This window comes from Paenibacillus sp. Y280, from assembly GCF_056786335.1.
Genome location: NZ_JBXCIW010000003.1, coordinates 230686 through 288356, shown reverse-complemented (window position 1 = coordinate 288356; position 57671 = coordinate 230686). Strand labels below are relative to the sequence as shown.

At 45.3% G+C, this 57671-nt stretch carries 60 protein-coding genes and 1 riboswitch (2 of these 61 only partly in view); of the genes, 18 read left to right on the top strand and 42 right to left on the bottom strand.

What is annotated here, in order from left to right:
- The 4 genes from AC1TPC_RS05910 to AC1TPC_RS05895 form a co-directional block, all read right to left on the bottom strand.
- Positions 1-78: the 5' end (the start) of a hypothetical protein gene (locus AC1TPC_RS05910; RefSeq protein ID WP_482065918.1), read on the bottom strand. The gene continues 255 nt to the left of window position 1, outside the view; only the first 78 of its 333 coding nucleotides appear in the window; it begins with the start codon at positions 76-78; its stop codon lies beyond the left edge, outside the window.
- Entirely contained in the window at positions 47-712 is a 666-nt protein-coding gene (locus AC1TPC_RS05905; protein WP_482065917.1) for a GerAB/ArcD/ProY family transporter, read from the bottom strand. Before AC1TPC_RS05905 ends, AC1TPC_RS05910 begins: the two co-directional genes overlap by 32 nt.
- Before the next feature lie 114 nt (positions 713-826).
- On the bottom strand, positions 827-1498 hold the full coding sequence (gene rpiA / locus AC1TPC_RS05900; RefSeq protein ID WP_482065916.1) for a ribose-5-phosphate isomerase RpiA: 672 nt from the start codon (positions 1496-1498) through the stop codon (positions 827-829).
- A 24-nt stretch (positions 1499-1522) separates the two neighbouring features.
- Positions 1523-1969 (bottom strand): GNAT family N-acetyltransferase, encoded by a 447-nt coding sequence (locus AC1TPC_RS05895; RefSeq protein ID WP_482065990.1) that lies wholly within the window; start codon positions 1967-1969, stop codon positions 1523-1525.
- Positions 1970-2220: 251 nt separating this feature from the next.
- Here AC1TPC_RS05895 and AC1TPC_RS05890 point away from each other — a divergent pair, with 251 nt between their 5' ends.
- Complete coding sequence (locus tag AC1TPC_RS05890) at positions 2221-2511, top strand: hypothetical protein (protein ID WP_482065915.1); 291 nt, start codon at positions 2221-2223, stop codon at positions 2509-2511.
- Positions 2512-2588: 77 nt separating this feature from the next.
- Here the strand turns inward: AC1TPC_RS05890 and AC1TPC_RS05885 are convergent, their stop codons facing one another.
- From AC1TPC_RS05885 to AC1TPC_RS05860, 6 genes are all read right to left on the bottom strand, one after another.
- On the bottom strand, positions 2589-4226 hold the full coding sequence (locus AC1TPC_RS05885) for a GGDEF domain-containing response regulator (RefSeq protein WP_482065914.1): 1638 nt from the start codon (positions 4224-4226) through the stop codon (positions 2589-2591).
- A complete protein-coding gene (locus tag AC1TPC_RS05880) occupies positions 4207-7086 on the bottom strand; it encodes an ATP-binding protein (RefSeq protein WP_482065913.1) in 2880 nt (959 codons plus the stop codon). The genes AC1TPC_RS05885 and AC1TPC_RS05880 overlap by 20 nt, the downstream gene beginning before the upstream one ends.
- Complete coding sequence (locus AC1TPC_RS05875) at positions 7079-7444, bottom strand: response regulator transcription factor (RefSeq protein ID WP_482065912.1); 366 nt, start codon at positions 7442-7444, stop codon at positions 7079-7081. Before AC1TPC_RS05875 ends, AC1TPC_RS05880 begins: the two co-directional genes overlap by 8 nt.
- A gap of 196 nt (positions 7445-7640) precedes the next feature.
- Positions 7641-7907, bottom strand: coding sequence for a CD3324 family protein (locus tag AC1TPC_RS05870; protein WP_482065911.1), 267 nt, complete (start codon positions 7905-7907; stop codon positions 7641-7643).
- Positions 7908-8357: 450 nt separating this feature from the next.
- Positions 8358-9137 (bottom strand): Cof-type HAD-IIB family hydrolase, encoded by a 780-nt coding sequence (locus AC1TPC_RS05865; RefSeq protein WP_482065910.1) that lies wholly within the window; start codon positions 9135-9137, stop codon positions 8358-8360.
- A gap of 64 nt (positions 9138-9201) precedes the next feature.
- The gene (locus AC1TPC_RS05860; protein WP_482065909.1) at positions 9202-9942 is read right to left on the bottom strand and encodes an RNA polymerase sigma factor; all 741 of its coding nucleotides are present in this window, start codon (positions 9940-9942) and stop codon (positions 9202-9204) included.
- Positions 9943-10132: 190 nt separating this feature from the next.
- Between AC1TPC_RS05860 and clpP the strand changes: the two genes are divergently transcribed.
- Positions 10133-10717: an ATP-dependent Clp endopeptidase proteolytic subunit ClpP gene (gene clpP / locus AC1TPC_RS05855; RefSeq protein WP_482065989.1), complete on the top strand. Its 585-nt coding sequence runs from the start codon at positions 10133-10135 to the stop codon at positions 10715-10717.
- Here clpP and AC1TPC_RS05850 read toward each other — a convergent pair.
- Together AC1TPC_RS05850 and AC1TPC_RS05845 are read right to left on the bottom strand one after the other, a co-directional pair.
- Positions 10704-11606: an NAD(P)/FAD-dependent oxidoreductase gene (locus AC1TPC_RS05850; protein ID WP_482065908.1), complete on the bottom strand. Its 903-nt coding sequence runs from the start codon at positions 11604-11606 to the stop codon at positions 10704-10706. The genes clpP and AC1TPC_RS05850 overlap by 14 nt on opposite strands.
- Before the next feature lie 148 nt (positions 11607-11754).
- Entirely contained in the window at positions 11755-12693 is a 939-nt protein-coding gene (locus AC1TPC_RS05845) for an EamA family transporter (RefSeq protein ID WP_482065907.1), read from the bottom strand.
- Between the two features lie 81 nt (positions 12694-12774).
- Positions 12775-12885: riboswitch (purine riboswitch) on the bottom strand.
- A 178-nt stretch (positions 12886-13063) separates the two neighbouring features.
- On the opposite strand from AC1TPC_RS05845, the gene AC1TPC_RS05840 reads away from it, so the two are divergent.
- Positions 13064-15115: a molybdopterin-containing oxidoreductase family protein gene (locus AC1TPC_RS05840; protein WP_482065906.1), complete on the top strand. Its 2052-nt coding sequence runs from the start codon at positions 13064-13066 to the stop codon at positions 15113-15115.
- Between the two features lie 70 nt (positions 15116-15185).
- Here AC1TPC_RS05840 and AC1TPC_RS05835 read toward each other — a convergent pair whose 3' ends face one another.
- The 3 genes from AC1TPC_RS05835 to aroC all read right to left on the bottom strand — a co-directional run bounded on the left by AC1TPC_RS05835 (position 15186) and on the right by aroC (position 18060).
- On the bottom strand, positions 15186-15791 hold the full coding sequence (locus tag AC1TPC_RS05835; protein WP_482065905.1) for an NAD(P)-dependent oxidoreductase: 606 nt from the start codon (positions 15789-15791) through the stop codon (positions 15186-15188).
- 134 nt (positions 15792-15925) lie between these two features.
- Positions 15926-16894, bottom strand: a complete 969-nt coding sequence (locus AC1TPC_RS05830) for a 2-hydroxyacid dehydrogenase (RefSeq protein WP_482065904.1) — start codon at positions 16892-16894, stop codon at positions 15926-15928.
- A 110-nt stretch (positions 16895-17004) separates the two neighbouring features.
- Positions 17005-18060, bottom strand: a complete 1056-nt coding sequence (aroC, locus tag AC1TPC_RS05825; RefSeq protein WP_482065903.1) for a chorismate synthase — start codon at positions 18058-18060, stop codon at positions 17005-17007.
- 116 nt (positions 18061-18176) lie between these two features.
- Here aroC and AC1TPC_RS05820 point away from each other — a divergent pair, with 116 nt between their 5' ends.
- Positions 18177-19055: a LysR family transcriptional regulator gene (locus AC1TPC_RS05820; protein WP_482065902.1), complete on the top strand. Its 879-nt coding sequence runs from the start codon at positions 18177-18179 to the stop codon at positions 19053-19055.
- Here the strand turns inward: AC1TPC_RS05820 and AC1TPC_RS05815 are convergent, their stop codons facing one another.
- Entirely contained in the window at positions 19056-19517 is a 462-nt protein-coding gene (locus AC1TPC_RS05815) for a hypothetical protein (RefSeq protein WP_482065901.1), read from the bottom strand.
- 168 nt (positions 19518-19685) lie between these two features.
- Here AC1TPC_RS05815 and trhO point away from each other — a divergent pair, with 168 nt between their 5' ends.
- Complete coding sequence (gene trhO / locus AC1TPC_RS05810) at positions 19686-20582, top strand: oxygen-dependent tRNA uridine(34) hydroxylase TrhO (RefSeq protein WP_482065900.1); 897 nt, start codon at positions 19686-19688, stop codon at positions 20580-20582.
- Between the two features lie 145 nt (positions 20583-20727).
- Positions 20728-20874, top strand: a complete 147-nt coding sequence (locus AC1TPC_RS05805; RefSeq protein WP_482065899.1) for a hypothetical protein — start codon at positions 20728-20730, stop codon at positions 20872-20874.
- An 83-nt stretch (positions 20875-20957) separates the two neighbouring features.
- Here the strand turns inward: AC1TPC_RS05805 and AC1TPC_RS05800 are convergent, their stop codons facing one another.
- The 4 genes from AC1TPC_RS05800 to AC1TPC_RS05785 all read right to left on the bottom strand — a co-directional run bounded on the left by AC1TPC_RS05800 (position 20958) and on the right by AC1TPC_RS05785 (position 24401).
- Positions 20958-21485, bottom strand: a complete 528-nt coding sequence (locus tag AC1TPC_RS05800) for a hypothetical protein (protein WP_482065898.1) — start codon at positions 21483-21485, stop codon at positions 20958-20960.
- A gap of 77 nt (positions 21486-21562) precedes the next feature.
- Positions 21563-22672, bottom strand: coding sequence for an SH3 domain-containing protein (locus tag AC1TPC_RS05795; RefSeq protein ID WP_482065897.1), 1110 nt, complete (start codon positions 22670-22672; stop codon positions 21563-21565).
- Between the two features lie 345 nt (positions 22673-23017).
- The gene (locus AC1TPC_RS05790; protein WP_482065896.1) at positions 23018-23542 is read right to left on the bottom strand and encodes a hypothetical protein; all 525 of its coding nucleotides are present in this window, start codon (positions 23540-23542) and stop codon (positions 23018-23020) included.
- A gap of 25 nt (positions 23543-23567) precedes the next feature.
- Positions 23568-24401, bottom strand: a complete 834-nt coding sequence (locus tag AC1TPC_RS05785) for a VanW family protein (protein ID WP_482065895.1) — start codon at positions 24399-24401, stop codon at positions 23568-23570.
- Between the two features lie 222 nt (positions 24402-24623).
- On the opposite strand from AC1TPC_RS05785, the gene AC1TPC_RS05780 reads away from it, so the two are divergent.
- The 3 genes from AC1TPC_RS05780 to AC1TPC_RS05770 are packed head-to-tail and all read left to right on the top strand — an operon-like array spanning position 24624 to position 27643.
- Positions 24624-25397, top strand: coding sequence for an SDR family NAD(P)-dependent oxidoreductase (locus AC1TPC_RS05780; protein WP_482065894.1), 774 nt, complete (start codon positions 24624-24626; stop codon positions 25395-25397).
- Positions 25398-25418: 21 nt separating this feature from the next.
- On the top strand, positions 25419-26204 hold the full coding sequence (locus AC1TPC_RS05775; RefSeq protein ID WP_482065893.1) for an SDR family NAD(P)-dependent oxidoreductase: 786 nt from the start codon (positions 25419-25421) through the stop codon (positions 26202-26204).
- 50 nt (positions 26205-26254) lie between these two features.
- Positions 26255-27643, top strand: coding sequence for a mandelate racemase/muconate lactonizing enzyme family protein (locus tag AC1TPC_RS05770; protein WP_482065892.1), 1389 nt, complete (start codon positions 26255-26257; stop codon positions 27641-27643).
- Between the two features lie 159 nt (positions 27644-27802).
- On the opposite strand, the gene AC1TPC_RS05765 is transcribed toward AC1TPC_RS05770, so the two are convergent.
- The 4 genes from AC1TPC_RS05765 to AC1TPC_RS05750 are packed head-to-tail and all read right to left on the bottom strand — an operon-like array spanning position 27803 to position 32013.
- On the bottom strand, positions 27803-28801 hold the full coding sequence (locus tag AC1TPC_RS05765; protein ID WP_482065891.1) for a mannonate dehydratase: 999 nt from the start codon (positions 28799-28801) through the stop codon (positions 27803-27805).
- A gap of 30 nt (positions 28802-28831) precedes the next feature.
- Positions 28832-30184 carry an ABC transporter substrate-binding protein gene (locus tag AC1TPC_RS05760; protein ID WP_482065890.1) on the bottom strand — a complete coding sequence of 451 codons (1353 nt, stop codon included), beginning with the start codon at positions 30182-30184 and terminating at the stop codon, positions 28832-28834.
- Positions 30185-30223: 39 nt separating this feature from the next.
- On the bottom strand, positions 30224-31054 hold the full coding sequence (locus AC1TPC_RS05755; protein WP_482065889.1) for a carbohydrate ABC transporter permease: 831 nt from the start codon (positions 31052-31054) through the stop codon (positions 30224-30226).
- Positions 31051-32013, bottom strand: a complete 963-nt coding sequence (locus AC1TPC_RS05750; RefSeq protein ID WP_482065888.1) for a carbohydrate ABC transporter permease — start codon at positions 32011-32013, stop codon at positions 31051-31053. Before AC1TPC_RS05750 ends, AC1TPC_RS05755 begins: the two co-directional genes overlap by 4 nt.
- A 229-nt stretch (positions 32014-32242) precedes the next feature.
- On the opposite strand from AC1TPC_RS05750, the gene AC1TPC_RS05745 reads away from it, so the two are divergent.
- A complete protein-coding gene (locus AC1TPC_RS05745; protein WP_482065887.1) occupies positions 32243-33148 on the top strand; it encodes an RraA family protein in 906 nt (301 codons plus the stop codon).
- Between the two features lie 59 nt (positions 33149-33207).
- Here the strand turns inward: AC1TPC_RS05745 and AC1TPC_RS05740 are convergent, their stop codons facing one another.
- Entirely contained in the window at positions 33208-34377 is a 1170-nt protein-coding gene (locus AC1TPC_RS05740; RefSeq protein ID WP_482065886.1) for a helix-turn-helix domain-containing protein, read from the bottom strand.
- Between the two features lie 45 nt (positions 34378-34422).
- Positions 34423-35070 (bottom strand): GntR family transcriptional regulator, encoded by a 648-nt coding sequence (locus AC1TPC_RS05735; protein ID WP_482065885.1) that lies wholly within the window; start codon positions 35068-35070, stop codon positions 34423-34425.
- Between the two features lie 772 nt (positions 35071-35842).
- On the opposite strand from AC1TPC_RS05735, the gene AC1TPC_RS05730 reads away from it, so the two are divergent.
- Positions 35843-37033: an ROK family protein gene (locus AC1TPC_RS05730; RefSeq protein WP_482065884.1), complete on the top strand. Its 1191-nt coding sequence runs from the start codon at positions 35843-35845 to the stop codon at positions 37031-37033.
- Positions 37034-37133: 100 nt separating this feature from the next.
- On the opposite strand, the gene AC1TPC_RS05725 is transcribed toward AC1TPC_RS05730, so the two are convergent.
- The 5 genes from AC1TPC_RS05725 to AC1TPC_RS05705 all read right to left on the bottom strand — a co-directional run bounded on the left by AC1TPC_RS05725 (position 37134) and on the right by AC1TPC_RS05705 (position 40183).
- The gene (locus AC1TPC_RS05725; RefSeq protein WP_482065988.1) at positions 37134-38243 is read right to left on the bottom strand and encodes a DUF4179 domain-containing protein; all 1110 of its coding nucleotides are present in this window, start codon (positions 38241-38243) and stop codon (positions 37134-37136) included.
- Positions 38243-38806 (bottom strand): sigma-70 family RNA polymerase sigma factor, encoded by a 564-nt coding sequence (locus AC1TPC_RS05720; RefSeq protein WP_482065883.1) that lies wholly within the window; start codon positions 38804-38806, stop codon positions 38243-38245. The genes AC1TPC_RS05725 and AC1TPC_RS05720 overlap by 1 nt, the downstream gene beginning before the upstream one ends.
- Positions 38807-39011: 205 nt before the next feature.
- Positions 39012-39290 (bottom strand): HAD-IA family hydrolase, encoded by a 279-nt coding sequence (locus AC1TPC_RS05715; protein WP_482065987.1) that lies wholly within the window; start codon positions 39288-39290, stop codon positions 39012-39014.
- Between the two features lie 78 nt (positions 39291-39368).
- Entirely contained in the window at positions 39369-39572 is a 204-nt protein-coding gene (locus tag AC1TPC_RS05710) for a transposase (RefSeq protein ID WP_482065882.1), read from the bottom strand.
- On the bottom strand, positions 39569-40183 hold the full coding sequence (locus tag AC1TPC_RS05705) for a DUF4372 domain-containing protein (protein ID WP_482065881.1): 615 nt from the start codon (positions 40181-40183) through the stop codon (positions 39569-39571). Before AC1TPC_RS05705 ends, AC1TPC_RS05710 begins: the two co-directional genes overlap by 4 nt.
- A gap of 253 nt (positions 40184-40436) precedes the next feature.
- Here AC1TPC_RS05705 and AC1TPC_RS05700 point away from each other — a divergent pair, with 253 nt between their 5' ends.
- The gene (locus AC1TPC_RS05700; protein WP_482065880.1) at positions 40437-40622 is read left to right on the top strand and encodes a hypothetical protein; all 186 of its coding nucleotides are present in this window, start codon (positions 40437-40439) and stop codon (positions 40620-40622) included.
- Positions 40623-41020: 398 nt separating this feature from the next.
- On the opposite strand, the gene AC1TPC_RS05695 is transcribed toward AC1TPC_RS05700, so the two are convergent.
- The 6 genes from AC1TPC_RS05695 to AC1TPC_RS05670 form a co-directional block, all read right to left on the bottom strand.
- The gene (locus AC1TPC_RS05695; protein ID WP_482065879.1) at positions 41021-41584 is read right to left on the bottom strand and encodes a PhzF family phenazine biosynthesis isomerase; all 564 of its coding nucleotides are present in this window, start codon (positions 41582-41584) and stop codon (positions 41021-41023) included.
- Between the two features lie 358 nt (positions 41585-41942).
- On the bottom strand, positions 41943-42995 hold the full coding sequence (locus tag AC1TPC_RS05690) for an acyltransferase family protein (RefSeq protein ID WP_482065878.1): 1053 nt from the start codon (positions 42993-42995) through the stop codon (positions 41943-41945).
- Positions 42988-43830 (bottom strand): D-alanyl-D-alanine carboxypeptidase family protein, encoded by an 843-nt coding sequence (locus AC1TPC_RS05685; protein WP_482065877.1) that lies wholly within the window; start codon positions 43828-43830, stop codon positions 42988-42990. The genes AC1TPC_RS05690 and AC1TPC_RS05685 overlap by 8 nt, the downstream gene beginning before the upstream one ends.
- A complete protein-coding gene (gene alr, locus AC1TPC_RS05680) occupies positions 43782-44954 on the bottom strand; it encodes an alanine racemase (protein WP_482065876.1) in 1173 nt (390 codons plus the stop codon). Before alr ends, AC1TPC_RS05685 begins: the two co-directional genes overlap by 49 nt.
- 5 nt (positions 44955-44959) lie before the next feature.
- Complete coding sequence (locus AC1TPC_RS05675; protein ID WP_482065875.1) at positions 44960-46036, bottom strand: D-alanine--D-alanine ligase family protein; 1077 nt, start codon at positions 46034-46036, stop codon at positions 44960-44962.
- 181 nt (positions 46037-46217) lie between these two features.
- A complete protein-coding gene (locus tag AC1TPC_RS05670) occupies positions 46218-47222 on the bottom strand; it encodes an aldo/keto reductase (RefSeq protein WP_482065874.1) in 1005 nt (334 codons plus the stop codon).
- 186 nt (positions 47223-47408) lie between these two features.
- Between AC1TPC_RS05670 and AC1TPC_RS05665 the strand changes: the two genes are divergently transcribed.
- Positions 47409-48209, top strand: coding sequence for an AraC family transcriptional regulator (locus AC1TPC_RS05665; protein WP_482065873.1), 801 nt, complete (start codon positions 47409-47411; stop codon positions 48207-48209).
- A 42-nt stretch (positions 48210-48251) separates the two neighbouring features.
- Here the strand turns inward: AC1TPC_RS05665 and AC1TPC_RS05660 are convergent, their stop codons facing one another.
- Positions 48252-48680 carry a GNAT family N-acetyltransferase gene (locus tag AC1TPC_RS05660; RefSeq protein ID WP_482065986.1) on the bottom strand — a complete coding sequence of 143 codons (429 nt, stop codon included), beginning with the start codon at positions 48678-48680 and terminating at the stop codon, positions 48252-48254.
- Between the two features lie 462 nt (positions 48681-49142).
- Between AC1TPC_RS05660 and AC1TPC_RS05655 the strand changes: the two genes are divergently transcribed.
- The 3 genes from AC1TPC_RS05655 (at position 49143) to AC1TPC_RS05645 (ending at position 51991) form a co-directional block, all read left to right on the top strand.
- Complete coding sequence (locus tag AC1TPC_RS05655; RefSeq protein ID WP_482065872.1) at positions 49143-50039, top strand: chitosanase; 897 nt, start codon at positions 49143-49145, stop codon at positions 50037-50039.
- Positions 50040-50249: 210 nt separating this feature from the next.
- A complete protein-coding gene (locus AC1TPC_RS05650; protein WP_482065871.1) occupies positions 50250-51089 on the top strand; it encodes a sugar phosphate isomerase/epimerase family protein in 840 nt (279 codons plus the stop codon).
- 101 nt (positions 51090-51190) lie between these two features.
- Positions 51191-51991 (top strand): hypothetical protein, encoded by an 801-nt coding sequence (locus AC1TPC_RS05645; RefSeq protein ID WP_482065870.1) that lies wholly within the window; start codon positions 51191-51193, stop codon positions 51989-51991.
- A gap of 136 nt (positions 51992-52127) precedes the next feature.
- On the opposite strand, the gene AC1TPC_RS05640 is transcribed toward AC1TPC_RS05645, so the two are convergent.
- From AC1TPC_RS05640 to AC1TPC_RS05625, 4 genes are all read right to left on the bottom strand, one after another.
- On the bottom strand, positions 52128-53063 hold the full coding sequence (locus AC1TPC_RS05640; RefSeq protein ID WP_482065869.1) for a tyrosine-type recombinase/integrase: 936 nt from the start codon (positions 53061-53063) through the stop codon (positions 52128-52130).
- A gap of 160 nt (positions 53064-53223) precedes the next feature.
- Positions 53224-53412, bottom strand: coding sequence for a Ger(x)C family spore germination C-terminal domain-containing protein (locus tag AC1TPC_RS05635; RefSeq protein WP_482065868.1), 189 nt, complete (start codon positions 53410-53412; stop codon positions 53224-53226).
- A 265-nt stretch (positions 53413-53677) separates the two neighbouring features.
- Positions 53678-55621, bottom strand: coding sequence for an ATP-dependent DNA helicase (locus tag AC1TPC_RS05630; protein WP_482065867.1), 1944 nt, complete (start codon positions 55619-55621; stop codon positions 53678-53680).
- A 141-nt stretch (positions 55622-55762) separates the two neighbouring features.
- A complete protein-coding gene (locus AC1TPC_RS05625; protein ID WP_482065866.1) occupies positions 55763-56266 on the bottom strand; it encodes a hypothetical protein in 504 nt (167 codons plus the stop codon).
- Between the two features lie 218 nt (positions 56267-56484).
- Between AC1TPC_RS05625 and AC1TPC_RS05620 the strand changes: the two genes are divergently transcribed.
- Positions 56485-56808, top strand: coding sequence for a DUF5658 family protein (locus AC1TPC_RS05620; protein WP_482065865.1), 324 nt, complete (start codon positions 56485-56487; stop codon positions 56806-56808).
- 125 nt (positions 56809-56933) lie between these two features.
- Positions 56934-57671, top strand: the 5' portion of a protein-coding gene (locus AC1TPC_RS05615; protein WP_482065864.1) for a voltage-gated chloride channel family protein. It continues 474 nt past the right edge of the window; only the first 738 of its 1212 coding nucleotides appear in the window; the start codon lies at positions 56934-56936; its stop codon lies beyond the right edge, outside the window.

Here is a 57671-nt window from a genome sequence, read left to right as displayed (position 1 = left end):
ACAGCCAGTCAACAGTGGCATAAGTATGAAAAAGCAGCATAGCCCTTTAACGGTTTTGATCCATTTCTTTGTCACCATTATGATTGCCTCTCTTCTTGCGAAGGATAGATATGAGCAGCAACAGACCATGATAGCCTATCGTAATGTATAAACCGAATCGACCGACCGTCTCAATAATTTCATACATTTGCACAATGTTTTGCGGCAGCATCGCCATGACGAACACGATTGGCAATAAAAAATAGGAAAATAGTTTGTGCTCTCGTATACGAAACAGCTTGCTTATCGAATAAATCGTAAGGAAATAGCTGGAGAAAAGGGTCGTAAATACGGCAGTTACCCATACGGCTAGAAACGCGGCATCAAGTCGCTCCAATATATTTGCCGGCAACGACGTCGCTTTAGCAAGCTCCAATGTTGGCCATAGCAGCTGCTTGATCTCTTCCGCTCCAAAGACACTCACCGCCGCAACAACGATAACGATATACAGCCCTCCTGTAATGATCATTCCCAACACGCTTGCTGTCATCGCTTTCTCTGGTCTTTTCATCGAAGGAATAACGGCTGTTAATACAAAGGATCCTTGGAATAGAGCGGCTACCGTAAGCGAACCCGTCAACATTCCTTTAGGCTCATTTCCCCAAATGGGAAGCAAATTAATAACGTCGGCATTTTTCTGAGAGTGGTGAGAAACGGCTTTTTTTATGGCCAAAATTCCTTAGCGTTGTAAATCCGCGTTTTGCTGACGGTACCCCCTATACAGAAAAACAAAAAAACCTCAACAGACCACAAGTGTAGTCTGTTGAGGTTTAAAGAGAATTAAACATTACTTTTTCAGGAGCTCCTTAACCGTTCCATCCTGATAGCCAACAATGACGCGGGAAGCCATGCCTGCAAATAATCCATTGTCTACGACTCCTGGGATGAGATTAAGTGTTTGGTGAAGCTCCTCCGCTTGGGCGATCTTGCCAAAATGACAATCTACAATATAGTTGCCGTTATCCGTTAAATACGATTGTTTATCAGCTATTCGCAGAACTGGATCAGCTCCGAGCTTACGCAATTTTTTTATCGTCATTTCATATCCGAACGGAACGATCTCTACAGGCAATGGGAATGCGCCAAGCTGCTCAGAGAGCTTGCTTTCATCCACGATAATGAGCAACTGCTTGCTGGCAGAGGCAACGATTTTCTCGCGCAGCAACGCGCCACCGCCCCCTTTGATGAGATTCCATTCCGTATCTACCTCGTCTGCACCGTCAATGGTAATATCGATGGATTCGATTTCTGCAAAAGTCAGCAGGCATATCCCAAGCTCATTGGCTAAGTCTTCAGACTGATTGGACGTTGCAATCGCCTTGACCGATAGTCCTTCCTTTACTCTTTGAGCAATTTTTTGAATAGCGAAATAGGCAGTTGAGCCAGTACCAAGTCCAACGATCATACCATCCTTAATAAAATCTACAGCTCTTTCAGCTGCCATTCTTTTGGATTCCATAATCACACCTCTTCCCCATGTCATTTATATCGTTAAATAATAATGGAAATACTCGTCATCCTTCTTATAGCCATTTCGTTCATACAGCCGTTGTGCCGTTTCGTTATCGATTGCAGTTGAGAGTTCTAATCCTTTTGCGTTGGCAGCTCTCGCATGATCCTTCGCGCGATCAAGGAGCAGCTGCGCAGCGCCTTGCCCTCGGTACGCCTCAAGCACATACAAATCATTTAATATGTAGGAAGTTCTCATCGAAATAGATGAAAATGAAGGATAAAGCTGCGTGAAGCCGATCACTCGGTTTTCTGTTTGATCCTTGGCTACAAACAGCACGGACTCCTTATTTTCAATTCGTGCCGTTAAAAAGGCTCTTGCCCCTGCAATATCAGACTGCTGCCTATAGAATTGTCTATATTTATCAAATAGATCTGCTGTTTCCTCTACATGTTCGATCGTTGCCTGAAAGACTGATATTTTCATATTAGCGCCTCCAACTATTTTGAATTGATTATTGGTCACCTTGTTCAAAAGTATCCCCTCTAATATTATAACGGTCATCTATCAGATTGAATACATTTGCTCTATGACCTATTGCGAACACTCGGAAGAACGCTATTTATGTCGTTAATTATTTAATTTCAGCTGCAACAACCGACAAACATCACGACTAGTATCTGTTAGTATTTTTATTAGGTTGTCCCACCACAGAATAGGAGCGCTGATCGATGAATACAATAGCAAATGAACATTTTAAGGAAGAAACGATTGTGTTTGATGGGTTTAGCTTTATCGGCTGTACGTTTACGAATTGTGTCATTATCATTACTACATTAGAGTTCAATTTCGAGGGATGCTCCTTCTTTGAATCTTCCTTGCATGTCAATCCGAATCTATCCATATTTGCGATCTCGCACAAGCTTTCGCAATCGACATATGATTCGGAAACCAATTGCTATCGGAATGATTACAAGTATCCGCAAACCGTCGTAGATTTGCCAGTCGCTACGACTCGTTAATAAGAATACAATTGAATAGTAGAATGAACACATAAAAAACCGCACTCCGATGGGAGTGCGGTTTTTGATATCGTCTATTAGCTAAGTACTCGATTGGCCAAACGTTCGATTCGCAGTACCAGTTCCTGCATATGGAACGGCTTGACGACGTAATCATCAGCGCCGATTTGCAGAGCTTGAACGATATCGGCCTTATTATTGCGTGCTGTCAGCATGATAATTAACAGCTGCTCGGGATAGTTTTTACGAAGCCGATAGAGCACGTCTAAACCGTCTAAATCGGGCATTGAGCCATCGAGCAAAATGATATACTTTTCACCTTCTTTAAACCAATCAGAGGTTAGAAAGGACAGGCCATCAGCGTATTCAAAGGCCTGCACCTTCGCATGATTCGCCGGCTTCCAGCTCGAGAATCGGTTGACAATGATTTCTCGAATAAGAGCATCATCGTCAACGATAATGACATTAAGGAATGTATCCAGCTTGGCGTCGATGATCTCTTGCGAATAGATTACGCTTTGATTTCTCCCGCCGCGTTTGCCGTTGTAAAGAGCTTGATCAGCCTCTTCAACCAGCAGCTCCGTGTGACTATTTTGATTCGTAATAGAAGCTACACCTACAGTGAAGGTAACCTGAAAGCAATCATTATCCGTTTGAAACTTAACGTCATTAAATTTCATTCGCACATGCTCCGAGATAAGGGCACCCTGTACGGCATCCGTGTCAGGAAGAATCAAAGCAAACTCCTCTCCCCCGTATCGACAGAGAATATCGTGCGGTCGAATTGAAGCTTGTGCGGCAGCGACAAAAGCTTGCAGCACTTCATCGCCTTTGAGATGCCCATATGTATCATTCACTTGCTTGAAATAATCCAAATCGAGCATGACCAGCGTGAAAATATTACCTTCTCGCTTAAAGCTTTCGATATGATGCCTCATCATTTGGTTAAAATGTTTTCGATTGTATGCGCCTGTAAGCTCGTCGATAATAATGGAGCGCTCCCAATCCTTCTTCATGGCGAAGCGATTATCAATGATGGCTGTAAGCAGGTCAATGTCTAAGGGCTTTGCAAGAAAGTCCATTGCACCGGTCCGATAAGCGTGAATTTGATTTTCAATGGAGAAATTGCCGCTGATCATAATAATCGGGATATGCTCCTGTCTTGCTTTGTCGACAATCTGATTGAGCACATACATGCCGCTTTTGTCGGGCAATATTATATCAAGCAGGATAAGGCTTGGTTTCCATTCGTAAAACAGCTTTAATCCCCGCTCTGCATTCAGTGCGATGCTCACCGGATAGTTTTGTTTTTCCAGAACCTCTTTTACGTAGGTTACAAAATCCACATCATCATCGATTACGAGTACACGATCCCTATGGGCGCTCAGACCATCAGACATTTCCTCTTCAACTAACGCTATGTTTTCCAACCCTACCGACTGCTGTGAAAGATTTGGAAACATGTCGGTTAATGGCAGCAAATGCTCTGACCATTTCTCGCGCGGGATCGCTTTGCTGCTTTTCTCGGAAAACAACAGCTCTTTATCCTCGGAAAATCTTTCAACCTCCACTAAGCCAATTGTACCGCTGGTTCCCTTCAAGTTGTGGAAAAAACGATGGATCGCTTGCTCCTCCACAGTTGCTTGTTCAGACCACTCGTTTATCGTTTGTAAAATGCGTTTCTGAATCTGTTGTTTATATTTCTCGGTTTTCATCAAAAAAGGCTCCCTCAATTAACGCAGCATGATGCGTAATGGCTGCAATTAGTTTGCCAGGCAAGTAAGGCTTCACTAAAAATTCCTTAATTCCCCATTGCGCAGCTTTCTCTTTCTCCTCAAAGGCACTGGATATAATAATAGGCTTGTTCAGAAGCGCATCTGTCTTTTTGATTTTGTCGATAATATCCCAGCCCGTTATACCGGGCTCAAGCATGAGATCAATGACAACAATATCCGGATTTAGCTGCTCGATATCTTCGATGGCCTTGCTGCCTTCCGTATACAGATGAACCTGATAACCATTCGACAACATTTCATCCCTTAGGAGGGAGGATAAGTTGTGGTCGTTTTCAATAAGCATGATATGAATGGAAGACTCTGAGTCTGTCATCTCCCTCTGCTCCTCGCTTGACAGCTGCTCTTGCTGTTCTGCCATTGGAAGAGTGACGATAAAGGTGCTGCCTTGTCCAAATTCAGACTGAACCTCAACGGTGCCCTTATGCTTTGTAACGATCTCATGGACAATCGCGAGGCCTAAGCCAGTTCCGCCAATTTCTCTGCGGTCCGAATTATCGACTCTATAAAACTTGCTAAATAGATGAGGCAAGGCGTCCTTTGGAATGCCAAGCCCTTCATCTTCTATACGAATGACAACATTGCCTTCTTTAATGCAGCTAAATACTTTGATATGTTCTCCGTTAGGGGAGTATTTGACCGCATTGCTTAGCAAATTGATAAATAGCTGCTGCAATTTATCACAGTCTGCTATAACAAAGGCGTTATTCGCCTCATTTTGCCACGTGATTTGATGCAAGCTTGAAGTCATTCGCTGCATTTCAATCACTTCGTTAATTAACGGCATTAATAAAAAGGGTTTCATTTCATAGGATTGCTTGCCCGACTCCATCCTTTGAAGATCAAGAAAGTCATTAATTAACGTAGTTAATCTTCTAGCTTCCTGGTGAATGGTCGTCACATATTTCCGCTGACGTTCTGGCGTAAGCTCTCGATGAAGCAGCAGCTCAGCAAAGCCTAGAACGCTGGCAAGCGGAGTCCGCAGCTCATGACTTACCGTGCTGACGAATTCGGACTTCATTCGATCGACTTCATATTCCTTCGTAATATCGCGATGAACAAGCAATAAACCGAATTTTTCTCCGTTCCTGTACAATGGCTCGCAATAGATTTGAATAAATTTTCTTTCAGGCTGATTGATTTCATAATTCATACTGTGCTGACCGTTCATATGACCATGCGTTAGAAGTTCGTCCATAAATTGCAGGAGCGGCTCCGATTCCACAATCGAGGATTTAATAAAAGATTTAAATTGCTCAAACGGCAGATGAATCGATTCTTCATTTCGATTAAAAAATCCGAAGATCTCCGACATTTTACGATTGATTTGCAGCGTTGTTCCATCAAGATTCAAGTACTGTATGCCTTCTTGAATCGTGTTCAGCATATCGCTTGTCATCAATCGCTGCCTTTCGGATTGCTCGTACAATTGCAATTTATCGAAGGACAGCGATACTTGCGTCATCATGCCTACGATTTCATCCTCTTCCTGCTTAGATATCGCTCGGTTCACTTTGGTTATAATTAGACAGGCTACCATTTCGTCGCCGGCATTTAGTATTGGCAAAATCAGATCCGTGGCCCGCATTGGCTCATCGTGATACCCTTGCTCTTCGAGCGAACAATCACGTACCATGCTGTAAGACTTCTTCGTTTGCTCTGCGCGGAGGACAACGCCATTGTCAATGTTATTAATAAATTGCAATGCCGCAGCATCGGATATCCCGACAGCAGCGTAATGATGCTCTCTATTCATTAGAACGATTAACCCTTTATCTGACTCCGTGATCGTTACAATGTTTGAAATGATGCTCTTAAGCAGTTCTTGCTGATCTAGCGTATTAGAGAGGGATTGCACAAACTGATTGCGCTTCTCCAAATACTTTTCGTTTTGTTCCATCAGGCCAACAGCACGCTGCAGCTCATCTTGCTGAGCCTGAAGCTCGTCCTGCTGCGCGATCAGCTCTTCATTCTGTGCGAGCAGCACTTCCTCTTTGCTCTGAATTTGCGTCATCATGATCTGGAACGATCTTGCAAGCTCGCCAATCTCATCCTCTCTAGAGATATGATCGAGCTCGACTTGTTCCCCATTGGCAAATCTGCGTGCATGGCCAGTCAGCTTGTTAAGTGGAACTCCAATATCTTTAGCCACTTTTCTCGTGATGAATATTGACACGATGAGTACCAGAATAATGTAGCCTATAAAAAATACAGCTTGGTTAGAGAGGGTGTGAATGAGTTTGTCGTTTTTCTCCTCAGCTACAAGCCGGGCTTGTTTTTTGAAATCGTGAGCGTAGCTGATGACCGTATTGACTGGATTGTTTTCTCCTGCAGTTACAAACTCTCGAAGCGCTTCATAATCCTCAGCCTTTGAGTAGTATATAGCTCTCGGCAATACATTTTCGAAATAGTTGTAAAAGAACGTTTCAATATTTTTCATGACCTCTTCTTCGGAGTTGCTGAGCGGAAAAGTTTTAATTTCATCTAAAGATTTTTTCAGCAATTTCTTTTCGCTAAAAATCTTCTTGAATTCGAAATCCGACAAATAAACGTAATAGCCGCGCGCGCGCAAAATAATTTCATTGGAATGATCGGCAATTTGCGATACAAGCTCCTGTTTCTCTCGCATCTTTGTTGTTTCTGCTTCATAGTCTCGCAATATTGAAACCGTGCTGAGAAGTACAATGATAGCGCCTACCAAAATCAGTAATAATGTTAAAATCATCATCGACATAAACTGCCGCGTAATGCTTTTCTTATAATAAACCCGCAGCTTACCCACGAAGCATCTCCTCTACCTTGTCGATAAGCTCAATAGGACTAAACGGCTTTGACATGAATCCGTTGGCTCCAGCGAAGAGTACCTTCTCCTGCTCGGTTTGCTGGCTCTTGGCCGACAACATTAGAATCGTTGAATGTTGGCGGTTTTCAAGCAATCGCGTTTTCTCAATCACTTCGATTCCGGTCATTTTTGGCATCATATAATCGAGAATAATCAAGTCGAAATCGGTTGCTTTTATTTTCTCTAATGCTTCTTCGCCATCCGCCGCTTCTACAAGCGAGTAGCCTTCATCCTCGAGCGTATCCATGATCAGCATGCGCAACACAGGTTCATCTTCTGCAATTAATAATGTTTTCATTTCCTAATCCCCCACGGCTATGTACTTGTATATTCTTTTCGACAGGTTATGTCACAAAACTACATTATTAACATTCGACATTCGACAAAATACACCTTTATTATAACGCTGTTTGCAGTTTTTTTCATTCATAATTTGGCAATAAAAAAGCATAGAAGCAGACTTTTCATCAGTCTGCTTCTATGCTTTTCTATTCTTAACGAGTTTTTACAATTATTTTGCGAATACTCTCGCCCGACAAATGATATTTTCGCTCCAGATCGGCAACGGACCAGCCATTCGTATAATAAAGGTATATCTCCTTATTGCGATCAGCCAGCAGCTTCCGTGTTCCGCTAACCTCTCCCCAATGCGCTCGCTGCTCCGCTGCCTTTGGAACGTAAATCAAATCCCCTTGGATGTATTTTTGCAGTTCCTTCAATAAACTAGGGGGAAGCACATCTCTCCCATTTTTGTAGTTCACAATAAACGTCCTCCTCGTACAGGCTCATCTTGATCAGGTTGTTCGTTCCTTTGTTCATCAACATTTTTCCTGCCTCCCTTCGATTTTTGGTCATACATGTGATTCGTTAAAAAAACAAAAAAAGCTATGGATGCCATTTCCTCCATAGAAGCTGCTTTCCCTGCTTATACACTATAAGTATATTGTAAGCATTTTCAATTGACAAGAAATGTTTAACAATATTTCCAGTTCATTCGCATGCAATTTTTGAATGAATAAAAAGGAGACCTTGCGGTCTCCTTCGTCAGGGTGATCTCCGATTAAACGGAGATCACCTCCAGGTAGTTAATCAAATCGATCAGCTCCTTTCCTTATCATTTGTCGGCCCGACTTCATCAGTATATACTGCCTATTGTAACTCGCGAAAGTGTAAGAACATTTATAAAAGAACTTTACCAATTGAGCTCAAGCCTAGCCCTTTAACAACCCAAGCATCCTCAAACCAAATAAAATACCATCCTCCGTAACATCCTTCGTAACGTAGCGAGCAGCTTGCTTCACTACATCAGGCGAGTTGCCCATTGCGACGCTGTGATGAACGTATTTGAGCATTTCGAGATCGTTGATGCCATCGCCAAATGCATATACATCCTCATCGTTAAACCCTGCCCGTTCAATTATCGCTTGAATGCCTCTCGCTTTTGAGCCGCCAGGCGGAAGCAAATCACTGCCGAATAAATGCCAACGAATAAATCCGAGCTCTGCAAAATTTTGTTTGTAATAATCTTCGTCTTCTTCCTTGCAATAAAGCAAGCACTGATAAATGTCTCTTCCGATGTGATAATCGGGCTCCAAGGGCGGCAGTTTCAGCTTCAAAGCTTCCTCGGCATCATCCATATAAGCGGTTTGATCCGTACTGCTGCGCATCCCCTCAGGCGTCATATAAACCAATGGATGCTTGTTTGCTATCGAGATTTGGGAGAGCTCTGCTATTCGAGCGGGATCAATGGAATGGCTATAAACAACTTCATCGTTATAAACTACGTAGGAGCCGTTAAAGCTTACGTAGGATTTGATATTCAGCGCTTCGCTGACTGGCTTCAGCATAAAGGGAGCTCTGCCCGTCGCTATGACGACTTCATGCCCGGCTTCCTTCAATTCCGCAATTGCCTGCTCCGTTGATGCCGGAATCTTTTTCTCATGATCAACCAATGTACCATCTATATCAAAAAAAATCAGCTTTTTCGTCATCAGTGGCTGCCTCTATCCTATAGGTCTTTCCCATTATTATAGCTTATTTCAATTATGATCGCGTCTAAGCAGCCATTTGAATCGAATAGTGATTCTTGGACGTAATACGAGTTTGCCGCTGTTTGTGACTAACCGCTTGCAGACGACGATTTTGGATGATACCCGTAATGTTTGCGGCTTCCCCTGCATCACATTGAGCAAGCTCGATAAGGAGCGCTATGTCGCCAGATTGATAGGCAGCTGCCATCTCTCTCATTAGAATACCCCGATCCTCATCTAATTCGAACGTTGAATCTTCTGTCTCAAGCTCTCGTCTTACGGCATGCAAAGCTTCCCGCGCTCGGTGAAGCGCTGCTTTGATCGCTCCGGTTGTTGTGTTCAGCAGCTCCGCCGTTTCCACTATGGAATAATCCAAAGCATCCCGAAGCAGAAACACAATTCGTTGCAGAGGAGTTAAATGACGTATGAGCGCAAACAGAGCCTCTTCAAGCTCCAAGGAGCTGGCATCTGACATCGCTTCGAGATGAATATCCTGCTTGATGATACGCTCGTATTGATTCTGTCTGCGTATTTGATCGATCCATGTATTTTTGGCAATTCGCAGCAGTAACGCCTCAGGGTTATTATGCGAGGAATCAATTGCGGCCCGCATTCCTTTCAGCCATGTATCCTGTGCTAAATCGTCGGCGTCCCACTTTGATCCTGTAAGGGACAAACAATACCGATGAATGCTAGCTTGCAGCTTACGAGCGGTCTCATCGGCATTATGCAGCTCTATATTTTTATGGGTATTCGCTAAAATCATTTTCCCGCCTCCTCAGCTTTATCCCGTCTTACGCTACGCAAAGCGTACATGGAGTTATCCTTACTTAAGTAAACGAACGAGACAGCCTAAAGGATACGCAGCGGCCAAAAATATTTTGCACCGTATCCTTTGCCTGCAGTTATTCGTTTACAGATGGAAAGCATCACATTCCATGCGGGAGGTCAAAATGATGAGTAATTTCGTTCCTTATGTAGTTGAACAATCGAGCCGCGGCGAAAGATCGTATGATATTTATTCCAGACTGCTTAGAGATCGAATTGTGTTTTTGGGTTCGGCTATCGACGACAATGTGGCGAATAGCATTATCGCTCAATTGTTATTTCTAGCCGCAGAAGACCCTGAGAAAGAAATATCGATGTACATTAACAGCCCTGGCGGCTCCACATCAGCTGGCTTCGCGATCCTCGATACGATGCAATTCGTGAAGCCGCCCGTGCATACGATATGCACCGGCTTAGCCGCTTCCTTCGCGGCCATTCTCTTGCTTGCTGGCGAGAAAGGACATCGATCCGCTTTGCCTAACAGCGAAATTATGATTCACCAGCCTCACGGCGGCGTTCAAGGCCAGGCCAGCGACATTGCAATCAGTGCCAACCGGATACTGAACATTCGGGCAAAATTAAACCAAATTTCTGCCGAGAAAACCGGCCAGCCTTTAGAAAAAATCGAAAAAGATATGGATCGTGACTATTATATGTCATCTGAGGAGGCGTTGGAATACGGAATTATCGACAAGGTGATTACTTCGATGTAGCGATTAAGCTTTTGTGAATCCAAATGGCGGCTTGACTGCCGTCACCCATCGCGATGGTAACCATCTCGGAGTGAGCGGTGACGTCACCTGCCGCCCATACGTGCTTAGCGCTTGTACGTTTAGTTCGCGGATCAACGACGATATGCTTATTGTCGATCAGCTCTGCTCCTAGCTGCTTTGCAATGCCGGAGCGCACCTCGTTGCCCCCGAGGGCGACAAAGCAACGCCCGCATGCAAGGGTTGAGCCATCTTCAAGGATGACACCTTCGAACTGAGCTTGTTCAGCCAGTACGGTACGGATCGATTGCTCTATGTATCGAATTCCTTTATCTGCAAGCAGATTGCGCAGATCATGATCAATAGGTGTTCGCTCATGATTGACGTAGATAAGATCCTTGGTCCAGTGCATAAGGGTCAGCGACATATTCGCGCCAGCATTTCCTGCTCCGAGCACGAGCGTTTGTTTATCGGCTACTTCATAGCCATCGCAATCCGGACATATGTAGGCGCTTATTCCGAGGCAAGGGATAAGGTTTAGAAAATTCGGCAGACGATCCTTTACTCCCGTAGCAAGCAGAAGCCTTTTGCAGCGAAAGCTCTGCTCATCAGACGTATGAAGCAGCAAGCCCTCATCCTCACATGCTGCTCGAGCGACAACCGCTTTAATGAAATGAATGCCCAACTGTTCGGCTTGTTTTTTTCCAGATGCCAGAAGCTCTGCTCCGCTAACGCCATTTGGAAAGCCGATTAGGTTGTGGTAGCTTCTGCACAAGGTCGATCGACCTTCAGCGGCATCAATTACAGCTACGTTATGACGATATCTTCCTAATTGTATGGCAGCTTGCAAGCCTGCAAAGCCTGCGCCGACAATTATACAGTCATATTGCATGGAACTCCCTCCTGCCAGGCTATAATCCCATTCGATAGCAAATGATAATTTATTATTCATGTTTGCAGGCTCAGTTATTCAGATCACTTAAGCAAAAAAAAGCCAGCTGCTCTTCATAAAAGAGCTAGCTGGCTTCTTTCCCTTCAGTTTATTGCAAACTTAAACGTCTTCTTCGCTTCAACAGCTCGGGAAGCGCAATGCCAACGAGAACGACGATTACGCCAATCCATTGCAGCGCGCTCACATGCTCATTAAGGACAAAGGAGGATAGCAATACCGCTACCGGAAGCTCCGAAGCGCCAAGTATGCCAGCCATTCCCTCTCCGATATGCGGCACTCCTACCGCGAATAGAACCGGCGGAATAAATGCGCCGAACATGCCTAGCAAAAATCCGTAAAGCATCAAGTCGCCCATGATCAGTCCATTAAACAAAAAAGTCGGCGGGAATAAAATAAATACGAGCACCATTCCGCCTGTAATCATCCACGCGCTGCGGTAAACGGGATGTACGGCTGGAACGGCTTTGCCGCTAAATAGTATGAATAGCGAATAGCTTACGGCCGATAAAAGGCCAAGAATGACGCCCATTACATTAAACTTGCCGGTCCCTTGCTCAATGATGCCGGCAGCAAGCATCGTTCCGCCGAATAGGATCGCAATCGTGAAGAACATAATGCCATTTGGACGCTTCCGCTGTCCAATCGCTTGAATCAATACGCCAATCCATGTGAATTGAAATAATAAAATAATAGCCAGTGACGCCGGAATGTATCGAAGCGATTGATAATAAAGCAAGCCGGTTATTGCAGTCGGCATACCTGCAGCCATAAGAATTAATCTTTGCTTCCAAGTTAATTTTGGCATGGTCTTATCCATGTTCGCACCCACACCATTATTTGCTTCTGTGCTCCGCTTTTTGCGCCAATTCGTAAACAATGCAAGCGCCCATGCAAGGATAAAACCTGTCAACAACTGACTACCAACAACCTCGCCCAGCTCATAGCCATTCCCATAAGCGAGTACAACGATAGTAGATAAGATGCCGTAACTGGCAGCACCTAGAAAAACCGATAAAATGTATTTCATTTGTCCAATTCCCCTTTCAGTTCCTAGCAAACCAACATATGAACGCACAAAAAAAATCCTAACGACGAATACAGGACCATTCTCAAATGATCACATATTCGTAGTTAGGAAGTTAAGGCTCCCCGTAGAAACCCTCACCCTATTCAAGCTCAAAATCCGTGAGGTTATACGAAATATTTAGTTGTGCGGATACGTGTTTACCATAGTGAATATTACATGACAAGTCAGGTACTGTCAATAGGTTATTTATCTGAAAAAATGGGCTTGTCAAAAGTAACTAGGCCTCTCATGCAAGTGGGATCAAAAAACAGAAGCAGCTATGGTATGATAAATAGACATGATTTTGGATATAGGATGGAGTGATACGCATATGATCGCAGCTACAATGGATGGAACGGTTCGTTCCGTATGCCCCTTCGATTGCCCCGACACTTGCGGGCTTAGCGTTACCTTCGAGGAAGGGAAAATAACTAAAATTACAGGCGATACGGAGCATCCCGTCACTCGCGGAGCGATATGCAACAAGGTTAGACAATTGAGTGATCGGGTCTACCATCAAGAGCGCCTTCTCTATCCGATGCGCCGTACAGGTCCGAAGGGCACGCTTTCATTCGAGCGAATCACATGGGAGGAAGCTTACGAAGAGATTACAGAGCGAATGAAGAGCATCATCGCAGAGCATGGTGCGGAAGCGATTTTGCCATACAGCTTTTATGGCAATATGGGTGTTCTTAATGCTGAAGGCATGGATCGTCGATTTTTCCACCGCCTCGGAGCGAGCCAGCTCAATCGGGCGATTTGCAACGCTGCCGGCTCTGCTGGATATTCGTACACCATGGGCGGCTCCATCGGCATTGATCCAGAGGAAACGGTGCATACGAAGCTTTTTATCATATGGGGCTGCAATCTGGTGTCTACCAATATGCATCAGACGATGCTGGCAACGGAAGCTCGGAAAAACGGCGCGAAAATTATTCATATCGATGTTCATCGCAACCGCACCTCGGCATGGGCTGATCAGTTCATCCATGTGCGACCGGGAACCGATGCCGCTCTTGCGCTTGGCATGATGCATGTCATCATTCGTGATGGATTTGCGGACGCAGCATTTCTCGAGAAGCATACACTCGGCTATGAAGAGCTTGCAAAGCAAGCAGCCGAATATACGTCTGAGCGTGTAGAGGCAATCACGGGTGTACCTGCAGCGGAGATTGAGGAGCTTGGCCGCCTTTATGGAACTACATCTCCCTCCTTCATTCGGATTGGCAATGGACTGCAGCATCACGATAACGGAGGCATGATCGTTAGAACGATTTCGTGCTTGCCGGCGCTAACCGGTCAATGGGGCGTTCGCGGAGGCGGAGCCATGAAGGGAAACAGCTGGTATTCGCGTCTAAACGGCGAGAAAATCGAGCGGCCCGACTTATTGCCAGATCCGGATGTCCGCACCGTCAGCATGAATCAGCTTGGCGATGCGCTTCTCGAGCTGACGCCGCCGGTTCAGATGCTGTTTGTTTATAACAGCAATCCGGCTGTCGTTGCACCGGATCAGAACCGTGTAAGAGAGGGTCTTATGCGCAGTGATCTCTTTACGGTCAAGCATGATTTATTTTTAACAGACACCTGCAAATATTCGGACATCGTCCTGCCGGCTACCTCGCATTTTGAAAATTTGGATTTATACACATCCTATTGGCATCTTTATTTACAGCTGCACCAGCCAATTATGGAGCCTGTCGGCGAGTGCAAATCCAACTTTACGCTCTTTAAGGAATTGGCGCTTAAGCTAGGCTTCGAGGCAGAGGTATTTGACATTACTGAGGAGCAAATGATTAGCGAAGCGCTGGATAGCAAAAACAATCCGTTCCTTAAAGGCATCACATTCGATGAGCTGAAAAAAAATACGTGGATGAAAGCGGGGAACCATGAGCTCCCTCCGCTTACGTCATTGATTCCAACGGCTTCCGGGAAAATTGAGCTTTATTCTGAAGCGATGCTTAAGAACGGCCTGCCTCCTGTTCCGGATTATACGCCATTGCGCGAGCCGGAAACTTATCCGTTTTGGCTGACGTCAGGTCCGAACCACAGCTTCATCAACTCGACGTTTGCCAACCAGGAACGTCTGCAGAAGCTGGAGAAGGAGCCGATCCTTCACATGCATCATGAGAATGCAGAAGCGCTTGGTCTCTCGAACGGGGAACGCGTAAAAATTCGCAACGATCGCGGCGAGGTTGAAATGACGCTCCGAGTCGGCAGCGATGTGCTGCCAGGTGTGCTCGTTACGCAAGGCTTATGGTGGGATGATGATCGCAAGGGTCATCAAGCGGTTAATGCACTAACGCCTCAGCGGTTAGCGGACATGGGCGGCGGTGCGACTTTTTTCTCCAACCGGGTTGAAGTGCTGAAATTGAATCAAACATAATTCATATCAAAATAAAAACCTGAAGTCCTCCACAAGGATTTCAGGTTTTTTGGCTGCAGCATGCGTGCGATTAATAGCAAATACCTACACGTTCGCGGACAAAACTGCCATTCAAATAGGCGGAAACCGCAAGCTCAGCCGTATCTGCAAAGGATATTTGCGATCCTCCGCTAGGCAGAACATCCTTTTGAACGCGGTAAACACCTGTTTGCTCTGCATGAACAAGTCTCGTGGGACAAATGATCGTCCAGCGCAAATCCGTTTTTGCTAATGCCAGATAAACCTGCTCATGCTCCTTTGCGGCATCGTGGCTTACTCTTTTGTTTTCAACCGATTGGTATCTGAGCAGCTTGGGCTGCAGCTCGCTTTGCAGGATGCCAGCCGTTCCAATCGTGATGAGCCTGCTTAGCTTAAGCTTCTCCATAGCAGCGATGACATGCTCCATTCCACTAATGAGCGTGCCATTGCCTTCCGTGTTTAACGAACAAATAACGCTGTCAACGCCTGTCATTGCCTCCCGTACATCCTGTTCCTTTCGAACGTCGCCAAGGCAGCTTCCAGCCTCCGCCTGTTCAGGAGAGCGTACAAACAGCTTAGGACGTATATCGTTGTCCGCCAAAAATCGGAGAATATATTGACCGGTATTTCCTGTTGATCCAATGAGAAGCGGTTTCATTCGCAGCAAGGCCTTTCCATTGTCATTTTTCGCACAACTCCTATTTCAAAGTAAAAGCTAGAGGTATATGAACGATTGTACTATGGATTAGCTATTAGAACTGATCGATTAAGAAAAGAATGATTCCATTCGTTTTATTTTAATTCGTCCACCATGCATGTTGGCGTTTGCCCAGTTAATGCGCTAACTAGATTTTGCGCAGCTAGCATCGCCATATCAAACCTCGTTTGAGCTGTAGCTGAGCCAATGTGCGGCAATGTCAGTACATTAGCCATTTGAAGGAACGGATGATCAGCATCAATCGGCTCTTTCTCATATACATCAAGGCCAGCAGCAGCAATCGTTCCCGATTGAAGCGCCTCGACCAAAGCCTGCTCATCAACCGTTTGGCCACGCGAAATATTTATAAATATCGAGGACGGCTTCATTTTTTTAAATTCATTATGTCCAATAATCTTGGTCGTCTCTGCCGTTAAAGGCGCAAGCATCACAACAAAATCAGAAGAAGCGAGCAGCTCATTCCATTCCGAATAACGTACGCCGAGCTTCTCTTCGGCTTCTGGCTTGCGGCTCCGGTTAAAATAGACAACATCCATGTCAAAGCCAAACTTTGCACGCCTTGCTACAGCCTCGCCGATCCGGCCCATGCCGATGATGCCGAGCTTAGCATGATGCACATCTACCCCGAACAGCTTTGCGCCGTCACCTGGTTTCCACTGGCCATCCTTCACGTACCGGTCGAGCTCAGCGACACGTCTAGCCGTTCCAAGCATGAGGGCGAGCGCGAGATCCGCAACTGTATCGTTCAATACATAAGGCGTATTCGTTCCGATAATGCCTCGTTCCTTCATGGCTGCAAGGTCAAAATGGTTATACCCGACGCTGATGCTGCTAACTGCCTTCAGCTTAGGAGCGTGCTCGAGCAAGTCGGCATCAATTGTCATTCCTGCTGTCAGCAAGCCGTTTGCATTTGCGAGTTTCTCGTGAAGCAGCTCTCGTGGTATTGCGGTCGATTGTTCCCATTTCTCGATGATACAGTGCTCGGCTATGTACGCTTCGACCTCATTTGGCACCTTGCGATCAATAAACACAGTTGGTTGCATTAACATACTCCTCTCGGCATTCGTCATCTATAAGCATATCATAAGAAGATGAATGAGCGTGCAGACCGCAAAAAGTAATAAAAGGCTAGCCGCAGCTAGCCCTTTCAAGGTTATTCATGCATGGCAGCCTGACGCTTAATGAGATCTTCGACTACGATACAAGCCATCGCTTCGACGACCGGAATGATGCGCGGACAAATACAAGGATCATGACGGCCGATCGTTTCAATCATTTTTTCCTGCCCATGAATATCAATCGTATGCTGCGGCAAAGAAATGGATGAGGTTGGCTTAACCGCTATCCGAAACACGATCTCTTCTCCCGTGCTGATACCGCCAACGATGCCGCCCGCGTTGTTCGTTAAAAAGCCGTCTTTGCTCATTTCGTCATTATGCTCGCTGCCAAGCATATCGGCTGCCGCGAATCCCGCGCCGAATTCAATGCCTTTAACAGCGCCAATCGACAGCATAGCCTTCGCAAGCTCAGCGTCCAGCTTATCAAATACAGGCTCGCCAATGCCGGGATGAACCCCTCTTATTCTGCATTCAACGATACCGCCGCAGCTATCCCCCACCGAAGCTAAATGCTCGATCTTCTCAATCATGCGAAGAGCTGCTTCCGGATCGCATGCCCGCACGGCATTTTTCTCGATTTCGTCCTCATGATAGGTTTCGCATTTGATGCCGCCAATTTCCTTCGTGTAGGCGACGACGCTTATGCCTTTATTTTCGAGCAGCTTGCGAGCAACCGCTCCGCCTGCAACACGTCCTGCCGTCTCTCTTCCCGACGCTCTCCCGCTTCCGCGGTGATCGCGAATGCCGTATTTTTTCAAATACGTATAATCGGCATGCCCTGGACGAAAGGAATACTGAATATCGCTATAAGCATCTGGCCTCATATCTTTGTTGTGAAGCATAATGAATAGCGGCGTTCCCGTCGTTTTGCCTTCGAACATGCCTGATAGAATGCTGATCACATCATATTCTTTACGCGGCGAAGTCACCGAGGATTGACCAGGCTTCCTTCGATCCATTTGTGTCTGAATATATTGTTCATCCAGCTCGACGCCTGGCGTTACGCCATCTACGATGACGCCTACCGCCTCGCCATGCGACTCGCCAAAGGTTGTTATTTTAAAGCTGCTTCCGTACGTGCTACCTGCCATTTCGTGTTCCTCCCTGGACTCTGCTTTGACGCATTCGTATTATGTCCATTATAATTTTGAGAGTGAAATAAATGAAATCAAAATATAAGAACTTTGCCATAGAGAGGTTTGATATCATGCAAATGAGTATGGAGTGGTATCGTATATTTTTGCACACTGCGAAATTAGGCAATTTAACGAAAGCGGCGCAGGAGCTGCATATTACACAGCCTTCGGTCAGCTATGCCATTAAGCAATTGGAAGCACAGCTTGAGGTGAAGCTGTTTGACCGGCTTTCCAAAGGCGTGAAGCTTACACCCGAAGGCATGGAAGTACTCGATTATGTCGAAAAATCATTCTCCGCGCTGCAAGCGGGCGAAAACAGGCTGCAATCACTCAAAAATCTCTCTGCTGGCGAGCTTCGAATCGGCGCAAGCGGACCTATTATCAAGCATTTGCTTCTCCCGCTTCTGGATACGTTTCATGCTGAGCATCCCGCCGTGAGAATCCGTCTCTCCCAAGGAAAAACATCGGATATTCGGGCACGTCTGAAGTCTGGTCAAATTGATATCGGGCTTGTCCATTTGCCTACTTCTGATCCTGAGCTTGATGTACATCACCTTACGGATATTCAAAGCTGCTTCGTTGTCGGACAGGCCTATCGCCATTTGGCGGTTGAGCCTTTAACGGCTTTTGCGCTTTCCCAAATTCCGCTGCTTCTGCTCTCTGCAGGAAGCAGCACAAGAGCATTTGTCGAGCAGTGGTTCTCCTCCCAAGGCGTTGATGCTGATGCCGATATGGAGCTCAGCAGCATGGACATGCTCATCGAGCTGGCTGGGCGAGGCTACGGTGCAGCCTTCGTCACACAATCGTTCGTCAAGCAGGAGCTGGATGACGGGAAGCTGCTGCAATTGCCTACGATTGAACCGATTCCAAAACGTTCCGTTGGCTGCGCCATCAGACGAGACGCTTCATTATCGCTAGTTGCCAATCGATTTCTCTCTCTGCTCCAATAATCAGGAAAGAGCCTCTCCGCATGCAGAGAGGCTCTTCTTTCCATTGATTAGTATGCTCTGCCGTAATGAACCAAAGGGTGTGTTTAAATGTTTAACGTTGCGTCCTGCATGCACGATTTGAATGCCTATCTTAGCGCTGTGGTTATGCTCCCTCCATGCTGCCCGAAATGGACTAGTTAAGAGCATGTTGCCACCTAACATTAATGCAAGATGGGATGGACTTAGCAAAGCTTCAATGTCTACTTCGATGCCGAAAATGATGTGCCAAACCATATCGCATAGTCCGCCTGTAAGAAAAATGACGACACCAAGCAATCCAAGCTCATACCCTGCTGGAATGGCTTTCCGCCACGTGGAACCGGTTTGTTTCTTGGCATTCACGATTAATCCGGCTATCCAGATGGCGCATGCAAGAAATCCGCTGTAAAAAATCGCATGCCATGGGGTGAAAAAAATTTCCACGGCTCCATGATTATGCGCATAGCCATCAATAAAGACGCCTTAGTTAAGTTGGAAAGCATCATTCGAATCCTTTTTTTGCTTTTGAAAATGTTATCTGTTGAATTAATGCGAAGAGTCAACTATAATATAGTATGGTTTTTATTTGTTTACGGGAAAGGAAAGACTGCGATGAGCGACAATAATCAATTTCGAATTTTATTGTATTATAAATTTGTAACCATACCGGATGCGGAGCAATTTGCTGCCGAGCATCTTGCCTATTGCAAGCAATTAAACGTGAAGGGCCGTATTTTAATTGCGGATGAAGGCATTAATGGTACGCTGTCAGGCACGATCGAGCAAACGGAGAAATACATGGAGGATTTGCGCGCTAACCCGCTATTTTCGGACATTGTATTCAAAGTAGATGAAGCCGATCAGCATGCTTTCAAAAAAATATTTGTCCGTTACAAGAAAGAGCTTGTTACGCTTCGTTATGATAAGCCTTTAGATCCGAATACATTTAGCGGCACTCGTCTATCTCCTAAAGAGTTTCATGAGTATTTGCAAAGAGAAGATGTTATCGTGCTTGATGGCAGAAGCGATTACGAATATGATCTTGGACATTTCCGCAATGCGATCAGACCTGATCTGGAGACGTTCAAGGAATTTCCGAAATGGCTTCGCGAGAATATGGCTGATTTCAAAGACAAGCCGATTCTTACTTACTGTACGGGCGGCATTCGCTGCGAGAAGCTCACTGGCGTAATGATGAGCGAAGGCTTTAATGACGTTTATCAGCTAGAAGGCGGCATTGTCACGTACGGTAAGGATGAGGAAGTACAAGGCAGACTGTTCGATGGCAAATGCTACGTCTTTGATGAAAGAACATCGGTTGTAATCAACCAGACGGATGAAGCAGTCGTCGTTGGAAAATGCCACCACTGCGAGCAGCCGGCGGATACGTACATCAACTGTGCGGACGATTCCTGCCATCTTCAGCACATCGTGTGCAAAGAATGCGAAGAAACAAAAAACGGCTTTTGCTCCACTGCATGCGAGGAGCATGTGGTCAGCGTAAAATAATGTGTTCATGCAATTGGAAGACCTTGCTTCGACTTCGAAGTACGGTCTTTTTTTGTCATTTGCAGAACAACATGATTTTGGGCGAACTTGGTTAACCTAATCTTGCCTCATAGTATTGGGCAATCAAGCGTTTGGAGGTCATACGATGGCTCGCAATAAAAATAAGTCGATTCCAAGCAAAAATCAGGCGTTTGAAGCAAGCTCCCAAGAAGCGGAAAATAACTTGGCTGAATCAACTGAGGCGAATCGCAATCAGAAAGGCCATGTGCCTAACAGCCCTTCTACTGGCTAACCGGCAGGCGTAACAACAAAGAGCTGCCCGGCGAGGTGATCGCATGGGCAGCTCTTTGTTGTTACTGCTTCATAATAAACCAATCATTTGTTGATAATGAACTCCCAGCGATGCTTATATTGCAGAAGACGCGGATGAAGCCTTTCCGGCTCCTCCATTAACAGCAATCTAATTTTGACGATCCATTCCTCAAAGGAGGAAAAGGATGCGAATAAGTTGGCTGTCTCTCTGGTCATGAGCAGAAACAGCGGCTTCGGATAGGTTTCCGCCAAATGTCTCAATGCAGAATCGATTGGCGTATACTTTTTCCGTTTAATCTCGAGCCTCTCGACGACAACATTTGCTTCACCCCGCTCCCTCTTCCATTCATGCAGCTTATCCTCACGTTTATAAAAGGGACTTACCTCTTCCTTTGACATTCGCTTTACGCTTTGCTCATGCAAGGGATAGAGAACAAGCTTAATAAATAATCGTTCCTTTGCAAGGTAAGCCGCAAGATCAAGCTCCCTTTCTGTCGTATGCTCGAAGGAATCATAATAGACGAGTGTACCCTTGCGCTCATCCTTTGGCGGCTCATAGCCGAACGGCATTTTTTGAACGGTTTCACTCATGCTGGTGACCTCCTATGTATCCTCTACGTAAGTTGCCTAGAAGATGAAAATACCATATTTGATCATAAAATGCCAAGTTACAGCTTTCGAAAATCGCTTTTCATTATATTTTTTACTAAGCCAGACCATTTCGAGTTGGCGGGGCAATATTTGCGCGCGACCTTCTCGATCGTGGTCAGTCCTTTGCCGACGTAGTTTTTGGAAAGGAGCTGTCCGAATTTTCGAACGCTGTCTCCTTTTGTTTTAAAGCTGAACGCTTTGTTGTACTTATCGCCATCTATCGCATTTAAGCCAAATAAATTATTTTTGCTCTTGGCTAATCTGCTTTTGCCATTGCCGCTCTCCAGCTTCATGACGGCAATCGTGAAATAAGCGTTTATGCCATATTCCTCTTCAATTTCAAGGATAGCTTGTTCCAAATCATGCCCGGATAGCGCGGTGCCTTCAAATATTTTAGATATATGCTCCTCCGTCAGGCCGGAGTCCGATTTAACGATCGAGGTGGGCTTGCCAAGCTCCTCCTCTTCCTCTTCGTCCACAGCTTCTTCATCTATACTTTCGGATTGCAGCGCGCTCTCCATGCTGCTATCGTTAAATGCGTTTGTCGGTTGACGATGGCTTGCGGCCGGAAGAGATAAAATTGATACTTTCCCTTTCTCTTTCACTTCTTTGGCATAACCGCCATGAATATATCCTCCATCTTGAAGCTCAAGCCAGCCATTATCGGCTGCTGCTGTTACTTGCACGGTTGTGCCTTGCTCGATGACCTTTATGATGCTCGATTTTGCGCTTGGTTTGGTCCGTACGTTTAGAAAATATGCGGTAACCTCATATGTATGCGATTGCTCTTTTGCAACTGAAGGTGTTTCAATTGATTGTGTTTGCGTATTTGGTGAGGTAACTGGAGGCTCTACGACCATATTAATCGGTGCTCCGGTATCGGAAGGATTGGGTATCGGTGAGGGTATGGGTGAAGCGATGGAAGCTGCGATTAGATCTGGGCTTGGGGACTCGCTTGCGTCAGTAAGCAGGATGTTGCTAACTACTGGTTCAATGATCTCCTGCGAATGAACGACCGAACCTTCCTTAGAGTCGTTATCTAAAGGTTTCACATACATGCCTAGTGTTATGATTAACGATAAAATAAGCAGGTAAACGAACAATTGCTGATTTAACTTTTTACGCATAATAGTACCACTCCCTTAAGTTATTGAAATATGCCTATTGCGATATAAATGAGATGGCAACAATTCGCAGGTACAAACAAAAAGTGGACGGTCTGTGAAGATTATATGTCGATGCCTCCTCCAAAAGACGAGTTTTTAACCTACTTTCCGTGCATTTGCTAATTATGAGAAAAAATTAAACTAATTCCACTTGGCTATCGTCACGTTTTTGGAGCTTTTATATAGACACAAAAAAGCTCTTATTCCCTAGAGAATAAGAGCTATGACAGTCTAGATCACAAAAGCGTATTTTCTAGACTGTCTCACTATTTTTTAATGGCTTTTACATGGCTTTGAAATCGCTATTCAGTCATTCATGCTTGCATTGCTTAACCGATTAAAATGATCCTTCGTCCTCGAAATAATAAACTTGGAATCCGATCTTTCAATCCTCCGATCGCTCGATGTAAAATCGGCTATGAATCGATCAAGCGTTACATCTAGAACGACCTCGTCGGATTTTAAAAACACGAGCTTATGAATGGAGTCATCAAGCAAAGGATAATCCCCCATAAAAAATTCATTTTCCAAATAAGCGAAATAAGTAGATTCCGTTGTCCATTTCGTCCCCGTTGCCTTTTCCATCTCGTCCCGTGAGAGATATGGTTGAAACATATACATGTGATCCCAATCGAAAGTCGCTACTTCCGTCATTTCAAACGAATCTTTTTGCTGTATGACGGCCCCTAAATGATGTATAAATTGATCAGCGTTATCATTGTTTATCTTTATCGAGCGATAGTTCGCGTAGCTGATCAAGACAGGCACATAAATGAGAACAATAAATAGACCAATTAAAGAGAATAGAATCGTTTTTCTTGCTCTCGACATTGATAACCTCCTTAAATTCGTTAAATTACTTGCTTTCGTTCGCAATGGAATTTCCAGTAGTCAATAGCGGCTCATACATCATAATGGCATGATTTTCAGTAATAAACTCGTCTGAAAGCAGCTCCTGGTCCGCATCGAACACTTTCCGGTAAATCGTATTATGTCTTATGTACGCTCCCCAAAACTCTTGTGTAATCCAGTGTTCCTTTTCGTAGACTTGATAGGTATTAACGGCTGACGCAACCGATCTCCATTCCCCTACCAAGTGCGTATCCGTCAAATAAACGACTAATTGGTAGCATTGCTGAGTCTGATTCTCGATCTGCAAGTCCAAATAATTGTACGCACAGGTTGCCCCGCTGCCAAAAGGCTGCGTGCGTCCCGAATCAGGAAAAACATCATAGCTATGCCGGTACCTCTCAGTAACCGTAAGCGGTGAATGCAAGGTCATCCAATAGATTAAATTAGACAACTGGCACAAGCCGCCCCCTACTCCCGTGACAACCCGTCCATAGAACAAAATCATGCCGTCTACGTACCCTTTGCTTTTCGTAGGATTGCCTATTAAGCGCCAATAAGAGAAGGTTTCTCCGGGTTTGATCAGAATATGGTTTAATCGCTTTGCCGCTATTTGCAGGTTTTTCACTTTGTTATGCTGCAGCCATTGATCCACTTCCTTCAGCTGTCTGGTGAGCGGTGTACGATGCTCAGCAATGACATGCGGCAATAAATCATTATCCGTGATTCGCTTTGTGTACTTCTTGCTGCCTGTGAACCAGCTCCAGTATCGTTTGAGCCGATAATATTTGGTACCCGCATAAATGCGAAATGGGCTTCTCTTAATGGGCTTGTGCATCATTCTCTCCTATTCCATATTATTGGGATCGGCGTGATCTCCAAATTGATAAATTGGCATTATATCCCTATTTTAACACGATTCAAGAGATTGAACGACGTTTGCAAAAAAACAAACAAAATCATAACTTTACGGCATCGCCATGCGAGGGTCAACTTACTAATATAAAGCTACAAGAGCTTTTTATGAAGCCTATGTCTTTATGGATGGAGGGGATCGTTTCGATTGCAAAAAAAGCTGGTTTTTATAACGGATTCAGACAGCGGCAGCGGTAAAGCGATCATTAAACGATTGACGCAAAGCGGCGCTCCGTTTATTTTGAACAGCTATTCGGGAGGGTCAGCGCTTACTGAGGAATTAAAGCAGATTCAAGAGGCCGGCTTGCAAGCGATCGTCGTCAATATTGACCTTTGCAACAGCGCAGAGGTCACGGAGATGCTGCAATTCGCTGAACAGCAGCTGGGCACAGTGGACGTACTCATACACAACAATAATCAGGTTTATCAAAGTACGATTGAATTTGGCGATGAAGAGCAATTTGTACATAGCGTCGCTGTAAATGCCAAGTCCGCCTTTATTTGTACGCAAGCAGTTGGCAAGCAAATGATGGGAAAGCAATCGGGAAAAGTCATTTTCGTCTCCTCTATTCATGCCGAGAAGCCTACTGGCTCCGCCTTCACCTACAGCATTTCGAAAGGCGCGGTTAAAATGCTCGCAAAGGAAACTGCCCTCGTGCTTGGCCGTTTCGGCGTCAGCGTGAATACGATCGAATTAGGCCCGCTGGACGGTGATGACGAGGTATTTCAAAGCACCATTTCTACGCTGTATAACGATTACGAATATAAAGTTCCTCATGCTTTATTAGGCAGTCATGATGATTTGGCAGAGCTTGTCTCGTTCCTATCCTCGGACGAGGCTCGCTATATCAACGGATCAGATATTAGACTCGATGGCGGCTTTCTGCTGCATTACATGAATTTTAAAATGAAGCGGCCTTAACCGCCGGTATGGAGGTGCTGGATGAGCATTGCAGGAAAAATAGCTTTAGTTACCGGTGCCGGAACGGGAATTGGCAAAGGTGTGGCCATTGAGTTAGCGCGCCGCGGAGTACAGGTTGCCGTTCATTACAATCAAAGCGACGCCGGCGCACTTGACACGAAGCAGCAAATTGATGACTTTGGCGGCAGTGCAATGATCGTGCAAGCTAATGTAGCGCATAAGCAAGATATTGAGCGAATGGTCGAAACGGTTGCGGAGTGTTATGGCGGAATTGACATTCTAGTCAATAATGCTGCTCTTCAGTTGAACTTTGACTTTTTCGAGCATGACGAGTCTTCGTTCGATCGCATGATGAGCATCAATCTGAAGGGCTATTGGCAAAACATGCAGGCTGTACTCCCTTATATGAAAGTGAAGCAGTCCGGCAGAATTATAAATATGTCCTCTGTTCACAGCAAGCGCCCTACTGACTTCGACGTCGTTTATTCCATGACAAAAGGCGGTATTCGCATGCTCGGCAGGGAAAGCGCGATTGAGCTTGCAAAGTATGGAATTACCGTCAATACGATCGAGCCTGGCGCTGTTGAAGTCGGCAGGCAAAGCGCTCGCGAGTCCAAGCCGATTATGACGAACGAGGACATTGAGAAGCATAAAAAAAAGAGCCGCTCGATTCGTGACAAGTTTCCGCTTGGCCGCGTCGGCCGTCCGCTTGATGTAGCGCAGCTCGTTTGTTTTATAGCTTCGGACGAGTGCGAGTTTATGACCGGCTCTTCGATTAGGCTTGATGGCGGCAGCATGCTGCTTTGAGTCTGTATTGATGAATGATTTGTACACTAACAAACAAGGAGTGAATTTTCATGTCCAATAACCAATCCTATGAGGAAACGCTAGCTCATGTCAGTACCCACTCAAGTCCGTCTACGCTTCGCATTACCGATATCAGGTTTACTGATATAGTTGGCGGTCCATTTCATAGCAGCTTGATTAAAGTGCTCACCAATCAAGGCTTAGTCGGATTTGGCGAGGTGCGCGACGGAGCAGATAAAGTGTATGCACAAATGTTGAAGGGTCGTTTGCTCGGCGAGAATCCATGCAATATCGATAAGCTGTTTCGCCGTATCAAGCAGTTTGGCGGGCATGCGAGGCAAGGCGGCGGCGTTAGCGGACTCGAAATCGCTTTATGGGATTTGGCGGGCAAGGCTTACGGCGTACCGATCTATCAAATGCTCGGCGGCAAGTTCCGCGAAAAAATCCGCATGTACTGCGACACCGAGGTAGTCGGCAAAGATACAGGCACAGCTATGGGCTTAGCGCTTAAGAAGCGTATGGAGGAAGGCTTCTCCTTCCTCAAGATGGATCTTGGCATCGGTCAAATTATTAACGAGCCCGGCACGTTAAGCGCTCCGATCGGCTTCTTGGAGGAAATGCGCAGCATCTCCAAAAACCGCTACAGCAACAATCATGATACGCTTACAGAGGATGAAATTCGTGATATTCGGAATCAGCACTATGACATCCACAACATCCCCCACCCTTTCACCGCGATTCATGTCACGGAAAAAGGTCTCGATATGCTTGAGCAATACGTTGCGGATGTGCGCGCTGTTATTGGCTACGAGGTTCCGCTTGCCGTTGATCATTTCGGACATATCGGCCTTGAGGATTGCATTAAGCTTGGACGGCGCGTCGATAAATTCAATCTGGCTTGGATGGAGGATATGCTTCCATGGCAGTATACGGAGCAATACGCCAAGCTCTCGCGTGCGGTTGCCACTCCGATCTGTACGGGTGAGGATATTTATTTGAAGGAAAACTTCCGACCACTTCTTCAAGCTGGCGGCGTATCGGTTATCCATCCAGACGTCCTGACGACTGGAGGTATTTTGGAGACGAAAAAAATCGGCGACATGGCACAGGAGTACGGCGTTGCAATGGCGATCCATATGGCAGAGAGTCCGATCGCTTGCCTGGCAGCCGCGCATGTTGCCGCAGCTACCGAGAACTTTATGGCGCTTGAGTACCACTCCTGCGAGGTGCCTTGGTGGGATGACATCATCATTAGCAGCAAGCTCCCTAAGAAGCTTGTCCAGAATGGCTTTATCCATATGACCGATGCGCCGGGCCTCGGCATCGACGATCTGAATGACGAGGTTTTGGCGCAGCACCTTCATCCGAAAATTCCAGGCTTGTGGGATTCCACAGACAACTGGAATCACTACCACTCCAACGATCGGCTTTGGAGCTGATTGTTGCTAAACAAGCTTAATAGAAGCGGGATGCTTATAGGGCATTCCGCTTCTTTGCGTTGTGAATCTGACTACTTTTTTCAATTTCAAAAAAACACCTTCAACACCACTTTATTAGCGGCAGTTGAAGGTGCTTCTCTACTTATTGCTCTCTCATATTTAAATGCTGCCGCTCGCCACAGTTCCTTTGGCCGCTTGAGAAGCAGCTGCTGCTTCCATCAAGCCGCGAATGTAGCCGATTCCGTATAAACGGCCAAGCAGCTCATAGCCTGGATTAGCGTTGTCCTCGCCTTCCATCGTCGGCACATGATCGGGCCTTGCCGGTCCGTTAAAGCCGACCTCGTAGTACGTGTGCATCGCCTCCAGCATATTCGTTTGCCCGTCATCATGGAAGGTTTCCTCAAACTTCTCCGGCGTTCCTTTGACATCGCGGAAATGAACGAAAAACATTTTGTTCTGCTTGGAAAATTGACGAATGACGCTCGGAATATGTTCTCCGGCAGTAGCCAAGGTGCCTTGGCATAAAGTAATCCCGTTGTATTCGCTGGGAACTAAATCAATGGCGCGCTGCAAGGCTGCTGCGCTTGTCAGGATGCGTGATACGCCTCTTATCGGCGTAATCGGGGGATCATCGGGATGAAGCGCTAGCTTTACCTTTGCCTGCTCCGCTACCGGTACGATACGCTCCATAAAGTACTGGAGATTTTCCCATAGCAGCTCCTGGCTCACGATCCCGGCTTCCGTTAGCGGCGCATCCAGCATCAAGCTATGATCGTAGCTTGAGACGAGTGCCCCGCCCCGCGTGCGCGTAGTTGTGGACGTTCGGAACCAGTTGAACTGGGCCATGAAATTGTAGCAAAGAACGGGAATGCCAGCCGCACCCATATTCGTAATAAACTGCTGAAACACTTCGATTTCGGCATCGCGTCCCGCAGTGCCAAGCTTGATCTCGTTGCTCGGCGGCATCGATTCGATTACGGTCAGCGCAAGCCCGGAGTCGGCAAACCTCTGCTTCATCCGGATCAGCGGCATCAAATCCCATGGCTTCTCCAGCTTCTCTTCCCATGGCAGTCCGCCAACAGCGTGATCTACACCAAGCTGCTTCGCCAAATGCCATAGCCTAGACGGCTGGGACGGGAATACTTCTGCTAATTGCATCTATAAAACCTCACTTTCATTATTGGTTAATTATCCAGCAACCTTAGCTGCAAGCTCCTTGCCCATCTTGTCAATCTTGTTGAACGCTTCCTCAATGGATTGCTGGCCGAACGTAACAGCCTCTATCTCCTTCTTGTACGTATCGACCCATTCCGAGAACCCTGCTGCCGGCGGGTAGAACGGCAATGCTTTGTCCAGCGACAGATCATATAATTCTTTGCCCAGCTTATCCTTTGGTTCAAGATTAGGCTCAAGCTCTTTATACACATCTGGATTAATCGGGATGCCTCGCGTTAAGCCAAGAGCGGCACCAGCTTCTTTATCGGTAATGAACCATTTCACGAATTTTTTCGCTTCGTCTTTGTTTTTGGAATTCGCGCTGACGCTCAAGAAGATGGTAGACTGTGCCCAGCCGCCGCCAGAGGGTCCAACCGGCATGTTCACGACTGCAACCTTTCCAGGCATAAGCTGCTCAAGCGCGCTGACAGAGCCTGTTGTAGCGCCTCTTGTCATTACTACGCCGGATGCCATCGGGTCGGCTTGCGGGTCATTCTCAAGGAACGCGGCAGCTTTCTCGGCAGGCGGCACGATCTTCGCCTTCCGGAACTCCTCATACGTTTGATAGAAGGTCATAAACAAATCCTTGTCGAGCGTGAACGTTTTGCCGCCATCCGACATGACCGGCGGTTTGCCCATCGAGGTCTGATAATAGTTGAAGCTGTCCCATGTCGTTGTATCGCCAATTGGATATTTCCCTTCGGGCAGCTTCGCCCGCGCATCTCTTGCCCACTGGAAAAACTCATCGTATGTCCAATCCTTATGCGGAAGCGGGATGCCGTATTGCTCAAGCTCCACTTTATTGAACGCAATGCCTTGTGCATTTTGACTGAGCGGAATGCCGTACAGCTTGCCGTCGATTTGCAAATTCGTTATGACCGTTGGATCAACGATACCGGTTAGATCAATGTCAGAGAGATCCTCCAGCTGGCCGCGTGATACATACTCTTGGAGGTAAGCAGCATCCATTTGCAGCACGTCGGTTATGGACTTTGAAGCGGCAAGAGTCGGCAGCTTCTGCCAGAATGCATCCCATGCCATAAATTCCGGCTTGAACGTTACGTTCGCATTTTGCTGCGAGTAAATATCGAGTGCCTTCTTCGTCGCCTCATGCCTGGCATCCGGTCCCCACCACATCATGCTGAGCGTCGTTTTGCCGCCCGTCTCTTTGCCGCCTTCGTCTTCTGGCTTTGCCGAGCTATTCGCCCCGCCATTCGTTTCCTCGCCCCCATTGCCGCCTCCTCCTCCACTGCATGCAGTCAACACTAACAGCAGAGCCAGCATCAACAATCCGAAGCCCTTTCCCATGGACCAACCTTTTTTCATCCTCGAGCATCCCCTTTACCTTTGTAAAATGTAATGCCGTTACCCCTTTAGGCCTGTAGTCGCTATTCCTTCGACAAAGTGCTTCTGTGCAAAGAAGAAGATAATGACCGAAGGTAAGATCGACAGCAAGGACATCGCAAGCAATTGTCCCCACTGAATGTCGAATTGATCGATGAACATCCGCAGTGCCAAGCCGACGGTAAACTTATCGACGGAGCTTAAATAAAGCACCTGCGCGAAGAAATCATCCCAGCTCCAAATAAACGTGAAGATCGCTACCGTTACAAGCGACGGCTTCAGCAAAGGCAATATCACCCGCCAGAAGATGCCGTAAACGCTTGCCCCATCTATCGTTGCAGCCTCATCAAGATCCTTTGGAATGCCGCGAATGAATTGGACGAGCAGGAAGATGAAGAATGCCCCTCCCCCAAAAAAATGCGGGAGCACAAGCGGCACATAGCTGTCGACATACCCGAGCTTATTGAACAAGATGTACTGCGGGACAACCGTTACTTGTCCAGGCAGCATCATCGTAAGAAGCAAAATCGAAAACCAGAAGCCGCGCAGCTTGAAGTTTAGTCTTCCGAAGCCGTAAGCGACAATCGCAGCCGTAGCAACGCCGCCAAGGACATTGCCAAGCTCCATAAGCAGCGTGTTGCCGAAGAAGTGAGCAAACGTATATTCGGATGAGAAATGCCAGCCATCCCAATAGTTGCTCCACATCGGCTTAGAAGGCCAGATCGTCGGCAAGCTGAGCTCCTCCGTCTTCTTAAGCGAAGCTCCTGCCCACCAGATGACGGGGTACAGCATCAGAAAGGAGAATAGGGTTAGGTACAAATGGCTCGACAGCTTGGAACGCATCGAATTCATTTCGTTTTCCCCCCATCCGACTCGTAAAATACCCAGTATTTCGAAGCTGCAAAATTAATGATCGTGAGCAGCGCGACAATCGTCAGCAGTATCCAAGCAAGCGCCGACGCATAGCCCATCTGATAATGCTTGAACGCCTTCTCATAAAGGAACATCGCATACATGTAAGTGGAATTAATCGGACCGCCCTTCGTAATGATGAACGCAGACGTAAACGTTTGGAAGGAACCGATAATGCCAAGCACGAGATTAAAGAACATAACCGGCGAGAGCATCGGAAGCGTAATGCTGATAAATTTCCTCACCTTGCCTGCTCCGTCTACGGATGCCGATTCATAGAGCTCCTGTGGAACCTGCTTCAGCCCCGCCAAAAAAATAACCATCGTCGAGCCGAATTGCCATGTATTGAGTAAGATCAGCGTGCCGAGCGACGTATCCGGATTGGAAATCCAGCCCACTCCCTCGACTCCAAACCAAGCCAGCACTTGGTTGATATAACCGTCAATGCCGAACATATTGCGCCAAAGCGCCGCTACCGCTATGCTTCCTCCGATCAAGGATGGAAAATAAATAGCCGTCCGATATATGTTCATGCCACGGATGTTTTTGTTAAGCGCCAAAGCGACCATCAGCGAGAAAAACAGCTTGAGCGGGACCGAGAATAGGACAAACATAAACGTTACGCCGAGCGATTTCGTAAAGGTGGCATCGCTCGTGAAAATTTTGACGTAATTGTCCGTTCCCGTCCATACGGGGTCCTCCAGCAAGGAATAGTCGGTAAAAGACAAATAAAACGACTGTGCGATTGGCCAGAGCGTCAGCAGCAAAAATCCGATCAGCCATGGGGATATAAAAATGTAGCCGGCTAAGTTTGTTGTACCCTTTTGCTTTCGCTTCAACCTTGCAGGCTTGCTATTTAACGCTATCGTTGTCGAACTCTCACCCTTCACTCCGATCATCTCCTCCCCCTTCGTGGATAATGTTCCCTTACTTTAAACGAAAGCGGTTACATGAATGAAGGGGAAGAAATTATGAATTCGTTTGATTTTATATAGTGTGAAAAATTCATAGATTGCCGCAAAATGCCTTAAGAAAGTCGCATCGACAAATATGGGAATGTCCCTAACAATAGACTTACGAAGCAAGCCACATCAGCCTTCAACACACTATCGCGAAAGAGGTGCTCACATGAAATTTGACAACCCGGAAGATATGATTCAGCTTACGCCGCTTTGGGAGGGCGAACGCTTCCCTAATGGACGCCCTAAAGTATCCGAGGATATATTACGCCGCATGCGTAAAATTACGTTGGAGGAAGCTTGGGGCCCTCTCTGGAACAGAGGTTATGCATTTCAATTCGAAGGCGATTTCAAAATCATTCATCCTAATAAGACTATGGTCGGACGCGCGGTAACTGCCGTGATGGTACCGAAGCGGCCCGATTTGCATGAAACCCTGCTGAAGTACGGTCATGAGCAAGAGGAACGCAAAGGCTTCTTTAATCAATGGGTCATCGATGCTTTGGTTGAAGACGATGTCGCAGTTGTCGACATGTTCGATAAGGTGCATCTCGGCACATACGTCGGCGGGAATCTATCGACTGCGATCTCAACCCGTACGAAGCACGGCGGTGCGGTCATTTGGGGCGGCATTCGCGACAACCAGCAGGTCGTTGAAATTGATAATATCAACGTATTCTATCGCGGCAGCGACCCTACTGCGATTGCGGATGTTACGATGGTAGGCATGAACGTGCCGACACGAATTGGCAAAGCGATCTGTATGCCGGGCGACGTCGTGCTTGGAACGCCTGCCGGCGTCATCTTCATTCCGCCTCACCTAGCCGAGCTTACGGTCGTGCAAGCCGAAAAATCCCAAGTGCGCGACGTGTTCGGATTCGTGCGGCTGCGCGACAGCGTCTATACAACGGCGCAGATTGATGCGGCATGGGATGTTGCGCTTTGGTCGGATTTCTTGAGCTGGTTCGAAAATGATGACGCTGCGGTGGAATATCGCCATCTTACCTGGGAGTCAGAGCTTGCTGATGCGCGGAAAAATGAGCGAAACGGCCCTCAGAGCGATGTCAGGCTATAAAAAAATGGACTCCGTTGGCAGAAACGCTGCCAATAGAGTCCTTCTTTCTCTCAAATTAGCTACTTCCCTACGAATTCCCGATATTCGCTAGGCGACAACCCAACCTTTTTCTTAAAGATTTGGCTAAAATATCGCGGATCTTGGTAACCGACCCTCTCTGCTACCTCATAGTTTTTGAAATGGGTGCTCTTTAGCATATCCTTCGCTTTATCGATACGAATATCCGTCAAATGCTCGATAAACGTTTTTCCCGTATTCGTCTTGAATAACAAACTCAAATAAGTAGGCGTCATATAAACCTTCTGTGCGACGCTTTGCAAGGATGCAAATTGACACTCCTTCTCCATGTGATGGATCGTCTTTTTAATAATGCTGCGATGGCTCTCCTTCTGGTTGTGGGTAAGCACATCCTTCAAGCCGATGAGAAAGTGAATGACATAGTGCTTAATTTCCTCCAGCGTCTCAAGCTTCACGATCGACATCACGTCAAATTGCTCATATGCGCTAACATTTTCTGCCTCAGCCAGCACACGCTTCTCCGTTCCTACGAGCAGCCTAACCGTCAAATCGTAGACGCTCTGAGCATCCAGTGGACCATTACTCAGGATCTCGCTATAAAAAAGCTGTACGCACGACTCAATCTCGGCTGTCGATTCCGCAGCTTTATAGGCATCAAATAGCTCCTTCTCCTTATCGGAAGGATAGTGCTGAAGCGATTCATATTGCCCAAGCTCGCTGTAATAAATAATTTTGCCCGTCCCGCGATAAAACTTATATTGCAGCGCGCGTGAAGCCTGGCGATAGGAATGAACGATATCATACAAATGGCCGCAAGGCTTTCCTACCCCGATATTGAACGGCTGCTGGAAATGCTCCGTCAACATGGTCTGAATCATCTCAATCGTTTCTTTGGACACCCACGAGAAGAGCAGGCCTACCCTGCCCTCCTCATCTACAAATACGATGCTGCTATCCGATATTTTTTTCTGCATATAATCCCGCATTCGCTCCAAATAAACAATTTTCTCATGCTCATCGTCAAAGTAAACGGCAGGCTCCAGCAAAGCCAGCGCAGGAAAGGTGTAGTAAGGGTTCAACTGCAACCGTGATAAGCTATCCTTCAAGTCTGTTTTCACAGCAGCGGTGTTTGAGACTAAATTCCGGAGGAAACGGTCCCTCATCCAGGTTAGAACGACATCTTCTTTAAATAATAATCCCTCGCTCAGCATACTCCATTGCCCCTTTTGTAAGGTTAACTTACGAGATGCATGACACTAATTGAGATGAATCATTTTATAAGAGTGCATATGCTCGATAAAGGTCTGTTCCGCTAACTCTGTATCGCCAGTGCGCAGCACATCCACCAAACGTAGATGCCAATCCGCAAGTCCATCCGTAGAATAATGCCGATTGGAGATAGCCATAAACCTCATCACTTTGATTCTCATGCGATTCCACAGCTCAAGGATCATATGATTATCGCACCGTTTATAAAAAAAACCATGGAACTCCATATCCAGCTCCAATATGTTCAAAATATCATTTTGCTCGTGCGCGAGGTGCATACGCTTAATAATGTCTTCCAAGTAGTCAAAATCATTTTCGGTTAACCGCTGCATCGATTGCCGAACCGCAAAGCCTTCAATAATTTCCCTCAGCTCGAAAATATCTTTAATTTCCTTCGCAGTTATATCGGAGACAACCGACCCCTTGTTTGGGATGCCCGTAATAAAGCCTGCAGACTTCAGTCGTTCCAGCGCTTCGCGAACCGGTGCTTGACTGATATTAAACTTCTTGGCGATCTCAAGCACGAGCAAACGTGCCCCTGGCTGCAGATCACCAGCAAGAATTTCCTTCTTCAATGCCGTAAAAACTTGCTCGCTTATCGAATGAACGGGTGAAATAGACAGGTTTTCGTACATGCAATCACGTCTCCGTTTCCCATTATCGATTATCGATAATATAGTTCAAAAAAAGAAAGCGTTACCATTTGCCTTGAAAAAAAAGTTCCGTCATCTTCCTCCTCTACATTTGGGATTATCGATAATTTGCTTATAACCACATTATAAAACTTCTTTTTCACGATGACAACCGAATAGATTGTCGAATTCTGACAGATTTACACGTATTGCTACGTGTCATCAACGTCCCCTTTTGATGAGAGTTTTCGTCAGACAGTTGTATTCATTCTTTTACCACGTCACGGTAAAGAAACGAATTTAGATCGCTTATCATCCAGTCCCCACAAACTTGCTCCCTTTAACATGGCATGTAGAACACCAGCGGCATCATTATTCACCATACTCTTTGGTTGCGATGCGTTCCGCAAAACAGAACATCCACATTCCTCCTAGCTACGTTGCACTTTATACAACAGAACTCTCTTCCGAGCATCCCCACTATACCTACAATGTAGTTTCTGCAATAGAATCGACCAAACGAGCCGATTTTCTGCTTCCGAGCCTGCTCTTGCTGCATTTCTGCAATGTAGCTCAAATATTAGGCTCTCATGTCAGCTTTCTATTGTATTTTGTGCAACGTAGCGCACTGTAGATTAATATAAATGGATACTAAGCTGAATTTGTAAGATCATTGCAATTATTTATAGCTTATCTCTAGTCACGCCTACAGCAAACAGCATATAATAGAGTTTGATTTATATCCGATCTAACTACTTGGACAAATGGAGAATATATGATGAATGTGAAGCATCCCACTATAAAAAAACAAGTTTTTGATTTTATTATTCGAAATGGTCTAGTATCCAAGGCCGCCCTAATGGAGCGGCTTACAGTAACTAGCACCAGCCTGTCAAGGCTGCTGGAGGAGCTGCTGTCGGACGGGCTAATACTAGCGTCTGAGCTAGGTCGTTCAACCGGCGGCAGAAAGCCGATTCTCTATCGCGTCAATCCCGAACACCGCGCCGTATTCGGTTTGGAAGTTTCTCGTTTCTCCTCCTCTATCGGTTTATATGACATGAATTTAAAACCGCTGGCATTCGAGAGATGGAAAATGGATGAGCGTATGACGCCTGAGAGGCTGCTCGCCAAAATCACACAGCTTGCTGAACGCATGATGAGCGAGTGCCAGATTGAGCGCGAAAAAATAATCGGCATTGGCATCGGCGCTGTTGGTCCGTTAAGCCGCGAGGACGGCATTATGCTGAAGCCGCGCTATTTTCCCGCTGAGGGATGGAGCAATGTTCCGATCTGCGAGCTGCTGGAGCAGCGCTTAGGGCTGCCTGCCCTGCTCGATAATGGAGCCAATACAGCGATTATTGGCGAGCATTGGGCGCTTCGGAATGAAGAAGTGAAGCATATGCTTTATGTCCATGCTGGTGTAGGCTTGCGGACCTCGATGATGTCAGGCGGACAAATCGTAAGAGGCGCGGTGGACATGGAAGGCTCCTTCGGTCAAATGATTATCCAGACGGATGGCCCAAGACTCGGCGACGAAGGGAATTATGGGGCGCTTGAAGCGCTCGTATCGATTCCTGCCTTAGAGAAAAAAATTCGCTCGCAGCTGAAGCTGGGCAGAGAAAGCTCGCTAAAGGGAATCCCGCCAGAGGATATACAATTTGATGCGCTGCAGAAAGCCTATATCCAGAAGGATGCATTCGTTACGGAACAGTTTCTGCAAACGGCAACCTATCTAGGTATTGGGATTGCTAATTTAATCAATATTTTGCATCCCGAGGCTGTTATATTGGGCGGTCCGCTCGTCAAAGTGCATAAGTCGATCTATGATACCGTTATACAGGTTGCTCGCAGCAACATCTACTATTCCCCGCAGTATGAGCCCAAATTTACGCAAGGGCAGCTGACGGAAGACGCCGTAACGGCCGGCGCTGCCATCATGCTGCTGCAGGAGTGGGAGCTCAACTAGCAAAAAAAAGAACGATGCTTCAGCTCACGCTGGCATCGTTCTTTTCTTTATTATAGGGTCATCAATTCGCACTGTTGTTCTGGTGACAGCGTCCTTTACATTAATGCTTCTTTAATTCAACAACGATGTCTTCCAAAACATATTCTTTTTTGCCAATACCAGCTTTTTTGGTTATTGGAATTTCTTTTTGTCCATCTCTCGTAATTTCCACTGAACCATGATTATCTGATGTATGTTCATATAGATTGATTTGAGGTGTGATGATGAGTTGCGTTGCATTTGGGTCTAGTTTTTCGAACGTTTTACTCCAGCTCATGTTATAGCCTTCCCGATCACCTGTTCCACCATTTCCTTTACCTGAGTAATGATTTCCTAGATCATCATTAATCTCTATCTCGACATCTACCATATTCCATTTTTTTCTTACCATCTCCGAAACCGACTGATCAAAGAAAACGATAAAGGACATCGGCGTGACCGATATTTTTTCAATATTCACCGCCACACCTTCATGCTCTGCTTTTTGGTTAATGACTTGTGTATTTCTATTTGTTGCATCTAAAGAAAGAGCAAAGCTCCAATTACCTTTTATTTTCTCTGGACTATTTTTAATGGCTATACTTTCGATATTCCACTTAATATTTACGGTATCTTTTTCAGTGTGAAAATGGTTCGTAGATGTGAGCAAGCCGACATATTTATTTCCATTCACTTTTGAAGTTTGAATGCTGCCTCCACCTCCAATTGAACCCTTTACATCTAAAAAGGGATGTGAAATGGGATGATCACTTAGCTCTTGATCGCTTTCTATCGAAAAGGTTAAGCTCACCGTTTTTCCATCAAAAATGGCATCATTTATCGTAACTTTAATGCCATTGCTTTCAGTTGAGATGTTCATTTCAGTTGAGTATTCCTTATAATCATCATAAAGGCCTGTTTTTCCATTATCTAAAAATCTAAAAATATTTCCTATTACAGGAATGCTGGCAGCATAAGCAGGAAACGTTACTCCAAACGTTGCAGCGGTTAAACCGATTATTATGACAATTGCAGCGGCATTCTTTTTCCAGCTCTTTATTTTTTTCTTCTTAGATATGGATTCCTTTAATGCTCTTTTGACTTTAGCCTTCTCTATTTCATTTACGTCCATTTCCGTATATTCATTCTCATCGATGTTCATATCATTTAATAATTCATAAATATCCTTCATCATACACTACCTCCAAAACTAAAATTCACAGCTTCGTGATTAAGCTTCTTTTTCCCTCTATAAATTCGATTGTCGATCGAAGCGTTAGTCATACCAAGCTTTGTCGATATTTCACCCGTTTTTAAACCTAGAAAGAATTTCATTACAAAAATATCCCGATCAACAGGCTCTAACATGTTAATCAGCTTAATAAGCTCAGCTTTGTCTTCCATCATAATTAGTTCATCTTCTGCTGATTTTTCCGCGTATAAAACCATATCATTTGAGGCGAGTTCTACTTTATGGTTAGCTTTCCTGTAGTAATCAATAGATTTGAATTTAGCAATCGCACATATCCATTTCTTAAAGTCCGTAGTATCTCCGGTGAATTTTCTCGAATTGATCCAAATAGAAAGAAAGATATCGTTGATACACTCCTCTATCATTCCATCGTTCTCAAGCGGGGAGAGGACTTTATATGTTACCCCTTTTATTAATGGCAAATATAGATCAATGATATATTCCATAGCATCTTCTTTTTGCCGTTGTAATCGCTGTATAAAATTTTTATCGTTAGACTTCATGCAACAATTCCCCTTTTTTTGAAAAACCTTATACACTATATACAACGAATGAAAAACGTTTTTCTCTCAAATTTGTAATAAAGTATTTTTATTTTCGTTTATCTATCTCAATTATAATGAGCGATATGGGACGGCCTACTAATAAAAATAAAAAAAGCCGATTCCTCTATTATAAGGAATTCGACTTCATTTGTTGGCCATACTTCTATACATACTGTAGCAGCTCATCCAAACGCTGAATTTCATAGGTCGGCTTAATTAACAATTCATTCCGTTTTCGCTTCGGGTTATACCAGCATGTATCGATGCCGTAGTTGATGCCGCCTTGTATATCAGAAGTTAAAGAATCTCCTACAATTAGCACCTTCGATTTATCCGTTACCTGCAACTTATCGAATGTATAATCAAAGATTCCCGTATGCGGCTTCGAATAGCCGGTAACCTCCGAAACAAGATATGCTCGAAAGCATTTGCGAGGCTTGATCTGCCGATCCGATTATGCTGCGTCTGCTTAATGCCGTTGGTAATGATCGCTATGCGGTGGCCGTCCCCTAGCATCTGCTCAATAAGAGCTTCCGAGCCTTCGATAAGGAAGGAGCCCTCTTCCAAATAATGAACGTATCGCTATATGCTGTTTCATCCATTTGAAGAACGTTTCTATCGCCCAGCGGTTCCGATACATTTCGCTAACTTCATCAGCTGTTAGGTCAAATCGTTTCGTCAATAAGAATAGCAAATTCCCTTCCGAGTCTTCCGTTTGAATCATGTGCAAGACACTGCGTAATCGACATAGCCTCGATTGAAGACATAAGTGACGCCTTCTTCATCTGCCAGTTCTTCAAGCGGTTTTCGATCACTAACTTTAGCTGGCGTAACCTTTACCTTGTCAGGAAAGACCTCCTCGTCATCCCAATAGGCAATGCGAGAGTGTAGTTTAATACCCGATTTCGTAGATCGATAATGTGCCCATTTGAATTTCTGTAAACACATCACAATCGTTATCGAATCAATGATCTTAATCTTATTTCGAGATCGCTGCGGATTGGCTTTAGAATGGATTCGCTTCACGAGTTGGTTAAAAACCTGTTCTAGAAGCATCGGATTCACGTCGCTATGTTTCCTACAAAGTTGCGATGATGAAATCGAGGAAAATCCGAGTTCGTATTGAAACTCTGGGCACAGTACATCATTGGCAATGTCACGAAGTCCATCGCGTCCTTGAAGTTCTGCGTGAAGGAAAAGCTTGAAATAAGCAAGAGTCGTTAGTTTCTTCGTGTACATATCTTGATTCATTTCTTTTACGCTATCTTTGAACGTTTTCTTACAGATTGGCTCTAGCCATTTACCAAATGAAGAAAATATAGTAATCTTGTCCATGAGTTGATCCTTTTCAGTGGATTATGGACAGGGTAACCTAACATATCTATTGTAAAGGATTTTTTTGTGCTCGGATTTAATAATCACGAAGTATTATGAAGATTCCGAGAACATTAATGCAACGCTAGTGTCCTGATATGTTTTGTAAGCAAGAAGGAATTCATTAAGATTTCTCCTTGCACTATTTTATTTTTTCAATATTAATGAGTCCATGAGTTATTGGAATTCTATTTTATCGGAGGTAATGAGGATAATGGAAAAAAAAATTAAAACTTTTAAATTTACTTTGTTAATGTCTTTTATATGTTTTATTATGACGGGAGTTAACTATTTTGCTTTCAAAGTTCCTGCAGTTGGAGTAGCGTTTATTGTAGTTACAATCTCATTCATTATTATTTTTATTTGTTATAAAATAGAAATGAAAAACATTAATAAATAACAGTGTGAAACACTCGCGTTGCATAAACCTTGACACTCTATGTTTCTGAAAATTAAGAAAACGTATTTCAGACAGCAAACCCAAAAGGTCGAACGCCTCTTAAAGGTAGCTCTTTCCATTTAAATAAATTATGTAAATTTGTTCACATGAGTGATTAACCGGATGATTTGGAGACTATCTGCTCGTTTCTCTTCGTCGTCTCGTATTTATCTTGCCGGGTTTAAGACACCCGATCTGTGAACGTACTCGTACATATTGGCGCTAACCATTTACCAAACGAAGAAAATAGCTTATGCTTGTCCATAAGATTGATCCTTTTCAGTGGATTATGGACAGGGCTACCTGCCATATCTATTGTAAAGGATTTATTTTTGTGCAATTTTCGATAAAACAGAAAGTTATGAAGAATCAGATAACATTAATGCAACGCTAGTGAGGAAATAATAAGCGCCCATCACGCCGGAAGCCGTACCGGTTATCGGATCTTCTATCGTACCTGAGTAGGGGGAAGAAAAATGCCTTGCATGCACATGTGCTTCACGATCAAAGGCTTCCAAGCAAAAAGGATGAATGGAGGCTCTCGGGTTTTCTTTTAAAATTGCAGGGAATTGATCCGTGCTGGGCACCATTTTAGCAAAAGAAGAAAGTTTCTTGACAGGTACTAGCAAGGTCCACGTTCCGGTACTGCCATAAACGATTGGCAACTGCTCGTCCCAATCATCTGCACATAAACCTATCGCATTAAACAACTGTTCCCTATCTCCGCCAAATGGGATGAACTCCGGATTGCCTTGTTTCATTTTGATCTGATAAGGCTCTTCCTCGCTGCATGTAATCGGCAATAAACCGATATTCGTTTCAATCGTCAATTGTTGTCGATCAGGCAGCAAGCCATGACTCTTCAACGCGTACATCGACGCCATCGTTGCATGACCGCATAAGGGAAAATCGTTACTCCTCATAAAAAAATCATCGACCGCGCAATATATTCGGATTATAGATTTCAACAAACCCGCACTGCATGGCCTCATTCAACTGGCTTCATCCACATTCATGCTGGCGCTTGATTAACCTGTTTTTATGTAATTCGTTGCTCCGCTGTCATTTCCTTTTCCTGTAATCCCATTTACGCACAGAAAAAAAGACAAAGCACCTGTTAAGATGCCTTGTCTCCACTCATTTAGGAATCTTTGGATCTGGTCGCCATATCGATGATCATTACGATAAGCACGAGTAGTTGAATGAGCAATTCGACACTCATAACAATCCCTCCCTGCTGCAGGTAATGCTCCTTCGACGCGGCTTCTCCTCTCGTTTCACCTAGCTTAATGAACGTCTCCCATTACCATATTTATGGCTGAACTTAAATTTTATGTCGGATATTTTTACAGCGACCGCGGCCATTACAACCGATAACAGACATACCGCAGCAAAATGAATAAGGCTATTCGTTATAAATACCGACTCTAATCCAGCAGCCTTAGCCGCACCGCGAACGAACACGATAGCGATAGGATGCAAAATATAAATCCACACCCTCCACTCCCTAAATGCTTTGCCAAATTGTCCTTTCCATAACAAAGCCCATTGGAATAAAAAATAAGTAGCAGGCAGCGCAAAAATGTACATGCTGTCATGACGGGGAAGCTCCATTGACTTCAACATAATAGCCTCGGCAAACATCAATCCCAGCGACAGAAGAAACAAGCTGGCGTAAATAATCGGTCTTCTTGCTTGAAGCGGATGCTTGGCAGCATAGGCACCAATTACAATATAAATGGGCGCATAAAATAGACCGTTACGCGTGTAATCAAAAACGGAGAACATCGCGTCATAGAGCTGTTTGACTCCATCGACGCCTTTGATTAGGCCATAGTAGCTGTCTCCGAAAAGGCCAATCACATATAATAAACTGACAATCGCTAGCATCGCTGTCAATGACATTTTCCTATACATAAAATAAGTAATCGTCAATCCAATCATTAGAGCTGGCAAATACCACAGATGATAAAAGGTTCCGTCAAAAACGATATCCTTGAAGAAGGAGTAAATCGTGAAGCTTTCTTTAAAATAACCGGTATATAGATTAAGCGGTATATATAACAATATAGCTATTAAATACAAGACTCCAATTTTCTTCATATATCCGAGCCATGCTTTTGAATCGTTTGTTCGCTCGCCAGTCCATTTGCTGAAGAAGAAAAATCCGGATGACATAAAAAAGATCGGAACAGCAATTCGTGTTAGAATTCCGCTAATGAGGTAATCCGCATTGGCGTTGTAGGCATGCAGAGGGCCGGTATGGTTAGCGATGACCAATATAGCGACAAGGAATTTCAGAAGGTCCAACCCGCCGTAGTTTAATTTAGCCATTATACTCGCTTCCTTGGAAGGCGGTAATGATAAAACCGTCTCTGTTATTGCCAGACAGGCGGTAAAGGTCACATTTTACAATTGGTACAGTTGTCGAAGGCCCTTCCTCTGCTGGCACATAATAGATCTCAACCTGCACACTGCCATTGTTGAATCGAATTCGGTCGCCGGAATAAGTATAGCCTTTGACAAAATCGATATACTCCTCAAGGCAAAAGCTATGCTCCTCCATCAGTCTCGAGTGAGGATAGCCGACATAGCGGAAATGCCAGGGCTCACAGGAGATTTTAGTAATGGACTCCTTCCCTTCCTTATATCTTTGAATAAAACCATAATCCGCAGCAAGCTGCTTAAAGGTCTGACAAGCTCCGTTATTCGGAAAAGAAGGCGCAATAAAATCGACATCGCGGCTATATTTGCCTACATCAACGGCAAGACCCGTTTGATGCTCGCTTTGATCCGGCAGCGCAACGTAGCCAGCGGTATAAACAGGGCCATTTTCGACCAAAGATGTTGCATAAATGTCTTCTTGCTCTTCCTTCGTACGATAGGCGCTTACGACTACAACTTCGTCTAAAGCCTTACTTGCAGCTAATAAAGCCGACAACTGCTGCAAACCGGTATTTTCCATAAACATGCCATCATGCAGCTCAATTATGTCTTCGTTCGAGCTGATCGGAAGCAGCTTGTCTGCTTTAATAGGCTGCTTGATCGGATTGTCGCGGTTTATTAACACCAAATGCCCTTCGTAAATTTCCGCTTGGCCGACTTGAACGGCAGTGTGATTTATAAGATGGCTCCCTTGCTGCTGGATATGATCAATCGCTTGTCCCATCGTTTTTGCGCCTCCCCTTTATCGTTATATATTCTAGTTACTCTTGTCGTTAGCGAGGTTGATATTTCCTGCGGTACGCTGCCAATGTGGGCAGCCAGCTCGGCAAATGTAATGCTCTCAGAGCCTTGGCTGCCTATTAAAGTCACAACGGCACCTTCCTTGCACGGACCCGGCAATCGAATCATAAGCTGATCCATACATATTTTCCCGACCACTTTGGCACGCCTGCCATTTACGAGCAGCTCCGTTCCCTGCATGCTTTGCGACCAGCCGTCGGCATAGCCGATTGGAACCGTACCAACCCACTGTTCCTCATCCGCCTGATAGGAGTTGTCATAGCCTAAGTACTCACCCTTTTTCAGCTGCTTCACCTGCATGAGGGTGCTGTGCAAGCTTAAAGCAGGCTCGAGCTTTAAGCTTGGTACAAGCTTCTGCGGATAATAGCCGTACATCGCCGCACCAATTCGCACCATATCCATCGCAAGCTCTGGAAACCGAAGCGCAGCTGCACTGCCGGCACAATGGTAGCTGTTTACGGCGAGCCGCGACTCCTTCGCCCATTCAATCATGTCAACGAATCGCTTATATTGCTGCTTCAAATACGCTGTATCCTCTCTTCCAGCAGTTGCAAAATGCGTATAAATCCCTTCAACGATAACATCAGCAGCTTTCAACCATGGCACAATTTCGTCCCACTGGTCTTTCTCATAGATGCCGAGCCTGCCAAGGCCGGTGTCCAGCTTTACGTGCACGCGCAGCTTCCTTGAGGAAGCGACAGGCTTAAAGCATCTCGCTTCTCTAAACCATTCGGCGCTTGTTACGGTAAGCATGAGGTCATGCTCGATCGCAAGCTTCACCTGCCGAGGTTTTATGGGGGTTAAAATAAGAATTGGCAGCGTAATCCCATGCTCCCTTAGATGGAGCGCTTCATCCAAATAGGCAACGGCTAGCTGCTCTGCGCCAGCCTGCTGAGCCATTTGGGCAGCTTCGATGTCGCCATGGCCGTAGCCATTTGCTTTGACGACCGCCATCAGCTTCACATTTTTAGGCAGCATTTGACGAATTTTCAGCATATTATTGCGTATATTGCTCAAACTAACCTCAGACCACGTGTCTCTATTCATGCCAATCACCTCGTATAGTGGATGGTTTGTTTTTCTGCATGGCGCGTAAAAGCATAGTCAATCAGCTTCTCGACTAACTCGGCATAAGAAGTGCCATCCGTCCGCTCCCACATGACCGGATACATACTGAAATTCGTAAAGCCCGGCAGTGCATTAATTTCGTTCAGATACAATTGCCCTTTCTCATCCAGGAAAAAATCAACCCGAGCAAGTCCAGAGCAGCTATGCACCCGATACGATTGAATGGCCAGCTGCCGAATTTGCAAGGTGATTTCTTCGGAAATCTGGGCCGGAATCGACATCGTCAGCTGCTTGTCCAAATATTTCGATTCGAAATCGAAAAAACGATGGTTATGGATGAATTCGCCTGGCAACGATGCGAGAGGCTTCTCATTTCCCATGACAGCAACTTGAATTTCTATGCCGATGACCTCTTGTTCAATGACAAGCTTAGTATCGAATCGGAATGCCTCCGTGATGCCTGCAATCAATTGCTGCTTATCCATACATCTGCTAATGCCAATGCTCGAGCCTAAGGATGCGGGCTTTACATAGCAAGGAAAACCAAGCTTTTCCGCTACCGCTTGCAGCATGTCAGAGCGATTCTCCAGCCATTGATCGTGGCGATATACGAGGTAATCAACTTGATTGATGCCCGCTTGGGCTAACAGCTGCTTCGATACGGCTTTGTCCAAGGTGAGCGCCGACGACAGTACGCCGTTCCCCACATACGGCACATCAAGCAATTCGAGCAGCCCTTGCACCGTGCCGTCTTCTCCGTTTGAGCCATGCAGCAGCGGCAGTACAACTTTTTTACCGGGCAGAGACAATTGGCTTACTAGTACATCCCCAATGGAATTTGCTGCTGATGTGGTTGCTCGCTGTGCGACAAGATCGCTCATGATGAGCTGATCTCGGTTAAACTCATCTGGACTGCACCAGATTCCTTCACGAGTAATATAGATAGGAAAAACCTCGAATTTGGATTCGTCTATGGATTGAATAACGGTATATGCTGTTTTTAAAGAAACCTCATGCTCGACGGATTTGCCGCCATATAGGACATAAAGCTTTGTTTTCACAAAAAAACCTCCTAAAATCGACTTGTTATCTCTCTACTAAAGATAACCGTCAATATTTAAGAGGCTAGTAATTAAAGTTTAAATAAAGCTTAAGATTACTTAAATAGTTTATATGATACTTGTCCAGCTGCTGGTTTGTTGCCAGGCAAAAAACCCAGACATAGCCGCCTGGGTTCGCTTTTTACCACGGAATATCTTGCAAGTTGCTCAATACGGCATCGATTTCCGTTAACTCTTCGGCAGATAACGGCGCGCTCTCAAGCGCCTTCACATTCTCTTCAATCTGGCTAACGCGGCTGACTCCGATTAGCGCTGAAGTTACTCCGCCTTCGCGAAGCACCCAATTAAGCGCCATTTGAGACAACGTTTGTCCTCGTCTAGCTGCCAACGCCTCAAGGCTGCGGAATTTCTGAACGCGCTCAGCAGTGATCGCCTCAGGCTTCATCGTGCTGGAAGCAGCTTTGGACTCTGCTTCGATTTTATCCACATATTTGTTGGTCAGCTGTCCGCGTCCGAGCGGGCAATAAGCGATTGAGCCTACGCCATTTTCATTCAATACGTCCTGCAATCCATCCTCTACCCAGCGATTCAGCATCGAGTAGATCGGCTGATGTATGAGGCATGGGGTACCAAGCTGCTTCAAAATTTTGACCGCTTCTATGGTCTGCTCCGTACTGTAATTGGATAAGCCGACATACAACGCTTTCCCTTGTCTAACCGCATGATCAAGCGCGCCCATCGTTTCTTCGAGCGGCGTTTCCGGGTCTGGACGATGCGAATAAAAAACATCAACATAATCAAGTCCCATCCGCATCAAGCTGCGATCCAAGCTGGAGAGTAAGTTTTTCCGGGAGCCCCATTCGCCGTACGGCCCTTCCCACATGTAGTAGCCTGCTTTGGTCGAGATAAGAAGCTCGTCGCGGTAAGGTATCAAATCCTTCTTATATACAGCTCCAAACGTTTCTTCGGCAGAGCCTGCTGGCGGTCCATAGTTATTCGCTAGGTCAAAATGTGTAATACCTAGATCGAATGCTTTTAAAATCATCGCACGTGAATTTTCCAGCGGCTGATTGCCGCCAAAGTTTTGCCATAGGCCGAGCGAGATCGCTGGCAGCTTAATGCCGCTCTTGCCCGAGCGATTATACCGCATATCGGAATATCTTTTTTGATCAGCAACGTAAGGCATCTGTTCGTATTCCCCTTTAGCTTAATAGAATGGATTGTTCTCATGAAGCATGCAATAATGAATGCTATATTAGCTGAATGCTTTCAAAGTATAGCTTAAGAGAATCAATAATTGGAATGTCCACAAGCAAGAATTATATGGCATAATGTAATATAAATGTTTAATGAGATTAGGAGTGAGGATTCCATGTGCGAGAGCTATGAACTCATCTATTATTATCATGGCAAGCAGTACTGCGAGCCCGGCTATACGTGGGGTCCTGGAGTTAAAGACCATTATAAAATACTATTTATCCATGAAGGCAAAGGCACTTATCAAATCAACGGCACCACTTATGCGCTCAAAAAAGGCCAAGGCTTCATGGTGTTCCCAAACATCATTTGCCAGATGAAGGCTGATGAGCAAGACCCATGGGTATATTCCTGGATCGCCTTTCAAGGCGGCAGCGTCGATCAACTGCTTTCCCAGGTACAGCTAAGCAAGTCGAATCCGCATTTTCACTTTGCACCCGCAGCTTGGTTTGATCCGTGGCTGGATCAGCTTACCGATGCCCAGGCACTCGAGAGAAATAGCGGATTAGTCGTTCACAGCCTTCTGTTCCGTCTCCTATCCGAATGGATCGACATGCTTAACGCACCTCATCAAATCGGCTATTTGCCGAAGGCGAAGGAAGTATATGTACGCAAGGCAATCGATTATTTGAAAATGAACTATTACACTAAAATAAGCATCTCTGAGCTAGCAAACATGATCGGCATAGATCGAATATATCTATCCGCTTTGTTCAAAGAGTCTCTTCAGCTTTCGCCGCAAATGTATTTATTGCAATATCGAATGGATAAAGCCTGTCATTTAATGAGCAACCAACAGTTGTCGATTTCAGACATCTCTCACTCGGTAGGCTATACCGATCCTCTCCTTTTCTCGAAAATGTTCAAAAAAGTAAAGGGGATTTCGCCCTCACATTACCGAAAAAAAATCGTCTAGATATAAGAAAAAGCCTGCATGCCGCAGGCTTTTTCCAGGTATTTAATGTGGTAAATCTTTAATCATCTTAACATGCGGAATGTTCTCTTCCATAAATACGGTGGACGCTATTTCATACCCTTGCTTCTCATAAAACGGCGCCGCCTGAACCTGACCGTGCAGCTTGGCTTTCGCCACACCCTTTTCACGAGCAATGGCCTCCAGCTCTTCCATGATCGCTTTCCCTAACCGATGCTTGCGGTGCGTGGACAGCACACAAATTCGCTCGAGCTTCGCCAAATCATCCACGATTCGAACTCTACCGGTTCCGACCGGTTCATTTTCGTAATAAACAAGCACATGAATTGCGATATCATCAAATTCATCCAGCTCGACTTCCTCCGCTACGCCTTGCTCCTTCACGAAGACCGCTTTTCGAATACGGAATGCTTCTTCTAATTGCTCTTCTGTCGTAACACGCTTCGTTTCCATATCTCTCTTTCCTTCCATAACGAAATCTCTTTCACACTGCAAAGAAGCAGCCCATATCATATATTATAGTGTTATTTCTCGAATTAGCAAAAAAAACAGTATTTATGTAATATCCAAAATGACCGGCACCTCCAGTTTCTTTGTTCGGAATGCGGAGTAAATAAACGATAGGAATAAAAAATAATTAATTTTTCTGTAGACACAAAAGCGGTTCATCTGATACATTAACTTACAGAAAGAAGAAATACATACGAGATAAATGTGAAAGCGTATCCAAAGGTATTCAATTGCGTTACAAAATCAAATCATTTTTTTCACCAAAAGTTAAAGCGCTATAACTTTGAGGAGGTGATCCGCCGATTTAGTAAGAGATTGACTTTGAAAAATCGTGGACAGACATCACTTCCGGTAAATTACCGAGACGTACGCAACAATCACTTTATTTTAGGAGGAATTTATGTAATGGAAACGACTAAACAAGCTCCAAAAAAAGGGAAATTATTTTTTATTACTTTTGTTTGTTTTGCACTTATTCTTTCGTTAACATCCGCTTCACTTCTATCGAAGGCTTCTGCTGGGCCTCAACACGATGCTAACTTCTCCCCTGCCACACTCAGCTTCCTTAAATCCAAAACAGGTCTTGACGGCGAGCAATGGGACAATATTATGAAACTGATAAACAAACCGGAACAAGACTCACTCAACTGGACTAAGCATTATGGCTATTGTGAGAATATCAACGACAACCGTGGTTATACGATTGGTATATTCGGTGCTACAACAGGCGGTTCAAATGACACATACCCTGATGGCCCAGCACTTTTCAAGGAATATGATGCGGCTAGCGGTGCAAGCAACCCTACGATCGAAGGTGGCTTAGCGCGTATTGGCGCTAAAGGAAAAATGAATGGCCGGATTTTGAATATTACGGAAAGCGCATCTTCCTTCTGCAAAAAGATCAATGGACTGCAAAACAACTCTAAATGGAGAGACGCTATTTGGAAAACGTTCTACAACGTGTACATCAACTACGCTGTGCAACAAGCAAATCAACGTGGTTTCAAGTCCGCTTTGACAATCGGATCTTTTGTTGATTCAGCCCTGAATCACGGTGCTACTGGTGGCTCGAACACGCTTCAAGGCCTGCTTTCACGTTCAGGATCTAGCAGTAATGAAAAAACGTTCATGAATAGCTTCCATGCTACACGTACTAAGATCGTCAATACTAACCACTACAATCAAGCGCCAAACGGCACGAATCGTGTCAAGCAATGGAACGATCTATTGAATCAAGGCTACTCTTCTCTGAAAAACGCCGATTCTGCAGTTGTTAAAGCTACTAGCTGGACGATGAAATAATAAAATAAAATTTCGTCAAAACTTTCTATTTCTTTCTCAAAACCTGACGTAGGTAAATCTCGTCAGGTTTTTTGTTTCCTTGGTCTTCCCCATTTCGCTCAATAATGACCAACAAGAGGAGTAATATGACACAAGCGGATCATTTTTTTCAGCTTACAAAGTGCTATGCTATTTATAGGTTAGACAAAATATAAAAAGGCGGGATAAATAGTGTCTTATCTATCCATTAGTACATGGAGCTTGCATCGCATTCTTGGTCCACTCCGGTGGACGGTATGGGATGCCGAATCCCTCACCCATCAAACCCAATTGCACGATCAGCCGCAGGTATTAACACTGCTTGAATTGCCAGCTGAAGCAGCTTCAAGAGGCTATCAAGCGATCGAGGTTTGTCATTTTCATTTTCATTCGACGGAACCTGCATATCTGGAACAGCTTCGCAGCTCCTTTAACGCAGCTGGCATTAAGTTCGATACGCTCCTTTTAGACTATGGCGATTTAACATCGACTGATAAAGCTAGAAAGTCTGCTGACTTTTCTCTCATCCAACAATGGATCGACGTAGCATCCCTCTCCGGCGCCAAGCAAATTCGCGTCATTGCGGGTGAAGCTTCGCCCACTGATACAGAAGCAATTCAAGCTTCTGCAGCTGCCTTGGCTGATTTGGCGCAATATGGCGCCACTAAAGGCGTTCATGTCATTTCAGAAAATTTCAAATCACTCACCTCGACAGCCGAAAGCAGCCTCAAACTGCTTGCACAAGCTGGTCCGCAAGTTGGGTTCATTACCGACTTCGGCAACTATCACGGTGAGGGGAAAATGGAAGAAATCGGTGCAACAGCGCCACTGAGCGTATCCATTCATGTCAAGCCAACCTATGATGCTGTAGGTTTTCCAGATAAAAAGGAGCTCATCTCAAATCTGAATATGGTTCAAGAAAAAGGCTATGATGGCGCTTATGTGCTCATATATGATGGGCCTGGCGACATGTGGGAAGGGCTAGATCGCATTAAGTCTATTGTCGAACCCTACATATTGACAGTGCGCTAGCACCCTCCTATACTTATAGAGTCGATAACAATGATAATCGTTATCGTTGCATCATATACTCTATAAGTATTTTATAATGACGAACTAAGAGGAGTGCTCCAATGGCACATGGTATGGATTTTACGCTTGTTGAAACCTTTTTTCATATTTCTCCGAGCGGAGCAGCTGAGCCCGCGCTAGAGCTGCCCGCGACCGATTTTCTTAACCGTGAAATTTCGCATGCTGCATTGATAAAAGCAGGTGAAATGGTTCAAGCAACAGGGATTCAATTAGCGGCTTCTTTCGTCGGCATGTCCTTCTTCAATCTTTGTATTACAAATCTTATTTTCGCTGCGCAGTATAACCGGTATTTGGATTTATCGCTGCATAACTTGACTTATCAGCTGGAATACCACAATGATCACGCTCATCTTGGCTTCAAGATTAATGAGCTTCGCTGGACAGATGTTCCTCTCGATGAGCACGAGCGCAATAGCTTTCTCGAGCAAGCCTTCCGTTCCTTTTTTAAGGATGAGATTAATGCCATTGTTGAAGCGGTTGCCTTAAGCGCAGATGTGAAATCGGCGATGATATGGAATCAGGTTGGCGGCCAAATCCATGCTGTACGGGACTACGTTTTCGAAAATATTAAGGATGATGCGCTTCTAGCAAGCTTCCAGCAGGATCTTGACGTTGTTATCGGCCTGCCAGCAGAAGTATTTAACCGGAAACGGAATCCTTTCGTTCATAAACCGCGTTATGTTGATAACCCATGGTCGCCGCCAGACGGCAAGCTCATTCTCCGCTCTTCCTGCTGCATGTATGATTGCCGTATCGATGGTGAGAAATGCTACACTTGCCCGCGCATGCTTCCTGACGAGCGGGAGGAACGACGCAAGCAAGTTCTCGTAAGCGCTCACTAAACAAAAAAACAGATGGCAGATACTTCATGTATCTGTCATCTGCTTTTGAGATGAGGGATTTCGTTGGTACTATATTTTTTTCTTTAATGATTCCTGTCCTGTTAGAATTTAATTAGTTTACATAATTATAATTACGTTACCTCTTATGGAGATTTAAAGGAATTTTACTAGAAATGTTATTCATCGCATTTCGGAGCTGCTTATTATCGATATGCGTATAAATTTGCGTCGTTTCGATGCTTGCATGTCCGAGCAGCTCCTGCAGTGTCCGAATGTCCGTCCCGCTGCGTATTTGCATCGTCGCGAATGAGTGGCGAAGCTTATGGCTGGACAGCCGTTTATCCGCGAGCGAAGGCATCGTTTCCTTGAGCAGCTTAATCGTATCGTCGGCTACCGTCTGAATCATTCGAATTGAAAGCCTCCGCCCGAATTGCGACACAAAAAACGGCTGCTCCTTCCCCTGCCGCGATTCCTTCCGATCCTCAAGCGCATCGTTCAAGATGCTTTGCAGCGCCTCCGGAAGAGGAATGACACGCCATTTTCGCCCTTTCCCCAAAATATGAATCGAGCCGTCCTGCCGATAATCCTGCACATTCATCCGATGCACCTCTCCTACGCGAAGACCGGCATATGCCATTAAAAGTACGATAGCTACATTTCGTATGTAATATTTGCCCTTAATCGTATGGAGCAGCGCCTCAAGTTCATTTTCCTCCAAATAAACCGGGATGCGATTTTTCTCCTGCTTGGACTTTGCAATCAGCGACGCAGGGTTTCCCTCAAGATGCTCCATCTCATTCATCGCTTTAAAAAAAGATCGTAGTGAAGACAGCTTCCGATTACGCGCCTCATCACCAGCTCCCTTCTCCCGGCAAACGGCCATATAACGCATGATATCCATTTTTGTAATTTGCTTCGTTTCGGTTGGGTATGCGGTCTGAAGAAAATCACTTACATCACTTATGTAAGCTTGATGCGTCGATCTGGTCATCCCTTTATTTTTCATCCATATGGAAAAAAGCTCAATTTCGATTCCGTAGCTATCCGTTACCTCATGTTGTCTCTCTCGCAAGGTTAATCCCCCATAAAAACGATTCTATGTACTCTAATTAAGTGATCAACTACTCTACTATGATAGCTGAAAAGTCGATATAAATGCAAACTGCGTGAAATATGTATTTCACGCAGTTTTTTGCAGCCAAAAAAACAAACTTTTTCCGATAAAATATCACCTAATGCCCCTTTTTTGCTCCTGTTTCTGTAATCGTAGGATTGACGCTATAGGTAATCGGAATTCGGCTAAACTCCTCGTCCCAATCGTCCTTTACTCTACGCCATTGTTCAGGATGCTCAATGCTCAATCGTTTTCCAAACCCGACAACATCCGTTTTATATTGCTTTTGGATCTTATTTAATCTCAACTGGATAAGTCGCCGTACCTCCTTCTCTGCGGACATCTCCGCCTTGGAATGACAATGCTGTTGATTTGGCTCCCATCAATACCGGCATATACATGCCTTAGATTATCCAATTCAAATATTTTTAATGACATAAACATTACTAACAAATAGATAACGATCGTAATGGGTAAAATCAGCTCATGTAAGTAACCTTATGGTCGTATGATTATTCGAAAAAATTAAAAAAAGGAGAAGGGATTTCCCCTTCTCCTTAACTGAGCTATTTTCATTTATAACTAAGCGCTACACCTTTCGGAAGGACGCTTTCAACCTGTCCCCGCACGTAGCTGTCATTCATTTTTTCACCGAAAATCACGATATTTCCGCTATCCTCACGTTTTCGAATCAATCGTCCGATTCCTTGTCTGAGACGCAGCAGCATATAAGGCATATCGACCTGCTCAAATGGCGAATCCGCATCATTTCTCCTTGCTGCAAATAAAGGATCATTTGGAGGAAACGGAAGCTCCCACACGATAACCTGCGAGAGCGATGGCCCTGGAATATCCAAGCCCTCCCATAAGGTTACCGCGCATAGTATACTTTCTTCCTCATTTTGGAACTGCTCAATCAAGTAACTGATCTCGCTTGAGCCCTCATACAAGAAAGAATAAGATGCGGCATCAGTATGCTTGTCCGCTTCAGCCTTGAACTGCTCCAATTGCTCCATGGATGGGAATAAAATAAGCGTCCTTCCGCCTGACTGCTTCAGCAGTGTAAAGGCTTCCTCCACCTTATCATTTAACCCCATTAATTGTGTGGATTCGGGAATCGACAATGTCATTTGCTGCTCGTAATCATATGGTGAAGGAACAGAAAATGACAAGGAGCTCTCCATTCCCAAAATGTCCATCATGTAATCAAACGAGCCGTTTACCGACAGCGTCGCTGACGAAAATACGATTGGCATTTTACGAGAGAATACTTGCTCCTTCAGCACTTCCTTCACCCATTTTGGCATAATGACAAGCGAGGTGCCTTCCTTATCCTGGGAGACCCAGCTAATCGGCTTGTCCTCTTTCTTGAATAAGGAAAGCGCAAATTGAATCATCTCCAAATGCTCTTCTACAATTTTCAGTTGGTACGTATCGATCGTATACAAGCCGCTTTCAAATACGAGCTCTTCTTCAATAACCGAGAGCGTATCCTGCAAACGATTGACCTCTCGGATGAGCTCCGGGCTCCAAATGATCTCCTTGCGGCTTGAGGCAGGCACCTTCAGGCTGTGCTTGTCCATCATTTTGAACAAATATTCGCTTTGGGTAATGGCATCCTCAACCGCAACAGCGAGCGATTCGCGAATTTCCTCTTGCAGCAGACGAGTAACAATTCCTTCGAAAACGGCATGATTGAGCTTATAGGTTAATGCTTGCTGTGCAGCCGTTTCCAGCAAATGTCCCTCGTCGAAGACGACCGAGCTGTGCTCTGGCAGCAATGGCAGCTGCCCCTCGCGCTTCCGAGCCTCATATGTCCATACATGCTCCATATAGAAGTCATGCGAGCAAATGATGACATCTGCCGCTTTGCGGTAATGGTCGCGCGACAGTGTTTGTCCGCAGCGATGTCTGACGTCGCACACTAAGCAGTCTTGGAATACATCCCAGCCAAGCTCGTTCCACTGTTCATCGCTGAGGCTTGGATAGTCCTTGCGATTTCCGTAAGGATGGAAGCTCTGCATCGAATCCGGCTTGTTAACGAAGCTTGGCAGGCCGCGATAGATGCTATCGAACAGCTCCGCATCATCCTGTCCGGCTCTCGCATCCTCCAGCTTATTCAAGCAAATATACTGATCCGCTGACTTACCGAGTCTAGCGTCAATGGTTAAGTCCAAGTAGCGCGCAAGCTTCGCAATGTCCCCTTCAGGCTTCACGAGCTGCTCGATTAACGATTCATCCGCACAGGCAATAATGGCTGGCTTTCTCGTATAACGCGCATAACTGATTGCATATAGCAGATATACGAACGTTTTGCCTGTGCCGACTCCTGCTTCCGCAAAAATTGTTTGCTTATCGGCATAAGCGCGTTCTAATTGAAAGGCCATATAAATTTGTTCATCCCTAATTTCAAAGCCGGCCTCCGGCAGCTTCTCATAAAATACATCGGCAATCCAATCGCTTGCCTGCTGGATAAAAGGGTGTTTCGGGTCAAAATCAAACGGATACTTATTCACGGGTAGCTTGCCTCCATATAGTAGGCACAAACGGCTGCGTGCATGCACGCAGCCGACTGTGAAATCTCCTGTACTAATCGCACACTCAAATATAGCACTAGTGACTATGTTTAGTCAAAGGGTATACCGATTCTTTCCTATTCATTCGATCCAACGCACGAGATTAGGATTTTCGTCCAATATCGATTCATACTGCTCCCTCCAGCAATAAATGGCATTCGGATCCAGCAGCTTATAACGCTCATACTTAAACAAGCGATCCTTCTCACGCGCCCAGCCCAAATGCTTAACTCGCAGGCTGTCTCCGGTATGATCCGTGCTCCCATCGTCAATAATGACCGCATGGTCAATATATTGCCGGTGATGCTCAAGTACTTTACGCAAGAAGCGATCACCTTCATTTTTTACAATCATCGATAAAGTGAGCTTAGGACCAGCTTCCGGCACGATAATGGTTGGTCCTGCTAATGTAGCAGCCTCTGCTGCATTTGGAAGAGTAACACCCGTTGACGCCATAAATAAAGCCGCTCGAGGCAGATCGGATTCACGGTACACATGGAAGGCTGGATATCTGGTATCCACATGCAAGCCAATGCCAAGCGCAGCTGCCCTGACGCAAAAATGACGGTCCTCTCCCCATAACAAAAGGAATAATCAACTGTATAAGAGCTCTTCGTCAGCCGCTCCAACGAGTCTAGAAAATAGCGCAATACAGATGGCTTCTGGCGAATGGGACTTCCAATTAATATTCGCTTCAACGGCATGGCTCCTTTATTCCAAGAGAAATACGCATGGAATGTTAATCCATATGAGTCATATGCATCTAATATGCGATCAATCGCGAGTTTGTTCAGAACGGAGGCATGGAAGCTATCGCCGCTATCAAGAATTGGGATTTAAAATCACTGCTCTTCGGACTTCTATTTCTATGCTTTGCCGATGCCGCATTTACAGATATCGGTTTGCGGCTGCATCTAATAGAGGAGCTTAATCCGCTCGTAGCGCGTCTCTATGAATGGAACACAGCCGGCTATTACGCGACGAAGCTATCGCTTCCGATCATCCTTATTCTCATTTACTATCGCATGAAAAATCGGAGCTGGATTAACCCGTTTATTCTCTTAACGGTTTTCCTTTACTTCATCGTCAATCTCTATCATCTTATCTGGATTTCTTATGTCGCTTAGGGTGCTTGAATGAAGCTTCGCCCATGGAAAGATTTTCTTTACCTCGATTAAGGCTGTTGTATAATAGCTAGTATAGGTTTTTAGCAGCAGCTCTCATTTCTATTGGGACATTAAAGGAGTTCAACATGCTCGAAGCAAGAACAAATGCACCCTTCACCCTTATCAAATTTATGTTAAAATGGCTCCTGATCGCAGGCACGGTTGGTGTCCTGTCCGGCTCTGCCGCCGCCTTCTTTCTGGCTAGTCTCGACTGGGTGACTAAGACGCGGATCGATCATCCTTGGCTGCTATGGCTGCTTCCAGCTGGCGGCGCTTTAGTTAGCTATCTCTATCTGAAGCTCGGCAAACAATCGGGAAAAGGCAATCATTTAATTATTGAACAAATTCACTCCGGAGATGGCACAATTCCGTTAAGAATGGCTCCGCTTGTCTTATTTGGAACGCTTACGACTCATTTGCTGGGCGGCTCAGCCGGGCGGGAAGGAACAGCTGTCCAGATGGGCGGAAGCTTATCCGAATGGGTAGGCAAGTTATTTAAGCTGAATCCGCTTGACCGTAAAATCATTCTCATGTGCGGAATCAGCAGCGGCTTTGGCGCGGTTTTTGGAACGCCGCTCGCAGGTACGCTATTCGGGCTAGAGGTGCTCACGATTGGACTTATTAGCTATGAAGCGCTGCTTCCGTGCTTTATTGCCAGCTACGTTGGCCATTTGATTACCACGGCATGGGGAATTAATCATCTTCATTATTCGATGGGTGCCGTTCCGCAGATGGATGGGCTATTGCTTTTCAAAATTGTATTGGCATCCGTCTTGTTTGGTTTGACGGCCCTGTTATTTACGCAGCTTACTCGAAGTCTCAAG

What these genes read in the sequence shown, in the direction of transcription:
- AC1TPC_RS05655 (WP_482065872.1), top strand. Translation starts at nt 49,143, where the DNA reads ATGGAAACGACTAAACAAGCTCCAAAAAAAGGGAAATTATTTTTTATT.
- AC1TPC_RS05860 (WP_482065909.1), bottom strand. Translation starts at nt 9,942, where the DNA reads ATGATTTTAGCGAATACCCATAAAAATATAGAGCTGCATAATGCCGAT.
- AC1TPC_RS05785 (WP_482065895.1), bottom strand. Translation starts at nt 24,401, where the DNA reads ATGATGCACAAGCCCATTAAGAGAAGCCCATTTCGCATTTATGCGGGT.
- clpP (WP_482065989.1), top strand. Translation starts at nt 10,133, where the DNA reads ATGAGTAATTTCGTTCCTTATGTAGTTGAACAATCGAGCCGCGGCGAA.
- AC1TPC_RS05740 (WP_482065886.1), bottom strand. Translation starts at nt 34,377, where the DNA reads ATGCTGAGCGAGGGATTATTATTTAAAGAAGATGTCGTTCTAACCTGG.
- AC1TPC_RS05670 (WP_482065874.1), bottom strand. Translation starts at nt 47,222, where the DNA reads ATGCCTTACGTTGCTGATCAAAAAAGATATTCCGATATGCGGTATAAT.
- alr (WP_482065876.1), bottom strand. Translation starts at nt 44,954, where the DNA reads ATGAATAGAGACACGTGGTCTGAGGTTAGTTTGAGCAATATACGCAAT.
- AC1TPC_RS05795 (WP_482065897.1), bottom strand. Translation starts at nt 22,672, where the DNA reads ATGCGTAAAAAGTTAAATCAGCAATTGTTCGTTTACCTGCTTATTTTA.
- AC1TPC_RS05725 (WP_482065988.1), bottom strand. Translation starts at nt 38,243, where the DNA reads ATGAAGGATATTTATGAATTATTAAATGATATGAACATCGATGAGAAT.
- AC1TPC_RS05745 (WP_482065887.1), top strand. Translation starts at nt 32,243, where the DNA reads ATGAAATTTGACAACCCGGAAGATATGATTCAGCTTACGCCGCTTTGG.
- AC1TPC_RS05690 (WP_482065878.1), bottom strand. Translation starts at nt 42,995, where the DNA reads ATGGCTAAATTAAACTACGGCGGGTTGGACCTTCTGAAATTCCTTGTC.
- AC1TPC_RS05720 (WP_482065883.1), bottom strand. Translation starts at nt 38,806, where the DNA reads ATGAAGTCTAACGATAAAAATTTTATACAGCGATTACAACGGCAAAAA.
- AC1TPC_RS05790 (WP_482065896.1), bottom strand. Translation starts at nt 23,542, where the DNA reads ATGTCGAGAGCAAGAAAAACGATTCTATTCTCTTTAATTGGTCTATTT.
- AC1TPC_RS05840 (WP_482065906.1), top strand. Translation starts at nt 13,064, where the DNA reads ATGATCGCAGCTACAATGGATGGAACGGTTCGTTCCGTATGCCCCTTC.
- AC1TPC_RS05755 (WP_482065889.1), bottom strand. Translation starts at nt 31,054, where the DNA reads ATGAATTCGATGCGTTCCAAGCTGTCGAGCCATTTGTACCTAACCCTA.
- trhO (WP_482065900.1), top strand. Translation starts at nt 19,686, where the DNA reads ATGAGCGACAATAATCAATTTCGAATTTTATTGTATTATAAATTTGTA.
- AC1TPC_RS05700 (WP_482065880.1), top strand. Translation starts at nt 40,437, where the DNA reads ATGGAAAAAAAAATTAAAACTTTTAAATTTACTTTGTTAATGTCTTTT.
- AC1TPC_RS05765 (WP_482065891.1), bottom strand. Translation starts at nt 28,801, where the DNA reads ATGCAATTAGCAGAAGTATTCCCGTCCCAGCCGTCTAGGCTATGGCAT.
- AC1TPC_RS05800 (WP_482065898.1), bottom strand. Translation starts at nt 21,485, where the DNA reads ATGAGTGAAACCGTTCAAAAAATGCCGTTCGGCTATGAGCCGCCAAAG.
- AC1TPC_RS05890 (WP_482065915.1), top strand. Translation starts at nt 2,221, where the DNA reads ATGAATACAATAGCAAATGAACATTTTAAGGAAGAAACGATTGTGTTT.
- AC1TPC_RS05730 (WP_482065884.1), top strand. Translation starts at nt 35,843, where the DNA reads ATGATGAATGTGAAGCATCCCACTATAAAAAAACAAGTTTTTGATTTT.
- AC1TPC_RS05750 (WP_482065888.1), bottom strand. Translation starts at nt 32,013, where the DNA reads ATGATCGGAGTGAAGGGTGAGAGTTCGACAACGATAGCGTTAAATAGC.
- AC1TPC_RS05805 (WP_482065899.1), top strand. Translation starts at nt 20,728, where the DNA reads ATGGCTCGCAATAAAAATAAGTCGATTCCAAGCAAAAATCAGGCGTTT.
- AC1TPC_RS05835 (WP_482065905.1), bottom strand. Translation starts at nt 15,791, where the DNA reads ATGAAACCGCTTCTCATTGGATCAACAGGAAATACCGGTCAATATATT.
- AC1TPC_RS05735 (WP_482065885.1), bottom strand. Translation starts at nt 35,070, where the DNA reads ATGTACGAAAACCTGTCTATTTCACCCGTTCATTCGATAAGCGAGCAA.
- AC1TPC_RS05620 (WP_482065865.1), top strand. Translation starts at nt 56,485, where the DNA reads ATGGAAGCTATCGCCGCTATCAAGAATTGGGATTTAAAATCACTGCTC.
- AC1TPC_RS05710 (WP_482065882.1), bottom strand. Translation starts at nt 39,572, where the DNA reads ATGATTCAAACGGAAGACTCGGAAGGGAATTTGCTATTCTTATTGACG.
- AC1TPC_RS05875 (WP_482065912.1), bottom strand. Translation starts at nt 7,444, where the DNA reads ATGAAAACATTATTAATTGCAGAAGATGAACCTGTGTTGCGCATGCTG.
- AC1TPC_RS05885 (WP_482065914.1), bottom strand. Translation starts at nt 4,226, where the DNA reads ATGAAAACCGAGAAATATAAACAACAGATTCAGAAACGCATTTTACAA.
- aroC (WP_482065903.1), bottom strand. Translation starts at nt 18,060, where the DNA reads ATGGCAGGTAGCACGTACGGAAGCAGCTTTAAAATAACAACCTTTGGC.
- AC1TPC_RS05645 (WP_482065870.1), top strand. Translation starts at nt 51,191, where the DNA reads ATGGCACATGGTATGGATTTTACGCTTGTTGAAACCTTTTTTCATATT.
- AC1TPC_RS05850 (WP_482065908.1), bottom strand. Translation starts at nt 11,606, where the DNA reads ATGCAATATGACTGTATAATTGTCGGCGCAGGCTTTGCAGGCTTGCAA.
- AC1TPC_RS05695 (WP_482065879.1), bottom strand. Translation starts at nt 41,584, where the DNA reads ATGAGGAGTAACGATTTTCCCTTATGCGGTCATGCAACGATGGCGTCG.
- AC1TPC_RS05845 (WP_482065907.1), bottom strand. Translation starts at nt 12,693, where the DNA reads ATGAAATACATTTTATCGGTTTTTCTAGGTGCTGCCAGTTACGGCATC.
- AC1TPC_RS05820 (WP_482065902.1), top strand. Translation starts at nt 18,177, where the DNA reads ATGCAAATGAGTATGGAGTGGTATCGTATATTTTTGCACACTGCGAAA.
- AC1TPC_RS05775 (WP_482065893.1), top strand. Translation starts at nt 25,419, where the DNA reads ATGAGCATTGCAGGAAAAATAGCTTTAGTTACCGGTGCCGGAACGGGA.
- AC1TPC_RS05685 (WP_482065877.1), bottom strand. Translation starts at nt 43,830, where the DNA reads ATGGGACAAGCGATTGATCATATCCAGCAGCAAGGGAGCCATCTTATA.
- AC1TPC_RS05705 (WP_482065881.1), bottom strand. Translation starts at nt 40,183, where the DNA reads ATGGACAAGATTACTATATTTTCTTCATTTGGTAAATGGCTAGAGCCA.
- AC1TPC_RS05865 (WP_482065910.1), bottom strand. Translation starts at nt 9,137, where the DNA reads ATGACGAAAAAGCTGATTTTTTTTGATATAGATGGTACATTGGTTGAT.
- AC1TPC_RS05770 (WP_482065892.1), top strand. Translation starts at nt 26,255, where the DNA reads ATGTCCAATAACCAATCCTATGAGGAAACGCTAGCTCATGTCAGTACC.
- AC1TPC_RS05830 (WP_482065904.1), bottom strand. Translation starts at nt 16,894, where the DNA reads ATGCAACCAACTGTGTTTATTGATCGCAAGGTGCCAAATGAGGTCGAA.
- AC1TPC_RS05760 (WP_482065890.1), bottom strand. Translation starts at nt 30,184, where the DNA reads ATGAAAAAAGGTTGGTCCATGGGAAAGGGCTTCGGATTGTTGATGCTG.
- AC1TPC_RS05665 (WP_482065873.1), top strand. Translation starts at nt 47,409, where the DNA reads ATGTGCGAGAGCTATGAACTCATCTATTATTATCATGGCAAGCAGTAC.
- AC1TPC_RS05660 (WP_482065986.1), bottom strand. Translation starts at nt 48,680, where the DNA reads ATGGAAACGAAGCGTGTTACGACAGAAGAGCAATTAGAAGAAGCATTC.
- rpiA (WP_482065916.1), bottom strand. Translation starts at nt 1,498, where the DNA reads ATGGAATCCAAAAGAATGGCAGCTGAAAGAGCTGTAGATTTTATTAAG.